The organism is Pseudoalteromonas sp. SA25, assembly GCF_011378705.1.
Taxonomy (GTDB): Bacteria; Pseudomonadota; Gammaproteobacteria; order Enterobacterales; family Alteromonadaceae; genus Pseudoalteromonas; species Pseudoalteromonas arctica.
Genome location: NZ_WTKV01000017.1, coordinates 1 through 57,671, shown reverse-complemented (window position 1 = coordinate 57,671; position 57,671 = coordinate 1). Strand labels below are relative to the sequence as shown.

51 protein-coding genes, 4 tRNA genes and 2 pseudogenes (1 of these 57 running past the window's edge) are annotated in these 57,671 nt (G+C 38.7%); 33 read left to right on the top strand and 24 right to left on the bottom strand.

All coding sequences use genetic code 11. The features are described 5' to 3' along the window. Positions 1–114: the 3' portion of a DUF2069 domain-containing protein gene (locus GQR45_RS14430; protein WP_007581036.1), read on the top strand. 330 nt of this gene lie to the left of the window's left edge; only the last 114 of its 444 coding nucleotides appear in the window; its start codon lies off the left edge, out of view; the stop codon is at positions 112–114. Positions 115–196: 82 nt separating this feature from the next. On the opposite strand, the gene GQR45_RS14425 is transcribed toward GQR45_RS14430, so the two are convergent. Continuing rightward, positions 197–1,534, bottom strand: coding sequence for an ankyrin repeat domain-containing protein (locus GQR45_RS14425; RefSeq protein ID WP_010555074.1), 1,338 nt, complete (start codon positions 1,532–1,534; stop codon positions 197–199). Between the two features lie 230 nt (positions 1,535–1,764). Continuing rightward, on the bottom strand, positions 1,765–2,358 hold the full coding sequence (locus GQR45_RS14420; protein WP_007583914.1) for an ABC transporter substrate-binding protein: 594 nt from the start codon (positions 2,356–2,358) through the stop codon (positions 1,765–1,767). 244 nt (positions 2,359–2,602) lie between these two features. On the opposite strand from GQR45_RS14420, the gene GQR45_RS14415 reads away from it, so the two are divergent. Then, positions 2,603–3,139, top strand: a complete 537-nt coding sequence (locus tag GQR45_RS14415; RefSeq protein ID WP_007583913.1) for an acyloxyacyl hydrolase — start codon at positions 2,603–2,605, stop codon at positions 3,137–3,139. Between the two features lie 126 nt (positions 3,140–3,265). Next, entirely contained in the window at positions 3,266–3,412 is a 147-nt protein-coding gene (locus tag GQR45_RS14410) for a DUF2897 family protein (RefSeq protein ID WP_007583912.1), read from the top strand. Between the two features lie 53 nt (positions 3,413–3,465). Here GQR45_RS14410 and GQR45_RS14405 read toward each other — a convergent pair whose 3' ends face one another. Together GQR45_RS14405 and bamC are read right to left on the bottom strand one after the other, a co-directional pair. Beyond that, positions 3,466–4,836, bottom strand: coding sequence for a YjiH family protein (locus GQR45_RS14405; protein ID WP_007583911.1), 1,371 nt, complete (start codon positions 4,834–4,836; stop codon positions 3,466–3,468). Positions 4,837–4,902: 66 nt separating this feature from the next. Continuing rightward, complete coding sequence (gene bamC / locus GQR45_RS14400) at positions 4,903–5,964, bottom strand: outer membrane protein assembly factor BamC (protein WP_024591010.1); 1,062 nt, start codon at positions 5,962–5,964, stop codon at positions 4,903–4,905. Between the two features lie 359 nt (positions 5,965–6,323). Between bamC and GQR45_RS14395 the strand changes: the two genes are divergently transcribed. The 3 genes from GQR45_RS14395 (at position 6,324) to GQR45_RS14385 (ending at position 7,820) form a co-directional block, all read left to right on the top strand. Then, complete coding sequence (locus GQR45_RS14395; protein WP_007583906.1) at positions 6,324–6,857, top strand: ACT domain-containing protein; 534 nt, start codon at positions 6,324–6,326, stop codon at positions 6,855–6,857. Positions 6,858–6,868: 11 nt separating this feature from the next. Beyond that, entirely contained in the window at positions 6,869–7,348 is a 480-nt protein-coding gene (bcp, locus tag GQR45_RS14390) for a thioredoxin-dependent thiol peroxidase (protein ID WP_002963124.1), read from the top strand. Between the two features lie 202 nt (positions 7,349–7,550). Continuing rightward, positions 7,551–7,820 (top strand): hypothetical protein, encoded by a 270-nt coding sequence (locus tag GQR45_RS14385; protein WP_101162899.1) that lies wholly within the window; start codon positions 7,551–7,553, stop codon positions 7,818–7,820. Between the two features lie 42 nt (positions 7,821–7,862). On the opposite strand, the gene GQR45_RS14380 is transcribed toward GQR45_RS14385, so the two are convergent. Continuing rightward, positions 7,863–8,438, bottom strand: a complete 576-nt coding sequence (locus tag GQR45_RS14380; RefSeq protein ID WP_346774205.1) for a GNAT family N-acetyltransferase — start codon at positions 8,436–8,438, stop codon at positions 7,863–7,865. Positions 8,439–8,677: 239 nt separating this feature from the next. Between GQR45_RS14380 and GQR45_RS14375 the strand changes: the two genes are divergently transcribed. From GQR45_RS14375 to GQR45_RS14365, 3 genes are all read left to right on the top strand, one after another. Further along, a complete protein-coding gene (locus tag GQR45_RS14375; protein WP_165726301.1) occupies positions 8,678–9,304 on the top strand; it encodes a hypothetical protein in 627 nt (208 codons plus the stop codon). 92 nt (positions 9,305–9,396) lie between these two features. Continuing rightward, positions 9,397–9,795 carry a hypothetical protein gene (locus tag GQR45_RS14370; protein ID WP_165726300.1) on the top strand — a complete coding sequence of 133 codons (399 nt, stop codon included), beginning with the start codon at positions 9,397–9,399 and terminating at the stop codon, positions 9,793–9,795. Positions 9,796–9,888: 93 nt separating this feature from the next. Further along, on the top strand, positions 9,889–10,443 hold the full coding sequence (locus GQR45_RS14365; protein ID WP_165726299.1) for a hypothetical protein: 555 nt from the start codon (positions 9,889–9,891) through the stop codon (positions 10,441–10,443). Positions 10,444–10,662: 219 nt separating this feature from the next. Here GQR45_RS14365 and GQR45_RS14360 read toward each other — a convergent pair whose 3' ends face one another. After that, positions 10,663–11,406, bottom strand: coding sequence for a class I SAM-dependent methyltransferase (locus GQR45_RS14360; RefSeq protein ID WP_165726298.1), 744 nt, complete (start codon positions 11,404–11,406; stop codon positions 10,663–10,665). Positions 11,407–11,677: 271 nt separating this feature from the next. Then, positions 11,678–12,343 carry a 7-carboxy-7-deazaguanine synthase QueE gene (gene queE, locus GQR45_RS14355; RefSeq protein ID WP_002960417.1) on the bottom strand — a complete coding sequence of 222 codons (666 nt, stop codon included), beginning with the start codon at positions 12,341–12,343 and terminating at the stop codon, positions 11,678–11,680. 145 nt (positions 12,344–12,488) lie between these two features. On the opposite strand from queE, the gene queC reads away from it, so the two are divergent. Next, complete coding sequence (queC, locus tag GQR45_RS14350) at positions 12,489–13,145, top strand: 7-cyano-7-deazaguanine synthase QueC (RefSeq protein WP_007583902.1); 657 nt, start codon at positions 12,489–12,491, stop codon at positions 13,143–13,145. Between the two features lie 88 nt (positions 13,146–13,233). Here the strand turns inward: queC and GQR45_RS14345 are convergent, their stop codons facing one another. Then, complete coding sequence (locus tag GQR45_RS14345; RefSeq protein WP_007583901.1) at positions 13,234–13,683, bottom strand: isoprenylcysteine carboxylmethyltransferase family protein; 450 nt, start codon at positions 13,681–13,683, stop codon at positions 13,234–13,236. 208 nt (positions 13,684–13,891) lie between these two features. Here GQR45_RS14345 and GQR45_RS14340 point away from each other — a divergent pair, with 208 nt between their 5' ends. Then, the gene (locus GQR45_RS14340) at positions 13,892–14,134 is read left to right on the top strand and encodes a hypothetical protein (protein WP_007583900.1); all 243 of its coding nucleotides are present in this window, start codon (positions 13,892–13,894) and stop codon (positions 14,132–14,134) included. 4 nt (positions 14,135–14,138) lie between these two features. Here GQR45_RS14340 and GQR45_RS14335 read toward each other — a convergent pair whose 3' ends face one another. The 5 genes from GQR45_RS14335 to GQR45_RS14315 form a co-directional block, all read right to left on the bottom strand. Then, positions 14,139–15,161, bottom strand: a complete 1,023-nt coding sequence (locus GQR45_RS14335; RefSeq protein ID WP_165726297.1) for a hypothetical protein — start codon at positions 15,159–15,161, stop codon at positions 14,139–14,141. A 101-nt stretch (positions 15,162–15,262) separates the two neighbouring features. Then, positions 15,263–15,943, bottom strand: a complete 681-nt coding sequence (locus tag GQR45_RS14330; protein WP_165726296.1) for a tRNA (adenine(22)-N(1))-methyltransferase TrmK — start codon at positions 15,941–15,943, stop codon at positions 15,263–15,265. Continuing rightward, complete coding sequence (locus GQR45_RS14325; protein ID WP_165726295.1) at positions 15,944–16,882, bottom strand: class I SAM-dependent methyltransferase; 939 nt, start codon at positions 16,880–16,882, stop codon at positions 15,944–15,946. It abuts the gene before it with no gap. A gap of 2 nt (positions 16,883–16,884) precedes the next feature. Continuing rightward, positions 16,885–18,879 carry an excinuclease ABC subunit UvrB gene (gene uvrB / locus GQR45_RS14320; RefSeq protein ID WP_007583893.1) on the bottom strand — a complete coding sequence of 665 codons (1,995 nt, stop codon included), beginning with the start codon at positions 18,877–18,879 and terminating at the stop codon, positions 16,885–16,887. Next, on the bottom strand, positions 18,876–20,255 hold the full coding sequence (locus tag GQR45_RS14315) for an MATE family efflux transporter (protein WP_024591018.1): 1,380 nt from the start codon (positions 20,253–20,255) through the stop codon (positions 18,876–18,878). Before GQR45_RS14315 ends, uvrB begins: the two co-directional genes overlap by 4 nt. Positions 20,256–21,307: 1,052 nt before the next feature. Between GQR45_RS14315 and GQR45_RS14310 the strand changes: the two genes are divergently transcribed. The 18 genes from GQR45_RS14310 (at position 21,308) to GQR45_RS14225 (ending at position 36,449) form a co-directional block, all read left to right on the top strand. Next, a tRNA-Asn gene (locus tag GQR45_RS14310) sits at positions 21,308–21,384 on the top strand. A 21-nt stretch (positions 21,385–21,405) separates the two neighbouring features. Then, positions 21,406–21,482 (top strand) — tRNA-Asn (locus GQR45_RS14305). A 21-nt stretch (positions 21,483–21,503) separates the two neighbouring features. Beyond that, positions 21,504–21,580: transfer RNA gene (locus GQR45_RS14300), tRNA-Asn, on the top strand. A gap of 29 nt (positions 21,581–21,609) precedes the next feature. Beyond that, positions 21,610–21,686, top strand: a tRNA-Asn gene (locus GQR45_RS14295). 148 nt (positions 21,687–21,834) lie between these two features. Then, positions 21,835–23,778 carry a GGDEF domain-containing protein gene (locus GQR45_RS14290; protein ID WP_007585367.1) on the top strand — a complete coding sequence of 648 codons (1,944 nt, stop codon included), beginning with the start codon at positions 21,835–21,837 and terminating at the stop codon, positions 23,776–23,778. Between the two features lie 15 nt (positions 23,779–23,793). Continuing rightward, positions 23,794–24,141: a transporter substrate-binding domain-containing protein gene (locus GQR45_RS14285; protein WP_165726294.1), complete on the top strand. Its 348-nt coding sequence runs from the start codon at positions 23,794–23,796 to the stop codon at positions 24,139–24,141. Further along, positions 24,116–24,613 (top strand): transporter substrate-binding domain-containing protein, encoded by a 498-nt coding sequence (locus GQR45_RS14280; protein ID WP_165726293.1) that lies wholly within the window; start codon positions 24,116–24,118, stop codon positions 24,611–24,613. The genes GQR45_RS14285 and GQR45_RS14280 overlap by 26 nt, the downstream gene beginning before the upstream one ends. 81 nt (positions 24,614–24,694) lie before the next feature. Next, entirely contained in the window at positions 24,695–25,276 is a 582-nt protein-coding gene (gene rsxA, locus GQR45_RS14275) for an electron transport complex subunit RsxA (protein WP_008172491.1), read from the top strand. A gap of 1 nt (position 25,277) precedes the next feature. Beyond that, entirely contained in the window at positions 25,278–25,832 is a 555-nt protein-coding gene (rsxB, locus tag GQR45_RS14270; RefSeq protein WP_007585357.1) for an electron transport complex subunit RsxB, read from the top strand. Positions 25,833–25,840: 8 nt separating this feature from the next. Beyond that, positions 25,841–28,411, top strand: a complete 2,571-nt coding sequence (gene rsxC, locus GQR45_RS14265; RefSeq protein WP_165726292.1) for an electron transport complex subunit RsxC — start codon at positions 25,841–25,843, stop codon at positions 28,409–28,411. Beyond that, positions 28,408–29,466 (top strand): electron transport complex subunit RsxD, encoded by a 1,059-nt coding sequence (gene rsxD, locus GQR45_RS14260; RefSeq protein WP_002962268.1) that lies wholly within the window; start codon positions 28,408–28,410, stop codon positions 29,464–29,466. The genes rsxC and rsxD overlap by 4 nt, the downstream gene beginning before the upstream one ends. Beyond that, positions 29,463–30,104, top strand: a complete 642-nt coding sequence (gene rsxG, locus GQR45_RS14255) for an electron transport complex subunit RsxG (protein WP_002962266.1) — start codon at positions 29,463–29,465, stop codon at positions 30,102–30,104. Before rsxD ends, rsxG begins: the two co-directional genes overlap by 4 nt. Beyond that, a complete protein-coding gene (locus GQR45_RS14250; RefSeq protein WP_010553676.1) occupies positions 30,101–30,799 on the top strand; it encodes an electron transport complex subunit E in 699 nt (232 codons plus the stop codon). Before rsxG ends, GQR45_RS14250 begins: the two co-directional genes overlap by 4 nt. A 49-nt stretch (positions 30,800–30,848) precedes the next feature. Beyond that, positions 30,849–31,508 carry an endonuclease III gene (gene nth, locus GQR45_RS14245; protein ID WP_165726291.1) on the top strand — a complete coding sequence of 220 codons (660 nt, stop codon included), beginning with the start codon at positions 30,849–30,851 and terminating at the stop codon, positions 31,506–31,508. A gap of 65 nt (positions 31,509–31,573) precedes the next feature. Beyond that, positions 31,574–33,259: an NB-ARC domain-containing protein gene (locus GQR45_RS14240; protein ID WP_165726290.1), complete on the top strand. Its 1,686-nt coding sequence runs from the start codon at positions 31,574–31,576 to the stop codon at positions 33,257–33,259. Beyond that, on the top strand, positions 33,259–34,095 hold the full coding sequence (locus tag GQR45_RS14235) for a hypothetical protein (RefSeq protein ID WP_165726289.1): 837 nt from the start codon (positions 33,259–33,261) through the stop codon (positions 34,093–34,095). Before GQR45_RS14240 ends, GQR45_RS14235 begins: the two co-directional genes overlap by 1 nt. Positions 34,096–34,132: 37 nt before the next feature. Further along, the gene (locus GQR45_RS14230; protein WP_165726288.1) at positions 34,133–35,410 is read left to right on the top strand and encodes a DNA cytosine methyltransferase; all 1,278 of its coding nucleotides are present in this window, start codon (positions 34,133–34,135) and stop codon (positions 35,408–35,410) included. A gap of 4 nt (positions 35,411–35,414) precedes the next feature. Then, positions 35,415–36,449, top strand: coding sequence for a hypothetical protein (locus GQR45_RS14225; RefSeq protein WP_206008657.1), 1,035 nt, complete (start codon positions 35,415–35,417; stop codon positions 36,447–36,449). Between the two features lie 230 nt (positions 36,450–36,679). On the opposite strand, the gene mobV is transcribed toward GQR45_RS14225, so the two are convergent. From mobV to GQR45_RS14210, 3 genes are all read right to left on the bottom strand, one after another. Further along, positions 36,680–37,531 (bottom strand): MobV family relaxase, encoded by an 852-nt coding sequence (mobV, locus tag GQR45_RS14220; protein ID WP_165726287.1) that lies wholly within the window; start codon positions 37,529–37,531, stop codon positions 36,680–36,682. Continuing rightward, on the bottom strand, positions 37,528–37,974 hold the full coding sequence (locus GQR45_RS14215; RefSeq protein WP_165726286.1) for a hypothetical protein: 447 nt from the start codon (positions 37,972–37,974) through the stop codon (positions 37,528–37,530). The genes mobV and GQR45_RS14215 overlap by 4 nt, the downstream gene beginning before the upstream one ends. A 167-nt stretch (positions 37,975–38,141) precedes the next feature. After that, a complete protein-coding gene (locus GQR45_RS14210; RefSeq protein ID WP_165726285.1) occupies positions 38,142–39,527 on the bottom strand; it encodes a hypothetical protein in 1,386 nt (461 codons plus the stop codon). A gap of 274 nt (positions 39,528–39,801) precedes the next feature. On the opposite strand from GQR45_RS14210, the gene GQR45_RS14205 reads away from it, so the two are divergent. Then, positions 39,802–40,065 carry a hypothetical protein gene (locus GQR45_RS14205; RefSeq protein WP_165726284.1) on the top strand — a complete coding sequence of 88 codons (264 nt, stop codon included), beginning with the start codon at positions 39,802–39,804 and terminating at the stop codon, positions 40,063–40,065. On the opposite strand, the gene GQR45_RS14200 is transcribed toward GQR45_RS14205, so the two are convergent. Continuing rightward, positions 40,062–41,723 (bottom strand): recombinase family protein, encoded by a 1,662-nt coding sequence (locus GQR45_RS14200; protein WP_165726283.1) that lies wholly within the window; start codon positions 41,721–41,723, stop codon positions 40,062–40,064. The two genes, GQR45_RS14205 and GQR45_RS14200, sit on opposite strands and share 4 nt — an antisense overlap. Positions 41,724–41,791: 68 nt before the next feature. Here GQR45_RS14200 and GQR45_RS14195 point away from each other — a divergent pair. Beyond that, positions 41,792–42,040: pseudogene (locus GQR45_RS14195) on the top strand (endonuclease III); the annotation flags it as partial. 118 nt (positions 42,041–42,158) lie between these two features. Here GQR45_RS14195 and GQR45_RS14190 read toward each other — a convergent pair. Genes GQR45_RS14190 through GQR45_RS14180 form a run of 3 tightly spaced genes read right to left on the bottom strand, consistent with a single transcriptional unit; the run spans position 42,159 to position 45,053 of the window. Further along, positions 42,159–43,424: a HAMP domain-containing sensor histidine kinase gene (locus GQR45_RS14190; RefSeq protein ID WP_165726282.1), complete on the bottom strand. Its 1,266-nt coding sequence runs from the start codon at positions 43,422–43,424 to the stop codon at positions 42,159–42,161. Between the two features lie 16 nt (positions 43,425–43,440). Beyond that, a complete protein-coding gene (locus GQR45_RS14185; RefSeq protein WP_165726281.1) occupies positions 43,441–44,142 on the bottom strand; it encodes a response regulator transcription factor in 702 nt (233 codons plus the stop codon). Further along, on the bottom strand, positions 44,142–45,053 hold the full coding sequence (locus tag GQR45_RS14180; protein ID WP_165726280.1) for an alpha/beta fold hydrolase: 912 nt from the start codon (positions 45,051–45,053) through the stop codon (positions 44,142–44,144). Before GQR45_RS14180 ends, GQR45_RS14185 begins: the two co-directional genes overlap by 1 nt. A 206-nt stretch (positions 45,054–45,259) precedes the next feature. On the opposite strand from GQR45_RS14180, the pseudogene GQR45_RS14175 reads away from it, so the two are divergent. After that, positions 45,260–45,514, top strand: a pseudogene (locus GQR45_RS14175) (endonuclease III); the annotation flags it as partial. Positions 45,515–45,676: 162 nt separating this feature from the next. On the opposite strand, the gene GQR45_RS14170 reads toward GQR45_RS14175, so the two are convergent. Then, positions 45,677–46,867, bottom strand: coding sequence for an alpha/beta hydrolase-fold protein (locus GQR45_RS14170; protein ID WP_165726279.1), 1,191 nt, complete (start codon positions 46,865–46,867; stop codon positions 45,677–45,679). Between the two features lie 424 nt (positions 46,868–47,291). On the opposite strand from GQR45_RS14170, the gene GQR45_RS14165 reads away from it, so the two are divergent. Then, entirely contained in the window at positions 47,292–49,202 is a 1,911-nt protein-coding gene (locus tag GQR45_RS14165) for an aminotransferase class V-fold PLP-dependent enzyme (RefSeq protein ID WP_165726278.1), read from the top strand. Positions 49,203–49,574: 372 nt separating this feature from the next. Here GQR45_RS14165 and GQR45_RS14160 read toward each other — a convergent pair whose 3' ends face one another. The 3 genes from GQR45_RS14160 to GQR45_RS14150 all read right to left on the bottom strand — a co-directional run bounded on the left by GQR45_RS14160 (position 49,575) and on the right by GQR45_RS14150 (position 57,631). Next, a complete protein-coding gene (locus tag GQR45_RS14160) occupies positions 49,575–52,538 on the bottom strand; it encodes a TonB-dependent receptor (RefSeq protein WP_024591526.1) in 2,964 nt (987 codons plus the stop codon). 523 nt (positions 52,539–53,061) lie between these two features. Beyond that, positions 53,062–56,094 carry a TonB-dependent receptor gene (locus GQR45_RS14155; protein WP_165726277.1) on the bottom strand — a complete coding sequence of 1,011 codons (3,033 nt, stop codon included), beginning with the start codon at positions 56,092–56,094 and terminating at the stop codon, positions 53,062–53,064. 296 nt (positions 56,095–56,390) lie between these two features. Further along, a protein-coding gene (locus GQR45_RS14150) for an IS3 family transposase (protein WP_240920078.1) occupies positions 56,391–57,631 on the bottom strand; the annotation gives its coding sequence in 2 pieces (ribosomal slippage) (positions 56,391–57,268 and positions 57,268–57,631; 1,242 coding nt in all). Between the last annotated feature and the right edge of the window lie 40 nt (positions 57,632–57,671).

Sequence of the window (57,671 nt, the reverse complement as noted above, 5' to 3'; positions counted from 1 at the left end):
TTTATTGGCTGTACTTACTACGCAAGACATCGCGGACAGGAACAAGGTTTAAAAATCCGTAAGCTTAAAGAAGAACTAGCTGAAGAAAAAGCAGCAAATGAGCACGGTAAGTAAGGCTTAACCATAAACGGTTATAAATACAAAAAACGCGCTTAAATTGCTTTAAGCGCGTTTTTTATTAGCTATTTAAAAGTAACTAAACTAAATCACTTAAGGCAGCTAGCACCACAATGCTCGCCAACCCTATTTGAGCAATTAAGCTAATAAACGAAAAGCCTCTAAGCACAAATAAACCCCAAGGGTGTTTAATATGTGGATATAACGCACAGCGTTTTAAAGTGGTCGCAAAGAAAAAACAAATCACTGCCGCCATAGTTAAACTCAGCGTTAGCTCACTTTTAATAGAGAGTGTTTCATCAAAAAAGAAGAACAACTGCAAAGGCAGCAATATAGTGACAATAGCGTGCAGCACATGTACTTTTTTAATGCGATCAAACTGCCCTTCTGGCGAAAGCTCTTTAATACCAAAGTCACGCTCTAAACATTTAACCAAGTTATTAGCTTTAATACTAACCGCCAAACGGTAACAACTTAAACCTTCTTTATTGCGCGCTCTAAAGTTATAGCCCGCTTTAATAAGCAGCACCATTAACGATTCATTTTTAGCAAATACAGCGTAATGAAGTGCTGTGTTACCTAAATTATCAACCGCTTTTTTGTCTTGCTTTGCAAGTAGCGTTTCAACCACATTTACAAAGCCTTTTTCGGCGGCCCACATAAAAGCTGTTTTATTGTTTTCATCAGCAAGAACACCTGTAGCGCCTTGCTCAATAAAACGCATTGCCATTGTTTGCTTGGCTGTTTTTTTACGCAGGTGCGTTAATAATGCTTTTTCTAGCAGTACAACAGAGTCAACATCAGGAGAAACCTGTGTAAGCAACGTAAAATAGTCTTTACCCGCTGCTACTTTTTCGCTGGCAAGTTCAGAAAGAGTATCTAAATCAGCAATAGACTCTGGAATAAACGCACTTAAGCGCTCTCTAAAATCAACTTCTTTCCAAAGGGCTAATGTATCTTTTGCCGAAAGTTTACTTTTATTATTTAGCGCATGCTCAATTAACGTGAAATAGCGTTTACTAAAAAACAAATCGACTAAAGACAGTGGCGTATCTATGGTATTTTGTGCAGCCACACTTGCGTATTTTTCAAGGCGCTGGCATAGCATAAGCACTAAGCTTTCAGGGGTGTATTCATTATCGTAGTAATGGCTTTTAACCGCACTAATATACGCTTGTGCGTCTTCGTCATATTCAGAGATATGTTGAAAGTAACATTCTTCAAATGGTTCTAGCGGGGTTAGCCATGCCAAATAATAAATAGGCGGTAACACGGTGGTGCATACACCATCGTCTTCATTTGTAGAACGACAAGCAGGCCAAGCTTCCAAAGCATCTAAAATAAAGGCACCGTTTTGTTCTACCAGTCCTTTAATAAGTAATGGGTATTCCTTTGGCCAAATCAGTACATTTTCCATTAAAACAACACAACTCCAGTGTGGCTTGGGGGTGGTAAGTTATATCAGTTTTTAGCTGACACCACGCTTAATCAAAGTGTCGATATTCTAGCACACCTTTGTTTTGCTGCTAGCGCAAAATTACGCAATAACAACAATCCTTTACTTACAAATATAAAAACGGCCAAGTACATAAGTAATTGGCCGTTTTTGAGGTTGGAGTTGGGCTTAATCAGAGCCAGACAAATAGTCTATTTACTTTTTAACTCGCTAATAACTTGATCTAAACCCACTTCAGAAATACGTTGAATAATCTCTTTTTGCTTAGCACTTAATAGTGAAATACCTTCGGCAACAATATCGTATACTTTCCACTCATCATTTTTACCTAAACGAAGCTTAAAACTTAAGTCGATTGTAGGCGCATTTGGCTCAATAATTTGTGTATTAACTGTTGCGTACTCAGAGTCACTTTTTGCGTTATTACGCTCAAATACTACTTTTTGACCTGTGTACTTCATTAGTGCACCAGCGTATGTGCCTGTTAAGTAATGCTCTACTGCATCTATAAATTGAACAGCCTGTTCGCGCTCAATGCCTTTAATGTGCTTACCTAATAATTTAAACGACACAAACTTAACATCAATATGTGGCATTAAACGTTTTTCAACAATGGCAGCCATCGCTTCTTTGCTTGCTGTGCCTTTTGAATTTACTTGGCCAATGTCTGCAAATAGCTTATCGGCTACTGATTCAAGTAACTGATCTGGCGATTGCTGAGTTTGTGCAAATAACGAACTACTAAAAAAAGCAGTGGCTAAAACGAATAGTTTAAAGAGTTTCATAATTGTATATGTCTGTGTGATTAAGATGGCTGTAATTTACGCGAACTATACGCAATAAAAAAGGCACAAATAAGCAACTTATTAATGCCCAAATTGCACCAATTAAATAACTAAAATAAATTCAAGCAGTTAGAAACCTCCATTAACAGCTCATATACAACCGGCATTTTGTCCTCATTGTAATTGTTAATAGGTCGCCCTTATCATTTAGTTATCACTTGAATCAGACAAACATTTGGCACCTATGAAAACGTCACTTAAAACACTTATTATCTCATTTATATTAGTAGTTTCACTTTTTGGCAAACTTGCTTTTGCTCAATCGAACCACGGTTATGCCGTTGATTTTCTCAAAGGCGAAGGTAACGTAAACGGCGTTAAGCTTGCGTATCAGTATCATGCACCTAGCATGCAAAATATAATTGGTGATGCACGCTTTTACTTTGAAACCAGCGTAAATATGTGGGAATACCGCCACGGCGATGAAACACAATCAAACCTAGTACTTGCTATGTCACCTGTGCTGCAATTTCCTGCCTTTAGTTTTAACAACACCCCATTTTATGTTGAAGCAGGGATTGGTGTATCACTGATTGATGAAACGCAGTTTGCCGGTAAAAACATAAGTACTCACTACCAGTTTGAAGACCGCATAGGCCTTGTTGCCGACTTTGGTCATACTAACGTTGCCCTTAGAGTTATTCACTATTCAAACGCAGGCTTTAAAGAGCCAAACCCAGGGCTTAACTTTTTAACGCTTTCGGTAGCTAGACGTTTTTAAGGTTATTGATTGTGTTTAAAGTTATTGATTGCGTTTAAAATTATTGATTGTGTTTTGAGTAATTTAATTGCTGTTATAGCGTAAAACGGTCACACTTAAACGTACTAAATATTAAGTGATACTGCGATGCAAACTTGGCATATTGTAATTATTGTCGCCGTTGTTTTTGCTATTGTCATTGGTAATATTGCGCTGATTAGACTCTCTGCAAAAACGGAGTTTAAAAAGCCCAACGCCAATATTAAAAATACAACAGACACAAAAAAGCCCTGATTAATCAGGGCTTTTTCAATAATACCAATTCGCTTAATTATATTTTCGTTAATTTAGCCTACTAACCAATGCGCCATTAGCGCAATAACAGGTAAAGTAATTAGCGTTCGCAAAATAAATATAATAAATAACTCTAAAATATTTACCGGTATTTTACTGCCAAGTAAAAGTGCGCCCACCTCAGACATATAAATAAGCTGAGTTACACTCATTGCGGCAATAATAAAGCGCGTTACATCACTTTCAATTGTACCTGCTGCTAATATTGACGGAATAAACATATCAGCAAAACCAACCATAATAGTCTGCGACGCTGCTGCCGCTTCGGGTACTTGTAATAACTCTAAAAATGGCACAAACGGCATACCTAAATACTGAAATATAGGCGTATGCTCAGCAATGATCAGTGCAAATGTACCTACCGCCATAACCACAGGCAATACACCAAACACCATATCAAGCGCGTTATGTAAGCCCTCTTTTATAGTACCTTTAACACCCGTTGAGTTATCTGCTTTAGCTAATGCAACATCTAACGAATGACCAAATAAGGTTTTATGACCCGGAATTGTTTCAGCGTCTCTATCTGGCTCAGTACCATCAATCAGTAAGTCTTTTTTAAAGCGCAGTGGCGGTAATCGCGGCACAATAATAGCGGCAACAATACCGGCTAAACATACCGTTGCGTAAAACGGTGCAAATAAGTATTCAAGTTTAACTTGCCCAAGCACCACTAAACTAAACGTAATTGAAACCGCTGAAAACGTAGTACCAATAATAGCCGCTTCGCGTTGTGTATAGTGCTTTTGATCGTACTGCCTTGCAGTCATCAAAATACCCACACTACCATCACCTAACCACGATGCAGTACAGTCAACCGCACTTCTACCCGGTACACCAAATACAGGGCGCATTACTTTAGTCATTAACGTACCAGCAAGCTCTAGTAGACCAAAGTTAATTAATAGCGGCAGTAATAAGCCCGCTAAAATAAATACCGAAAACAACACTGGCAATAAGTCATTTAATACCAGCGCGCCAGTATTGGCCGAGGTAATCATCTCGCTGCCTAGGCTTAAGTACGTCATTAAACCAAACGCCATACCAAATAAGCGCACCACCAGCCATGTCCAGCTCACATCAAATAAATGCTTTAATAAAGGTGAGTTACATATAGCGGCGGGTTTAAACACTTTAGTAATTACAGAAATAACCCCTGTAATACAAATAATGAGAGTAATAATTGCTTGAGCAGAGCCAAGCATCATTGCTTGAACCGCTTTTGCCATAACGGCAATAGGAATGGTCATCCCTTGCGAGGTACTAATGGGTGTCATAAATAAAAATACACCAATTAACGAAGGAACCAAAAAAGTAAACCAAGTGCGCCACGTGTAGTGTGAACGATGAGGTAGCTGAGACATATTTATTAACCTATAAAAACCACAAAAAGAGCATAGCGCTCTTTTTGTGGTAAAACTTATTATTATTTAAATTTTAATGCCGCGCTGAATGAGTGCTGCTTCTAATGCTTGTTGTAAACCATTCATAGTACCTGGCTCAAGCGTTTCGCCTTTGTCATCCATCCACGTTAAGCTAGTACCGCCTTCTTTAGTTTTACTTACTAAAATTTGGTATTGGCCTTCATCAATAGGTAGTTGAGCTACGTCATCACCCCAAATTGAATCCCAAACACTTGTTTCTGGTTTAGTGTAATCAGCAGTAATTAAGCCCGTATCTGGGTTAATTTCAACAATAGTGAACGACAAGCGCTCTAAAAATCCAGAGAAACGGTCAAACACAGCTTCGTAAGATTGCTCAGTTACAAGTGCTGCATTACCTTTGTTATCAAAGCCCATTTCAAGAGAAATAATACCTTGGCGTTTACGCATATCAACTTCAAGTTGACGGTAACGGTAATCAAACTCGCTCACTACTTGGTTAAGCGCACGTACTTCTAACTGCTGCTTTAACAAATCAGTTAGCGTATGGTCGCCTTTAAAATCTATCAGCTCTACACGTAAAGACGCAGTACGCTGATGTGACTTTTCTTCAATAGTGAATCTAAATTTTTCTAAGTCATCGTTAACTTCATCGCCCCACCACCAAAAACCTTCTTCGGTTTTAATGATTGAGTACCAATCAGTTTCAATAGTACCTAGTAGCTTGTCTTCTTTAGTGGTTCCTGCATTGTTATCAGCAAGGACTGATTGAATCGTGTCCCAAAGAAATTCATCTAAATCAGCAATGCCATCGTTTTTATCAAAATAAATACGCGCTTGTTTATCTGTCTCTTCTACCCAACTGCCTTTAGCAATTGTTAATACTTGTGCCGGTGGGCGGTAATTTGTAGCTTCAGGATTGTTGTCGTATTGACCTACATCCATTTTATAAACTGGGTCTTGAGCTGGTTGAGATAACGACGTTGGTGCTTTTACAGGCTCATGCGTACGATAGTTACGTTCGTCATGTGCCTTATTAATAAATACACTACACCCTGATAAACTTACCAATACACTTACTGCAAGTGCTTTTGGGATCCAATACTGCACAGATATTTCTCCTTAGCATACCCTTTAATTGTTTTAACAAATATATGAGTGGGTAATGCCGATTTGGTTCAGTGTAAAATCAATATTAACTTTACATTTATTATTTGGCTGCCTAAATGCAATAAAGTTCAGCACTTCAACTTAGCAATAAAACTAAGCGCAAATAAGCAAATTTTAGCTATGGTACTTTCCCGTGCCAGTAAAAACAAGAAACACCGCACTTTAAAAGCGCTTAATTAGCGTGTGCTGTAGTTTAGAGCCCTTTTTGTGTTAAACTTCGCCGCCGTGCAACTTCTCGTGTGTATTTTTGGTGTTGCCAACTCGGTTGATATAATCCAAGTAACAAGGTATTTGAACTCATGACTGCATTTTCAAATCATCAAATTGTTTTAACAGCGATTGGCGAAGACAGACCCGGTATTGTAAGTGAACTAACCCAACTGGTTAGCGATTGCCACTGCAACATTATTGACAGCCGTATTGCTATTTTAGGCTGCGAATTTACCTTCATAATGCTACTTAGCGGCGACATGTCGGCAATAAGCCGCATAGAGCACGTACTGCCCACTAAAGCCATGGAACTTGGCCTACTAACCATGATGAAGCGTACAGCAAGTCATACTCCTAGCGAGTTTTGTGCAGGTTACACTCTAGAATACACAGGCATAGACACCCCTGGCACATTGAGCAAAGTAACGCGCTTTTTTGCCGACAATAATATTAGTATTTGCTCACTTAAGTCAGACACTTATTCCCAAGAAGACAACATTAAAATGCGTTGTGAACTTGAATTCAACATACCTGTTGATGTAGATATAGATCAATTTAAAATTAGTTTTGAGAGCCTTTCTCACACACTAAACGTAGATTATATTTTTAAACGAATTCGTTAAGGATGCTAAACATGAACACAATTAGTCCATTACAAGCAGGCGATACTGCACCCGCTTTTAGCCTACAAAACCAAAACGACGAAACAGTAACATTAAGCGAGCTGTTAAAAGAGCAACAAGTGCTTGTGTACTTTTACCCTAAAGCGTCAACGCCGGGCTGTACTGTACAAGCCGAAAACCTACGCGATGAGCAAGCACAGCTTGCTAAATTTAATACCCGCGTTGTAGGTATTAGCCCAGATCCAATTAAGCGCCTTAAAAACTTTGAAACTAAAAAAGAGCTTAATTTTGACCTATTAGCCGATGAAGACCACGCCATTGCTGAAGCATTTGGTGTATGGGGCTACAAAAAGTTTATGGGTAAAGAGTACGATGGTATTCATCGCCTAACGTTTTTAGTAGGCCAAGACGGTAAAATTAAACACCTATTTGATAAGTTTAAAACTAAAGATCACCATCAAGTGGTTTTGGATTATCTTGCAGCAGAGTAATCTTGCAGCAGAATAAGCTAGCGGCTGAGTAAGTTAGCTACCAGCTATTAGACAAATACAGAAAAGCGTTGCTCAAGGGCAACGCTTTTTTTATGCCTATACATTTGCGCTATATAAAAACTTAAATAGTAATTAAGTAAATAATTTGTTAAAACTGCCAAAGCACTTATTACTAACACCTTGCCAATTGGATATTTAAACCTTGAACAAAAGCCTAAAATTTAAACTTTATTTAACTGCATTAATCATCTGTATTATTGGTTTTAACTTTTCAGAACCAAGTATGCAATTTTACTCAAACCCGTTTTATATCGGTAGTTTTGTTTTTGCTATTGCGCTTATAATCTCTGTAATTAATTACGCCTGCCCTGCCTGTAAGAAAAACCAAGTAATGCGCTCTATTTCTAGTTATAAGCTTCCAACTAACGATTGTTATAATTGCGGGAAAGAAATTGATGAGAAAAGTAATTAAATAGACGGAGTTATTACTGGAGAGTCTGGTATTCAGGGTTATTTATAAAGCCACTTGATATATATTAAGTTGTTGTCGTGTATTACCAACCGATACAAAGTTTGGAATAGTACCAACTAAACTTGCACCTGATTTTAAAGCAATTTTAATGCTAGCTGCATTTTGTTCTAAGCATCTAAACTCAATTACTTTAGCGCTTGTATTTTTGAGTATGATTGGCACTATCGTAATTACTTGACTGATAATACCATTTCCTTGTGCATCACTACTTAACCAGTAACCAAGCTCCGCTACATTCAACTCAGGACAAATAGACTTAACTGCAAAAATACCACTCAGATTATCTTTATAATAAATTTTAAACCACCGCGAACCATTTAGACCGCTGTTGACTCTGTCGAGTATGTACTTTTTAGCTGATTCAATACTATTTACCCCTTCTACCCAAGGCAAAAACTTACCTAAACTTGCCCGACTTAAATTAACAGTCTTTAAAATGTCCGCAGCATCGCTTTCCACTAAAGGAGCTAATTTAATGTGTTCTGCAATTTGGATATGCAAGTGTTCTTCCTTGTAAGTATTGATTTTTATAGTTGTAAGTTTAAAACTAAAGATCACTATTAAATAGCCCCAAACTTATTTAACGGCTGAATAGCCTTTGAGCTATTAAAAAGATACAGAAAGGCATTACTCTAGAGCAACGCTTTTTTATGTTATTTACTCAAAATTTGATTAAATAAAAGCATGATCGAGGGATAAATAAGCAAACAATAATTTTGATGTATGAGGTCAAGATTTGACCGCTTTGATTTCATATTCAATATAACAACATAATATTTATATAAGGAAGATAGATTATGGTGATTTTTATTTTAGTTCTACTCGGGGCTTTTCTATTGTTGTATTTCATAGCTTTAAAGCAAAAAAGAGATATTAATAAGCAGATAAGAAAACCTGATACAAAGATAGTTTCTCGTAGTGGACTAAGAGAATCTAAATATACAGGGGAATTGTTTAGTAGTAGCACTACTACTGAGGAACATTTAGGTAAAGCCGCAGAACTGAAAAAAAATGCAAAAGTTGCTATAAAAAACAAGTTATTTGATGAAGCATGGAAGTTGCTTCAAAAACAAAAAATGTCATATATGAAACATGCAAATAATGCAGGTTTCACTGCTAAACAAGTACTTGCGCTAGATGCCACAGTGCATGTAGATTTAGCTAATATACTGCGTATGGAAAATAAACATACAGAAGCATTGATTCACATCGTATATTGGGTTGCAAACAACTACGATAATATGACTAAAACACAAGAACAAAAGCTTACTGCGTATTTTAACAGAAGCAATTTAAAGCTAACTTCTATTGAAGAAGCCAAAATTGCTATTTCCTTTTTAGCTGAAAATCCAGAATACGTTAATGCTCAAGAGCTTGTTTCAATTTGGGTAGCTAAAGAAGATAATATTTCTAAAAAACCATAGGGGTCGAACCATAGGGGTCAAATCTTGACTTCATACATCATAATTAATTAGCTGTTTATATTCGCCTAAACTCAAATAAGTTACTGTGTCGGATGGCGCTTCTCTTATCCGACCTACGCTTTCAAATATATAATGCGAAGTTATTGGGTGTGGGTAAAGAGGCTTTGAAACAAGGAGCTAAAAGTGGTTTTTATATTTCAGTATTTTTTTCTGTGACTCTAAATAGCATTAGTTGGCTTTTTGAAGAGGATTATCGTTGGACAAACTGGTTGGCTACAACGAGTACCGATATCGTTAAAGCTGTTTTAGGAGCCATAGGAGGCATTCTCTTTGGCTTATTAATTGCTGTAGTAGCAATAAGTGCTGGTATTATTGTGGGAGTTGGTATTAGTATCTTATTAAATCAAGCAGATATAAAACTTAAAATTACCGAATCATTAATAAAATATTTAGAACAAAGAGAAAAAGAATTTATGAGAAGAGCTTCATAGAGTCTATTTAGTTACTACTGAATCAATAGTGAAATCCGTTAAGATTAAAGTAAAAAAAGAGTTGAATGGTTTTATAAATGAGTTAGTTAACCCATGGTAAAAAGTTTAAAACAACGATTTAGTAATATCGACGCTACTTTTTTAATTGCGTTAGTTATCGCAATAGCCCTTACTATTTTAGCTACATGGTTTATGGCGTCTTATGTACTCAATGAAATAATACAAGGGCTACTATATCCATACAGTGGTTACCCTGTAATTGTCTCATCGAGTGTTGATATTCTTATTTTTCCTGCTTGGGCTGTAATGTGTTTAGCTGTGTTGATAGGTATTTCTGATATTTTATTTGACTTAACAGAGAAACCTTTTTTTAACAGTTTAAAAAAGAAATTAGGGTTAGCTGTTGGTGTAATGCTAGTAGTTTCAATAGTAACGCTTATTGCGAATTATGTTACTTGGCAAATTGCAGCTAGCGCTAATGGTTATACCCAATGCACAAGTGGGAGTATACTTTTAGTTGGAAGCAAAACGTCTTCAGTGTGGAGTAAAGAAGAGTATTTATGCTACGACTACAATGTAGATAGACTTTTACCTACAGGAACTCATGAGCAAGTGCTTGAGGTAGCTGAGTACCTAAATAGAGATTAAATTAAAGCGTTGCAAACCTTCCTAAGCTTTAATCAAAAGCTGCTTATGTGTCGCGGTATTCAACTTTGTTTGTGTCGGATGGCGCTTCGCTTATCCGACCTACGGCTTTCAAATATATAATGCGGGGTAATTAGGTATGGGTATTGGAGGTTCGTTGGAGCTCGTTGGGTTTCGCTACGCTCTACCCAAGCTTTTATCTCTTCTTGATGACTGTTTAACTTAAATTTTTACGCAGACGAAAATGGCGTTGCCTGAGCGCTCTGCCCATGGGGTTATTTTGTCGTAGTCATGTTCAAATATGTGGATTTCGAAGTACGGCTTTAAGGCTTCTTTCAGCTCGGTATAACTAAAAGCAACCATTGGGTGCTCGTCGTGCCATACGAGTGTTTTATCTGCGGTGGTTTTTTCTATGCTGAGTTTTAATAACTGTTTGCTGCCAGTGCCACTGTAGTGCCAGCCAGAGCGAAATGTGAAGAAGCTATTTTCGCTTGTTGCTGTGTGCTCTACAAATGAATCGCTGTCGATTTTGTTTTTATCAACCGTGTTAAAGCAAAATATTCCACCCACGTTTAATGCGCTGTGTACGCTGGCAAGGCATTCTTTTAGCTTATTAATGCCGTCGCAGTAGTGGATTGAATACAAAAAGCAGGTAATTAAATCCAATTGCTCGGTTACTTTAAACTCACTCATATTTTGCAATGAAAATTGCGCTTCTGGACAACGAACTTTTGCTTTATCGAGCATTGGCTGGTTTAAATCAAGCCCACTACTTTTATAGCCGTAATCAATAAAGTGGCGTACATGCGGGCCGGTGCCACATGCTAAATCGAGATGGGTATTTGCGCCATTACCAAAAATTTGGTGCAGCCTGTGAATAGAATTGCTTTGGGCTTGATAATCTATATCTGCGCACATTAAGTCGTAGTAATCAGAAAGGTCGGTGTAGAGTGCATTTGCGGACATATAAGCCTAGTCGTAAGTAGTAGAATATTTTTAAGTCGCGCATAGTAAACTAATTAGCACAATTAACGAAGAAGATATGAGCTTTAGGGTAGATGTAATCTTAGGTTATAAAGTTCAGGCTATAAAGTACAGGGTTGTCGGATGGCACTTCGCTTATACGGCCTGTGTATTTAAATATTATAGAGCGTTGTTATAAAACGGTGTGGAATTGGAGGTTCGTTGGGTTTCGCTACGCTCTACCCAACCTACGTACTATAACTTTAAGCTGGCTTTAACTAATTCCTAAATACTTATGTACTTGTATTGATAGGCGCCAGTTTTTGGCAATACAGGTGTCGATTGCTAATTTGGTTGCTGATACTTTTTGGCTAATTGGCTGCAAGTAAACAAGCTTTGGATTAACGCCTGTTTTAGCAAATAACTCTTCAAGCTCTTCTACGTGCTTTTGCATAGCAACGGGGTGTTTTATCTCGTTTGCACGCTTCATGGTGCTGGTAAGTACTTCATAACCGCCGCGCATATTAATTTTTGGCGATACCGTTACCCATGTTTGCTCTGGGGCGAGTATTTCAAACGTGCCGCTGGTTTCTATTTGTGTACTAAAACCATGTTCGTGCAATAAGTTACATACTGGATTTAAGTCGAACATACATGGCTCGCCGCCGGTAATTACTACGTGTTTTGCGGTATAACCACGTGATTGAAACAACGCTAAAATTTGCTCTGCACTGGCGTTAGCCCAATGATCTGAGTCGGCCTTTTTTTCTACGGTTTCGTCCAGCGATACTTTATATACATTATCAACATCCCACGTTTGCTTGGTGTCGCACCAAGAGCAGCCTACTGGGCAGCCTTGCAAACGTAAAAATATTGAGGGTGTGCCAGTAAAGCTAGCTTCACCTTGAATGGTTTCAAACACTTCATTAATTTTGTACAAAAGAGATCTCACTTACTACCTAGCAGCCAAATTGCTACTATTAAAAAACCAAAAAGCGCTGTGCAAAAATTGTTATTTAAGCTGCGGCCGTGTAGTATATCGCGCCCTGATATAAACCTCTATTAAAACTAAGAGCAAAACAGATATGACGCAAAAAGTAGTTGTTATTTATTCCGGCGGTATGGACTCATTTACCGTATTAAATAAAGCCCTGCAACAAGGCCATGATGTATATGCCCTATCATTTGACTATGGTCAGCGTCATGTAAAAGAGCTTAAAGTGGCGGCAAGTGTGTGTGAAAAATTAAACGTTCCACACAAAATTGTTGATATTTCGGCGATTAACCAACTTATTGGTGGCTCATCACTTACTGATGACATTGATGTGCCTGAAGGCCATTACGAAGAAGAAAGCATGAAAAGTACGATTGTACCTAATCGTAATATGATTTTGCTCTCGCTTGCTGTTGGTTACGCGGTATCACTTAAAGCTGGCCAAGTTTATTACGGCGCTCACTCTGGGGATCATGCTATTTACCCTGACTGCCGTCCTGAATTTGTGCAAAAAATGGATGATGTGTGTCGTATTGCTAACTACGACGCTGTAGAAATTTTTAGCCCATACTTAAACAATACTAAAATTGGTATTTTAACCGACGGTATTGAAATGGGATTAGATTACAGCCAAACGTGGACTTGTTATAACGGCCGTGAAAAGGCCTGTGGTAAATGTGGCGCGTGCCAAGAACGCCTTGAAGCATTTGCACTAAATAACATTACAGACCCGTTAGAATACGAATAAGCGCTAATTAATTAGTAATACAATTGCTGTAAACAAAAAAAGGCTATCATCGATAGCCTTTTTTGTTTGTTTAATTTTAACGTAGAGATTACAACCAGCGTTTTACGCGCGCTTTATAGGCGGTAAACTCTTCGCCAAATAATTTAGTGAGCGCACGCTCCTCGGGTATTATTTGAAAAAACGTTAAATACGCAATAAACCCGATAATACATAAAAGTGCCCACAAGGAACTTAACCAAATACCCCACCCTGCTAAAATAAATGCAAAACCTACGTACATTGGGTTACGCGAAATCCGATAAATACCGCTAGTAATAAGTTTTGACGCTTGCTCAGGTTTATTAGGGTTTACAGTGGTGTTTGCTATTTTAAAACTCACCACCCCTGCAATACAAAAAACACACCCTATAATGACCAAACTTGCTGCTAAGTAGGTAATAAATGCGGTGAAATCAATAACACTGTAATGCGCAATAAGCGCCATTATGCCTGCAAAAAACAGCACAACAATAACGGGAGGTATTTTATTATTTAACATGGCAACTCACTGTATTGGCTAAAGTATGTTTATTATATGGTGGCTATGCAGCCATTAAACAATATCTGAAGTGTATAAATGATGAACACGCTCAAACCTGAGCTTAAGTAAAGTATACAAATTAAGTTACAATTGTCAGCTTTATCAAAAGCGCTTAAAGGTTATACTTTAACCATAAACGAATAATAAAATGATAAGGAATGAGGTTATGTCTGGAACTACGATGATTGTACTTATTGTGCTAATTTCGGTTGGCTCAGGAGTGGTTTACGATATGTATAAAAAGCATCTTGAGTTTAAGCATAAAATGCAAAACAACAACAGCGATGCCCATAAACAATTAGCTGAAACAAATGCACAAGTGCTTGCATTAAAAGAGCGTGTACAAACACTTGAGGCTATTGTTACCGATTCAAGCTTTAGCGTTAAAGATGAAATTAATAAACTTTAAATTGTTATAAGTAATTTGGATATAAATGTGCATTTTCTGGCTGCTCAATACCGTGAGCAGCTAAAAACCCACCAATAGCTTGCCCGCAGCCCTGTGGTGCTCGCCCGCTGTCTATCTCAAAATTTAACTGATTAGCATGTTGCTTACCCATAGAGCAAAGCCCTACGGTACTTGGCGAGCGCATAGCGATACTTAAGTTACCTATTTGTTCAACCACAACGTGTTTACTAAAGCGGGCAAAACCTTTGTACTTAAATTGCTCGTTTACGTAATCATTGCTTGTGGCTACTAATGCTGTAATTAAGGCGTGTAAAAAGCTATTAGCGGATGGATCTGCTGTTAAAAACGCGATTGTTTTTTTATTAAACTCGCTAAGTTGGCAATCTTCACACAACAGCTCAACAGTATATAAATGTTGCTCGGCTATTTGCTGCTGGCTCTTAAGCTCAATACTTTTTCCTGCAAATACAATACGTTTAAGCACTTCATCAACACGGCTTTCAGCACTTTCACTTTTAACAAGCTCAGGGTTTTGAGCCATTACCGGTAAGTCGTGATGGTTATTAAATGGCGTACTTGTTGCGCCGCTTTGCATTAACTGAAAAAGCTCTCTTACTTCATGTTCACGCGCTACTTTTAACGCTAAAAATGTAGTTTGAATAAGTTCTGAAGTAGGTAAGTTTTCCTCTACTATCCAGCGTCTGCCAAATAATAGCTTTTTGGCTTTGCCTTCATTTGCAGATGCACTTTTTTGATAGTTATCTGGGCTCAGCACTGCTACTTGCAGGTAAATTTCTTCACCTTTTTGTGCAGCAAGCACCCTAAAGTGAGCCGAAAATTCTATACTATCAAGCACTTCGTTTACGCTTTCAAGCGTGTGCTTGTAACGTAAAAAATGTTGTGGCACTACCCAGCTACTATTAGCCAATTGCACAAGGGGTGCATAAGAAATAGGTTGCTCGTAACTGTGTTGCCATTTTTGCTCATTGCTAAGCAAATGATTAATGTGACTCTTGTTATCTGACATAAATAAACCAAATAAACTCGCGTTGTGCGATATAAACTATGAACACATTACGTCGTCAATGTCGTAATTAGATCACATGTACGCCCTACTTTCGGGCTTTTTTAACTATCGGTGAGTTCTTGATAGTCTGTTATAACTTTTTGATAGTATGGCTTATCTTTATTGAGCATTTTATTATAATGATTTATGAGTTGCCGCTGGTACATAGCGTGCTCTGCACTAGCAAAGTCCCACATTTTATTGCCGGTATGACTAATCTCATTATTGCTACTAAAGCTCACTTCAATCACTTCATAAAAACGTTTGTTGTCGTAAACTATTTGTTCACTTACAAGCCCTAAACCTAATTGCTTTAAACCGACTCGCAACTTATAAGTGTGATGCACTGGGCATAAAATAAACAGAACATTATTTAAATGCTCCACTGCATTATTAGCAATAATTTGTTGTATTAAACTTAACAACAGCTCACCGCCAACACCTGCTATTACAACTACTTGGCTTTTACTTTGAGCAATTTCAATTTTGCCTACATCCTGACATAAGACCTGCCACTGCGGATTTTTATTACAGGTTTTTTGTAATTTATTAATAGATGATAATTGCGCTTCTAGGTCGTTCATTAAAGTGGCGACTATATCTACAAAAATAACCTGGTTCGCAGCTGCGCGTTTTAATAGCGCCATGCCTAAATAACCATGGTCGCAGCAGCAATCCCAAATAATATCGTAATGCTGCGAAATTAATGTATCAATGGCAGTTAGGCGTTTGCTGAGCTTCATTTAATCAGCAGATTGTGACGTTTTGTAGATAAGTGCTTTTAAGCTTCTGTCGCTGTCTACTTCAATAAAACGCTCGGTAGGGGCTAGGCGCTCAACAAATTCAATTGCGCCTTGGGTGTGCTCGTTTATTAACGCCTTAAACGCCTCTTCGCTAAGCTCTGGGCTATTAGCGCACAATAACAATTGTGTGGTATCGCAAAGTAGCTCTGGCAACCTGCGCAGCACTTTTTGATAGTCTTTAGTTAAAATAAAACTGCCTTTTTGAAAGCTTGGCGGATCAACTATTATTAAGTCAAACGGGGCTGCTTTTTTTAGCTTTCCAAACGACTTTAAAATATCGTGAGGTAAAAAACTTACGCCACGCTCAAAACCATTTAATTGATGGTTTTGCTTGCCGACTTTAAGTACACCTTTGCTCATATCCATATTCATTACATGATCTGCTCCGCCTTGCATAGCTGCAAGCGAAAACCCACACGTGTACGAAAATAAATTAAGCACTTTGCCATGCTTACTATTAGCCATTACAAATTCACGGCCGCTGCGCATATCGGGAAATATTCCGGTATTTTGACGGCTCTGTAAATCAACCAAAAAACGAATGCCGTTTTCGGTTACAACATGCGGGTTAGGTAATTGCCCATAAACCACGGTGTTTTGGCTTTGTACGCCAGCGCGTTGCTGATACACAAGTGAGCTAATAAGCTCTGGCTGGTTTTTTTGTGCCCACTGCCACACAACGTCGGTAAGCTCGGTTAGTGTTTGCTCGTCAATTTCGTCGTACGAAACCAAAAACAAACTGGGCGGATAAAAGTCTAAATTAATATGACTTAACGCCTCAACACTATGGCCACGGCCATGAAAAACACGGCACAGTTCATTTTTTAAAATTGGCGCATCTTCAAGCGCGGTAATAAGAGGGGTAAAGTTTGCTGTCATTTTTAATTAATCAACTGTTGTTGTAGTTCATGTATTTCATCGCGAACAGAGCCCGCTTTTTCAAATTCTAGATCGCTTGCGTATGCATGCATTTTGGTTTCAAGCTGCTTAATTTGCACTGTAATTTCTTTCGCACTAAGTACCTTTTTAGAGTCTTTACGAACAAGTCTAAGGTTATCTTTAGGGCCGGCTTCTTCGCCTACATCCATCGCATCAAGAATCTTTTTGGCTAGTGAATGCGGTTCAATACCGTGTTCAATATTATAAGCATGCTGAATTTCGCGTCTGCGCGCTGTTTCGTCCATGGCCTTAGCCATCGATTTTGTAATTTTATCGCCGTATAAAATAGCGCGGCCATCTAAGTGACGTGCAGCACGACCAATGGTTTGAATAATTGAACGCGCTGAGCGTAAAAAGCCTTCTTTATCGGCATCAAGTATGGCTACTAACGCCACTTCTGGCATATCCAGGCCTTCTCGAAGTAAGTTAATGCCCACTAACACATCAAACACACCCGCACGTAAATCACGAATAATTTCAACCCGTTCAACCGTGTCTATGTCTGAATGTAAGTAACGCACTTTTACGTCGTGCTCACTTAAGTAATCGGTTAAATCCTCAGACATACGTTTGGTCAAAGTGGTTACAAGTACGCGTTCGCCCTTCTCTACACTTTTATAAATTTCTGAAAGTAAGTCATCAACCTGATCGCCTACTGGGCGCACTTCAATAAGTGGATCAAGCAGCCCTGTTGGACGAATTACTTGCTCTGCTATTGCGCCCACACAACGGTCTAACTCAAAGTCGCCTGGCGTTGCCGATACATAAATTGTTTGTGGTGAAATAGCTTCAAATTCTTCAAAGCGCAGCGGCCTATTATCCATTGCTGAGGGCATTCTGAAGCCATATTCAACTAAGTTTTCTTTTCGGCTTCTGTCGCCTTTATACATTGCGCCAATTTGCGATACGGTTACGTGCGATTCATCAATAATCATCAATGCGTCGTCTGGGAGGTAATCAAGTAATGTGGGTGGCGGATCGCCCGGCGTACGGCCCGATAAATAGCGGCTGTAGTTTTCTATACCAGAGCAATAACCTAGCTCCCGCATCATTTCTATATCGTATTGCGTACGCTGTGTTACGCGTTGCTCTTCTACTAATTTATTTGCACTGAGTAACTGGGCTCTTCGATCTTTTAGTTCTTCTTGTATTTTATCGATAGCACCGAGTATTTTTTCACGCGGGGTAACATAGTGTGTTTTTGGATAGATAGTGGTACGTATTATATGTTTTTCGACGGCGCCAGTAAGCGGGTCAAAAATACTTAAGCGCTCTATTTCGTCATCAAACATTTCTACGCGAATTGCGAAGGTGCTAGATTCTGCAGGAAATATGTCGACCACTTCACCACGAACACGATATGTACCACGGCTAAAATCTATATCGTTGCGGGTGTATTGTATTTCAGCTAGGCGACGTAGCATATCGCGTTGGTCTACTTTTTCGCCCACTTTTAAAAGTAGCATCATTTTCATGTATGATTTAGGGTCACCCAAACCATAAATAGCCGATACCGACGCCACAATAATGGTGTCGCGGCGCTCGAGCAGTGCTTTGGTCGCACTTAAACGCATTTGTTCTATATGCTCGTTTATCGAGGCATCTTTTTCAATAAATGTGTCGCTAGATACAACATAGGCTTCTGGCTGGTAGTAATCGTAATACGATACAAAATACTCAACCGCATTTTTAGGGAAAAATTCTTTCATTTCTCCGTATAGCTGCGCGGCAAGCGTTTTATTGTGCGCCATTATTATCGTTGGACGGTTTAAATCGTTAATAATATTAGCCATGGTAAAGGTTTTACCTGTACCGGTGGCACCTAATAAAGTTTGGTGTGCAAGGCCTGCTTCTAATCCTTCACATAGCTGCTTAATCGCTGTGGGCTGATCGCCTGCTGGTTTAAAATGTGATTTTAACTGAAAATGATCGCTCAATTATTGCACTCCTGTAACGATTCGCCGCTCAGCGCTTCTAGTTTTTTCATAAACCATTTGTATGCCACTATTGCTGTAAATAAGTTACCTAGAGCAGCGCCAATAAATAGCCCTAATAATCCGGCTATTTCGTTGCCTACATAAGCAAATGGTACATAAAATATGAATAACCGAATGACACTTAATACCAATGCGTACATTGGTTTGTGTAAAGCATTAAACGATGAATTTGATAATATGATCACCCCTTGTAAGCCATAACTTAGCGGGATGGTATAAATAAAGAGTTTAATTACATCTATTACAGCTTGTTCTTTACCAAATAATTGGCTTATAACACCTGAAAATGCAATGAGTAATACGTAAATGGCAAATTGCCATACCATCACAAATTTTAGTGTGCCGGTATACGCTTCTTTAACGCGGCATAATTTGCCAGCGCCAAAGTTTTGGCTAACAAATGGCGGTAATGTCATCGATAGTGCAAGCACTAATATACTTGCAATAGATTCTATTCTACTTCCCACTCCAAATGCAGCTACGGCCTCTGGCCCGTGATGCGCAACCATAGCGGTCATTACCGCCATTGCAACGGGTGTAAGCATGTTTGCGCCGGCAGCAGGCAAACCAATTTTTAATATTTTACGAATAGCGCCCGTCACTGTTTGCTTGCCTGCTTTTAGGCTCAACAAGCGCTTTTTAACTGCTAATATATATAAAATAATAACCACAGCAACCGACCATGCAATAACGCTTGCTATGGCAGCGCCTTGAATACCTAACGCTGGTACTGGCCCAAAACCAAATATCAATATAGGGTCAAGTACGGCGTTTATCAGCCCTGCTCCACCCATTACTATACTTGGCGTTTTTGTATCGCCACTGGCGCGCAGTACCGAGTTACCAATCATTGGGGTTATTAAAAATACACTACCAATAAACCATATATTCATGTATTCGTGTATTAACGGCAATACTTGTGCGCCCGCTCCTAGCAAAGTAAATATGGGGTCAATCAGTAAATACCCAACAGATGACAACACAATAACCAGAACCACACCAACCATTAAAGAAATACTGGCGTCAAAACGCGCTTCATCTATTTTATTACTACCGAGCGCTTTTGCTATTACTGCCGATGTACCGATCCCCAGCCCTATTGCTAAGCTAATAACGGTAAAGGTAACCGGAAATGTAAAGCTCACCGCTGCAAGCGGCTCAGTGCCTAGTAAGCTTATAAAAAATGTATCGACAATATTGAACATCATTAGCGTGATCATGCCGAATATCATCGGGATGGTCATCGTCTTTAATGTGGGCAAGATGGGATCGTTTAGTAAATCTGGGCGAGTCTGGGATTTTGAAATTGCGCGCATGAAATAAATAGGCCTCTTTTACTGAACGAATCATTTTAAAGCATCAAGGCAGTTCAAGCCACGGATTTATCACTACAATTGAAGTAATTAAAGAAGTAAAGATTCGAAAAAATAGTAAAGCTTAGTTTTTGCATCTTTTTGTTAAAATAGAGCCTAAACACACCAAAAACCAATTAAAACACATTTTTATAACTTTTATTACAAACACCCAGTGATATATGATGCTTTTTTACACAAAGGTGCTGCTTGATTTATCGTTACGAAAAAATTCCCTCATCGAGTTGCATACATTCAGCATCAAATCATAACCCATTGTTTTATATTGAATTAAAAATAGTGATTTAAAAGCTTGAAATCGTTGTAGCACCCTAAACCATTGGTGCCGATGATGTTCTTAAAGTTTCATAAACAGAGTTATCCACAGAAACCGTGGATAACTCATTCAAACCCGCATTTATAAAGGCTTTGAGAGAGCCTCCATTTTCGGTGATATTCAACCAATTGACCATTTGTTAATTGTGGCATTTTTATAAACTCACGCTAAAAACTGTAGCTCACCAATTTTTCTTCTTAACATAGTTGTACGTTAGGTATAAAAAAACGTTTAATACAAAGTTAAGTTATTGATTGCTCTATTTTTGAACGGATAAAACAAATACTCATTTTATACATAGTGATTAGATCACAATTTAGATCAAAAAATATTCCTGCGAATATACGCATATGTATATTTTTAGAAAATTAAAACAAAAAACGAATTAAATACGAAAAATATCGCTAAGTAAAAAATGAGTTTTTATGTTTTTGAGTTGTTTTTTAATAACAAGCCACTTTAATACCGTGTTTAATTTAACCAATTTGAAGACTCAGCAATAATAAAAGTCACATTGTTATTCTTAAATTTTTAAAAAAGTAACTTTAATAGAGCTATAAAACACGCAGATCGAACACAAAAACAACGAATAAACCTCTTTTTTCAATTTATGACTTTTATATGTTGACACTTTGCGGCGCGGTCATTAATATTTCGCCCCGTTGAAAGGCAAGACGCTTCCCCCTTAGCTCAGTTGGTTAGAGCGACGGACTGTTAATCCGCAGGTCCCCCGTTCGAGTCGGGGAGGGGGAGCCAAGTTTTTCAACCATAAACGATTCCCCCTTAGCTCAGTTGGTTAGAGCGACGGACTGTTAATCCGCAGGTCCCCCGTTCGAGTCGGGGAGGGGGAGCCAAGTTTATGTTTATGATGTAGTTCCCCCTTAGCTCAGTTGGTTAGAGCGACGGACTGTTAATCCGCAGGTCCCCCGTTCGAGTCGGGGAGGGGGAGCCAAATCATCATAATAATATCACTACTTTAGTTCCCCCTTAGCTCAGTTGGTTAGAGCGACGGACTGTTAATCCGCAGGTCCCCCGTTCGAGTCGGGGAGGGGGAGCCAATTCTAAGAATTTCATAGACATCTCAAGCTAATTCCACTACTCTTCCTTATATAACTAAAGCATTAGTTTATTCCTTGATGCGCTGTACTTAGTTTATTAATCAAGGACTTGATTCCTTCCCTTTTGAATTATTAAAAGACTGAAAACATGGCTGGATTTAAAAAACTTATTTTTATACAAATTATCTCTTGGTTATTGTGTGTTGCAGCAGGAAGCTACTTCATATCTATAAGCTTTGATACTGCGGTAAGTGATGCACAAAAAAGTGCGCAAACTACTGTTACTAAGTATATTAATGACCTTTCTTTAGACGATATTTCTGCTCAAAATTTAAAACAATCAATTGCAGATGGTAAAACGTTTTCAAGCTTCACTCTAAGAGATTACCAAGGGGCTGAAATATTTAGCATTAACCCCCCTACTCAATTACCAATGTTTGCTGATTTTGTACTCTCTAACTTTAACTCAGTGCGCCCTCAATTTGCTGTAAATGACGCCTCAGATATAAAAGTTGAATTTGTACTTAACATTGAGCATTTAGCGTCGCAACTACAAACGTCCCTTTTTATTGTTATTTTGATTTCTGCCATTTTAGTTATTATTCCAATAATTCTAATGAAATCTATTTTTTACCATTTAAATAAAAACATAAGTACAACAGTTGCTGACATTATCGATATTTATATCAATCAAAACCAAGTTGATAATGATTTAGAAACAGCACTAGATGGCACTCGGTTGAAAAAAATGGGAAAAGATTTAGTACCTAGCTTTAATCGATTATCACATTTCTTAAAAAACAAAAACGAAGACATACAAAGCGCTGCTATGACTATTAAGCATGAAGCGTACAAAGATGTAATTACCTCGCTTGGTAATCGTAATATGTTTGTTGAGTACTACGAAAAAAATATTGAAAACACTGAGCAAAGTACATTTGGCTCTTTAGCTATGGTTCGTTGTAGCGAACTACAAGCTATAAACCAAAGCCGTGGTTATCAAAAAGGTGACGAGTACGTTAAAGGCGTTGCCGATATTATTAAGCACATAAGTGGCACTTACACTGGCAGCCAAGTATTTAGATTAAACAGCTCTGACTTTGCTGTCGTACTACCCCACATTCCTTTAAAAGAAGCTGAGCGCTTTGGTGAAAACCTGCAATCGCGCTTCACGCAGTACCAACAAAATCAAGAGTTAAGCTCGGTAGCTAATACGGGTATTGTAGGTTACGAAAAAGGTAAGCCGTTAGGCGAATTGCTTTCTGTTGTTGATAACGCAATGAGCATGGCGCAATCAAAACAAGTAAACGCATGGCACGTACAACGCGAAACCGATTTAGTTAATAACGTAAGTGCGGGGTTTGGTAATCAAAACTGGCGTAAGGTTATTAAAGAAGTTATTGAATCTAAGCGTGTGCATTTGGTAATGCAAAACATTATGCCGCTTGGTAAAAGCATAAAAGCCTACGCTGAAGTACAAGTTCGATTTAAAACAGAAGACAATCAAGTACTGCCTACCGCTTCTTTTTTAGCGATGGCCGAAAAGCTTGATATGGCAATAGAAATTGATCGCCTGATCATAGACTCTTCTCTTGAAAAGGTTAAAAGCCGTAATTTATCTGAAAAGTTTTTTGGTTTAAACGTAACAGCCTCTAGTGCACACAACGATCAGTTTGTAATTTGGCTAGAGCGCCGATTATTGAAAGATACGCATATTGCATCTAAACTAGTATTTGAAGTAAGTGAGTTTGGTTTACAGCAAAACATCAAGGCTAGTAAGCGCTTTATCGACATGGTTCACCGTGTTGGCGCACGCGTTACAGTTGAACGTTTTGGTGTTGGCTTAACTTCATTTAAGTTTTTCCGAGATTTAAAACCTGACTTTATTAAAATGGACGCAAGTTATACTCGCGGCCTCGAAGACGATAAAAACAATCAGTACTTTATGCGCTTAATGGTCGATTTAGCCCACCGCATTGGTGTTAGCGTATTTGCTGAGGGCGTTGAGAGCCAAGAAGAAAAACACATTATAGAAACGTTGTGTTTAGATGGCGTTCAAGGTTATTACATAGAAAAACCTAAAGACATATAGTCTATTGGAGGCATCATGAAAAGAGTAATTACCTTTATTATACTTTTTATTATGCCTTTGAGTTTGTACGCAAACGCCCCGCAAAAAGAATTAGTTTTTAGCACTCATAACTATCCTCCATTTTCATTTGTTGATGAACACGATAATGCCGCTGGCCCCTTTGTTGATATACTTACCTTAGCGTGTAAACGCCTCAATTATAAATGTGAGTTTGTCAGCGTACCAAATCGTCGCTCTAAGCTCATGTTAAAAAACCTGCAAGCTCAAGGAAACTTTCCTGTGGGCTGGAATCTTGACCGTGACGAATGGCTTTATTTTTCGAATAAAGCTTATGAAAATGCAATATGCCTTTTTTCAACCTGAGGGTGCAAAAAAAACCATCAAAAGCCTCAATGATCTACAAAAAATGCAAATTGCTGTTTTTGGCCCTTCAAATGCATCTTTTCAACTAATCAAAATACAGCAACAAATGATTAAAGACGGATTGAGGGAATTTGATATTGTTTTACTCACCGATGCCAATGGCACGGGTGTAAAAATGATAGAAAACAATCGTATAGATGGGTACTTTGCCAATACTTTACAAGCACGCGCTAGGCTAAAACAATTTAACTTACATCATGTTAATTTGGCCTTTTTACAAAGCGAATCCCCCTATTTTATTGGTTTTAATAAAATTCAATTATCTCCTGAACAAATTGCCCTATTTAATAAAGCACTATTAGATTTATACCAAGAACACGATCAATTTAAAGATATTTTAAAGCCATATAATATCGATCCTATTCTAATTACACCTGAAATCTTAAGTCGCTTTAATATCATTACTGATTGAGTCGTTTATTTGCTTCTCATGTGTTGTTAATCGATAAAGAAAAAAGGATAATACCCACGTTTATTATAGCGTGAGGCACACATGACAGAATATGTCTTGTTATTGATTGGAACCGTTCTGGTTAATAACTTTGTATTAGTACAATTTTTAGGCTTATGTCCGTTTATGGGCGTATCAGGTAAGCTTGATACGGCGATTGGTATGTCTTTGGCAACCACGTTTGTGCTTACCCTTGCCTCTGTAACTAGCTATTTAGTTAATCAATATATTTTAATCCCTCTGGATATCGCCTTTTTACGCACCATGAGCTTTATTTTAGTGATTGCCGTTGTAGTGCAATTTACCGAAATGGTTGTGCGTAAAACAAGCCCTACTCTATATCGTTTATTAGGCATATTTTTACCGCTGATCACCACTAACTGTGCGGTATTAGGTGTGGCTTTATTAAATATCAAAGAAGATCATTCGTTTTTACAATCTGCAGTGTATGGTTTTGGTGCTGCGGTTGGTTTTTCTTTAGTGCTTGTATTATTTGCAGCACTACGAGAACGTTTAGCAGCTGCTGACGTTCCTACGCCTTTTAAAGGCGCCTCTATTGCAATGATCACTGCAGGCTTAATGTCGATGGCGTTTATGGGTTTTACTGGATTAGTGAAGTTTTAATATGACCTTGTTTTATGCCTTGATAGCGATTGGTTCGCTAGCACTCATTTTTGGACTTATTTTAGGGTTTGCAGCAATTCGCTTTCGCGTTGAAGGTAATCCTATTGTTGAGCAAATTGATACTATTTTGCCGCAAACTCAATGCGGACAATGTGGCTACCCGGGTTGTCGCCCTTACGCCGAAGCCATAGCCAATGGCGATGAAATAAATAAATGCCCACCGGGCGGCGAATCAACCATGAAAAAGCTTGCCGGCTTAATGGGTGTTGATGAAAAACCACTTGCCGGTGGCGAGCAAGCAGAACCTATAAAAACAGTGGCTTATATTCGCGAAGATGAATGTATTGGCTGTACCAAATGTATTCAAGCCTGCCCGGTTGACGCTATTTTAGGCGCTACTCGTCAAATGCACACTGTGTTAATTGATGAATGTACTGGCTGTGATTTATGTGTTGAGCCTTGCCCTGTAGATTGCATTGATATGCTACCTGTAGCCGAAACTAAACAAAACTGGAAATGGCAGCTAGATGCTATTCCTGTTACACAAATAGATTAGAGGTTTGAGTGGACAAGTTACTTGAACAAATAAAAAAAGGCACCGTGTGGGCATTTCCTGGCGGCATACACCCACCACAACAAAAATCACTCTCTAATAGTGCGAGTATCACTCGCCTACCTTTGCCCGACAAACTCATTGTTGCGCTTAAGCAACACATAGGCGCAAACGGTAAGTTACTGGTAGAAAAAGGCCAACACGTCTTAAAAGGCCAACCACTTACAGCGCCTGCTGCTAACTGGTCGGTACCTGTGCATGCGCCAAGCTCTGGTGTGGTTACTGATATTGCACCTATGCCATCAGCACACCCATCGGCCCTACCTGAACTAAGTGTTATTATTGAACCAGACGGCAAAGACGAATGGGTAGCTCTAAATAAAAATAAAAATCCTGCTGAGCTTAGTCATGACGAGCTGATAAATATTATTCACCAAGCCGGTATTAGCGGTATGGGTGGTGCTGGTTTTCCTACTTATGTAAAAGCGGATACCAAGCAACCTATCGAATTTTTGATTGTAAATGCTGTTGAGTGCGAACCTTATATTACTGCCGATGACGTTTTAATGCGCGAACACGCTAAAGAAGTTATCCAAGGCATTGAAATAATGCAGCAACTTTTAAACCCAACACTGTGCATTGTGGGTATAGAAGATAATAAGCCTGAAGCTATTGCAGCAATGAAGCAAGCAGCTGAGCATAACTCAAAAATCATTATTCAAACGGTGCCAACTATTTACCCATCTGGTGGTGAAAAGCAATTAATTAAATTACTTACTAACCGTGAAGTTCCTAGCATTGGTATTCCTGCCGATATTGGTATTTTAGTGCATAACACCGGGACTTTGTTTGCCGTACAACAAGCCGTTTATGAAGGTAAACCACTCATTGAACGTATAGTTACGGTAACAGGTAACACTATTCATAAGCCTGGGAATGTATGGGCACTACTTGGCACTGAAATAAAGCATTTACTTGATTGCCAAGGTTTCTCGCCTGTACCGCAGCAAAGTGTTGTGATGGGCGGCCCAATGATGGGCTTTACGCTACCCACAGTACGTATTGGCATAGTTAAAACAACTAACTGTATTTTAGCGCCTGATCATAAAGAGCTAGCGGAGCCCGGCCCCGAAAAAGCCTGTATACGTTGTAGCGCCTGTGCTGATGCCTGCCCTGCCTCTTTATTGCCACAGCAATTACAGTGGTTTGCTAAATCAAAAGAGTACGACAAACTACAAGAACACAATTTATTTGACTGTATTGAATGTGGTGCTTGTGCATATGTGTGTCCAAGTGAAATCCCTCTTGTGCAGTACTACCGTATAGCCAAAGTTGAAATTAAAGAACAACAAGCTGACAAAATTAAAGCCGACAGAGCAAAAGAGCGTTTTGATGCACGAAAAGAGCGTTTAGATCGTGAGCAAGAAGAACGTCAAAACCGACATAAACGTAAACCTGCCGCTAAATCTGCTGACGAAAAGCAAAAAGTAGCAGAGGCACTAGCCCGCGTTAAAAATAAATCAGATAACGGCGATGAAAAATCAGCTGTTGCAGCCGCTATTGCACGCGCTAAAGCTAAAAAGCTAGGCGATCAATCTGCTGAATTAGAACCAGACAACAGCGAAGTAGCAAAAGAGCGCGCACTACGTAAAGAACAAGCGCGTAAATATAAAGAGCAAAAATCTCAAACAGATGAATCGGCCGAGACTGCACCCGTTGATGATAAAAAATCAGCAGTCGCTGCAGCCATTGCTCGCGCTAAAGCTAAAAAAGCAGCACAAGCATTAGATAACGCTGAACAAACAGTAAGTGAAGAGCCACAAACTGATGCCCCTGTTGATGATAAAAAAGCAGCGGTAGCGGCGGCCATTGCTCGTGCTAAAGCAAAAAAGGCAGCACAAGCATTAGATAACGCTGAACAAACAGTAAGTGAAGAGCCGCCTGTTGATGATAAAAAGTCAGCAGTAGCGGCGGCTGTTGCGCGTGCTAAAGCTAAAAAAGCGGCTAAAGCACTTGAGGATACTGAACAAGCAGTGAGTGAAGAGCCACAAACTGATGCCCCTGTTGATGACAAAAAGGCAGCGGTAGCGGCGGCTATTGCCCGCGCTAAAGCTAAAAAAGCAGCTAAAGCATTAGAAGAAACCGAGCAAACCGTGAGTGAAGAACCACAAAGCGATTCGCCTGTTGATGACAAAAAAACAGCAGTAGCGGCAGCTATTGCGCGTGCAAAAGCTAAAAAAGCAGCTAAAGCATTAGAAGAAGCCGAGCAAACCGTGAGTGAAGAGCCACAAAGCGCGGCACCCGTTGATGATAAAAAGGCAGCGGTAGCTGCGGCCATAGCTCGTGCTAAAGCTAAAAAAGCGGCTAAAGCACTAGAAGATACCGAACAAACTCAGCCCCAAGAGCTACAAGTTGATAGCGCAGCACCTAAGAGTGCAGAAAGTAACACCGATGACTCATCAGTTCTTATTAACGCAGATAAACCTAAATCAGCCGACGATAAGAAAAAAGCCGCCGTGGCTGCTGCAATTGCGAGAGCAAAAGCTAAAAAGTTACAAAAAGAAGGAAATAATCAGTCATGAAATTAACCATGGCCAGTTCGCCGCATAATCACAGCCATAAATCGTTAACGCGATTAATGCTTAGCGTTATTGCTGCGTGTATTCCTGGGCTAATTGCTCAAGTTTTCTTTTTTGGAACAGGTGTACTTATTCAACTGGTACTAGCGCTTGTTGCTGTAAGCGTATTTGAAGCTGCAATAATGCTAATTCGAAAGCGCCCTGTTTGGCCTGCATTAAGTGATGGCAGTGCGTGGCTTACTGCCGTGTTATTGGCACTGAGTATTCCACCACTTGCGCCTTGGTGGATAATCGTTATTGGCTGTTTATTTTCTATTGTTATAGTTAAACAGCTTTATGGCGGCCTTGGGTTTAACTTATTCAATCCAGCAATGGCGGCTTATGTACTGCTTTTAGTTTCGTTTCCGGTACAAATGACCGCATGGTTGCCTGTTACCGATTTAATAAATACGCCAATAGGCTTTGCAGATCAGCTAAGGCTAATATTCACCGATTTTACGGCCTCTGGGTTTAGCCTAGATCAAGTCCGTGCAGGGGTTGATGGCCTAACAATGGCAACACCGCTGGATACTGTTAAAACAGACATAGCACACGGTTTAACCGTTACCGAAAGCATGCAAAAGCCATTATTTAACGAATGGGCTGGTCTTGGTTGGGTGTGGGTTAACTTAGGCTTTTTAGTGGGTGGTTTATACTTATTAAAAGCAAAAATAATTAACTGGCATATTCCTGTAAGTTTTATCGCAAGTTTAGCTGTATGTAGTGCTATTGGTTATATCGCATCACCAGGTACAGAGCCGGGCACCCTATTTCACTTATTAAGTGGTGCCACTATGATGGGGGCCTTTTTTATAGCAACCGATCCGGTATCTGCAGCAACAACTAACAAAGGGCGCTTAATTTATGGCGCGCTAATTGGCTTACTAATTTATTTAATTCGTACCTTTGGTGGTTTTCCTGATGCCATCGCATTTAGCGTATTATTGATTAATATTGCAGTGCCGCTAATAGACTACTACACACAGCCACGTACTTATGGCCATGGAGCAGTAAAATGATCATTTCGTCAATGGCTAAAAATGGTGCTATTTTAACTGCGTTTGCGTTAGCAACAACGGGCTTAGTTGCCTCTATCAACGCGCTTACTGCCGATAAAATTGCAGAGCAAGAACAACTGCAACTTACTGCGCAGCTACAAGAAGTGCTCGACCCAAAATCGTACGACAATCAATTATCACAAGATTGCGTAATTATTACTGACGAAAAACTAGGCCCACACGCAAACCAAGTAATTTACCGTGCTCGTAAAAACAATAAACCAGTCGCTGTTGTTATTAGGCATGTTACGCCAAACGGCTACAGTGGCGATATTAACTTATTAACAGCGGTATTGAGCGATGGCACTATTGCTGGCGTTCGTACGACTAAACACGAAGAAACTCCTGGTTTAGGCGACAAAGTAGAAGTTAAAAAATCACTTTGGATCACAACATTTAAAAGCTTAACGGTTGAAGGCGAAGAAGACGCTCGCTGGGCTGTAAAAAAAGATGGCGGCCAGTTTGATCAATTTACAGGCGCGACCATAACGCCACGTGCTGTTGTGGGCTCTGTTAAAAATGCCGTATTGTTCGCACAAACTAATTTTGATGATATTTTTGCAGCACCTAATGCCGAATGTATGGAGGTAGCTAAATGAGTGAGTTAAAAACATTATACAAAGAAGGTGTATGGGTAAATAACCCTGCCCTTGTGCAGCTTTTAGGTTTATGTCCACTGCTTGCCGTTACCTCAACGGTAACAAATGCCTTAGGTTTAGGCTTAGCAACTTTACTCGTACTAATAGGCTCTAATGTTACCGTATCAATTGTGCGTAACTGGGTGCCAAAAGATATTCGTATACCTGTATTTGTAATGATCATCGCGGGCTTTGTAACAATAGTTCAATTACTCATGAACGCTTATACCTTTGGTTTATATCAATCATTAGGGATTTTTATCCCGTTGATTGTAACTAACTGCGCCATTATTGGCCGCGCCGAAGCATACGCCTCTAAAAACCCTGTTCATTTATCAGCATTTGACGGCTTAATGATGGGCTTAGGCTTTATGGCTGTACTGTTAGTATTAGGTACTATGCGCGAACTAATCGGCCAAGGTACGCTGTTTGACGGTGCCGACTTATTACTTGGCCCATGGGCACAGAGCTTGCGCATAGAAGTATTTAACTTTGATAACCAATTTTTACTCGCAATTTTACCACCGGGTGCCTTTTTAGGTCTTGGACTGCTTATTGCTGCTAAAAACGTAATTGACGCACAAATAAAATCAAAGCAAATTGCACCGCCAGAGGCTGAAAAAGGCCCTCGAGCACGTGTTACTAGCTTAACTTAAGGGGAAAACGTATTAGAGCAACAATTAGCACTAATACGTTTTAAGTTGCATGAATAAAGAAAAACGTCACCAAATACTGTCGCGCCTGCGCGACGATAACCCGCACCCAGTTACAGAGCTTGAATATTCAAGCCCGTTTGAGTTGCTAGTAGCAGTAACTCTTTCAGCGCAAGCAACCGATGTAGGTGTTAATAAAGCCACTCGAAAGTTGTTCCCTGTTGCTAATACACCACAAGCCATTTTAGATATAGGCCACGATACACTGCGTGATTATATAAAAACCATTGGCTTATTTAATTCTAAAGCTGCAAACGTTTATAAAATGTGCCAAATTTTGGTGGATGAACATAACAGCATCGTGCCAGAAAATCGTGAAGCCCTAGAAGCCCTACCAGGCGTTGGCCGTAAAACCGCTAATGTTGTACTCAATACCGCCTTTGGCTGGCTGAAGGATAATGAAGGTAGATACTTTTTAGCAGTAGATACTCACATCCAACGCCTTGCAAACCGCACTGGCTACGCCAAAGGTGCAACGGTTGAGCAAACTGAACAAGATATCATTAAAAAAACTCCGAATAAAAAGGAGTTTATGTTTAACTTACATCATTGGTTTATTTTGCATGGGCGTTATACGTGTACGGCAAGAAAACCTAAGTGTGGAAGTTGTATTATTGAAGATTTATGTGATTTTAAAGAAAAGACTGAATAATACACAGACAACTTTTTGAAGTAAAAACAAAAGCTCCGCTTTAGATGAAAGGATAATTGAAAGCTATGATCGATTCAGAAGTTTTTACTGAGCAAGCAGAATATCTATCTGGTAGCTCTTTTAAGAAATGGACTATAAGTCACCAAAATGAAAATGATACTTTAAGAAAGCTTACACAAGCAGGTGCTAAATTAATTACAGGGCCAAGAGGTTGTGGTAAAACCACTTTGATGCTTAAGGCTTATAATAAATTAACTAAAAAAAGTTCTAATGGTTCATTCCCCGTCTACGTAAACTTCAAATCATCATTAAAACTAGAGCCTTTGTATAAAAGGAATTCCAATGCTGCTTACTGGTTTAACCAATGGATCTTATTAAAAGTTATCAGTGGTATATACGATTCGTTGACTGAATTTAAAATAAACGAGAGAATATTCAAAATATCTAAAGACCAAATTATTAAAAATATTCAGTTATTAGAAATGGGGAGAACAGACCTTCTTAGTGACAGTGAGGATCAAATTACTATTTCTGAGGTGCATCTTATTGCTGATAAGATATGTTCGTTAACTTCAAAAAGTCGATTCATATTACTATTAGATGATGCAGGTCATGCATTTTCAACTGAGCAACAAAAAGATTTCTTTGAATTTTTTAGACAAATTAAATCAAAAAACCTATCGCCTAAGGCAGCTGTATATCCGGGTGTAATCAACTATTCTTCATCTTTTCACGTTGGTCATGATGCAGAAGAAATTGATGTTTGGGTCAAACCCAATAACGATGGTTATTTGGATTTTATGCATGCATTACTCAAGTCTCGTTTTGAAGAAAATGTATACAACTCTCTAATTAAAAATATTAATCTTCTAAATTTAATGTGCTTTGCTGCATACGGTATTCCTCGTTCCCTGTTAAATATGATTTCTTCACTTTGTATAGAAAGAGAAGATAATCAAATAATAATAAAATTAACTCAAAAAGATGTACTTAGAGAGATAAAAGCAAGTTTTAATTCAACCTACAGTATTTATGATTCTTTGAAAATAAAATTACCTATGTATCGGAACTTTATTGATACGGGCTCAGAGTTTTACGAACAAGTTCTGAAAATCACCAAAGAGTTTAATAAAGACTCTAGTGCAATTCGTCAAAGTTCGGTAATAGCCATAAGTAGACCTATTTCATCAGAATTAGAGAAAGTAATTGGTTTCTTTCAATATGCAGGCCTACTGTCACCTAAAGGTATTAGTAATCGAGGCGGTAAAGGTGTCTATGAGCTCTACGAAATTCATTACGCTTCAATAATTGACCGGAATATTTTCTTCAGTAACAAAGCTATAAGCACAGAAAAATATATCGAAGCATTTACTAACAGACCTAATCATCATTACCCAAGACATTCTGAAGGTAGCTTGTTAGATCAAGAGAATTACAATGAGATTTTTGCACTGGCCTTACCACCATGTGAGGTTTGTAAAACGCCTAGAATTTCTGATTCTGCAAAATTTTGTATGGAATGTGGAACCAAACTAAAGGACGCTTCAATTTTTGAAGACATTGTTAACCAACCTATCGAGTCTTTACCAATTACGCAAACGAGAGCTGACTCGATTAAACAAAATTCAAAAATAAGAAAAATCAAAGATATTCTGATGGATCATGACAACAAAGAATTAAGAAAAGTAAATATGATAGGCCCTGCTTGGGCTAATAAAATTAGGGGTTATGCAGAGGAGTTTATTGCATAATGTCTAACTGGGAAAGCTGTATCTCGCAAGCTGTTGGGGCTGAACGCATAAATAACTTAAATAATTATGTTTCAGTTAAGCCAACTAACAATTTATCCCCCATCGATGAGTTCTATGGTGAAATTCAAAATATTATTAATCTTTTTCCACATAATGTTTGGGGGACAAATGCTTGGATAGGGTCTTTAGCTTCTATTGCTATAGTATCAAGTGTCGAAAATTACTTTCGGCAAGTATTTAGTAAAGCGCTCAAAGCCTGTTCTGAGTCACAAAAACTAGCCGCAAATAACAATATAAATCTTGGCTCTGTCATTTGGCACCCCAGTAAAGAGTTAGAGCGAGGAGCATTTGAAAATATTTCTTTTGCATCAGGCGAAAAAATAAAAGATACATCTAAAAAGTTTCTTGGTATTGACATGAAAAAAAATGGACTTGAAGCAATATTGATAGAGTTTGATAAAATTTGCGAGCTACGTCATGGTATTGTCCATTCAGGTAATGTCCTAGGTGGAAAGAATGGTATTAAACTAAAGCTTCAGCCAACTGATGATATTTCTAAAATCGATATAGGCTTCGCACAATTTCAAGAGATTATGTCAGTATGTAACGCTTTAGTAGTTGATTCCAATAAAATTATTTTTAAAGAGCTAGCCAAACGTTGGGCTATTGATTGGAGAAACTCTCCTAGCTGGGACCCTTCAAAACAGAATATAAAATTCAAAGAGCTATGGACTATTTTTTTCTCAAAAAGAGATAAAAACAATGAAACAATTCATACGCCTTTATCATTAATAAAATGCAGAAATAATATCAAGAAAGAATTTAACATAACCTAAATTTCTTCTAAATTATCAATATGACAGAGATCTTTAAATGAAACCAACAGCTATCAGCTTATTTTGTGGTGCAGGGGGCTGTTCTTTAGGCTTTAAGCAGGCAGGATATTCAATCTTATTCGCTAACGACAAAGATGCAGCAGCAGCAGAGACCTACAGAAATAACTTTCCTGAAACTACTTGCTCCGAACAGGACATAGATACCCTAGATTTTAAAAAGTTACTACCCAGTTTAGGTTTAAAGCAAGGCGAATTAGATATTTTAATTGGAGGCCCTCCTTGCCAAGGCTTTTCTACAGCTGGTACAAGGTTTTGGGATGATCCAAGAAATAACTTATTAAAAAGCTATATAAATGCCCTAAAAGCTTTAAAGCCAAAGTGGTTTTTAATGGAGAATGTAGAGGGCCTTCTTACTTCAAATAAAGGGAAGTATGTATTTGAAGCTTCTAAAGCATTTCTTGAGCTTGGCTATGATATTAGAATTGAAAAGGTATATTCACAAGAGTATGGGATACCTCAAAGAAGAAAAAGAGTTCTGATTGTAGGTAACCTTAATGGGCATGAATTTAAAATGCCATCGCCGACACTGAAAGTTTCAGGACAAATCTTTAAAAATTCGGATGTAACATTACAACATGCCATCCAAAGTCTGCCTCGTGCGACGAATGAGAAAAATAAACTATTAGCTTCTATCTTAAGCCCACCTAAGGATAATTTTGATAGGCTAATGCGTGATGGCGCTGACTTTATAAGTGATCACTATTCACCAGTTGTAGATGGGATTCAATTAGAGAGAATATCGAATCTAAAGCCTGGGCAAACTATGAAAGATCTTCCTGAAAACCTTCAACACGAATCTTTTAAAAAGCGAGCAAATAGAAGAGTAGCTGATGGAACACCTACAGAAAAGCGCGGGGGGGCTCCATCAGGTATAAAACGGCTTCATCATAATGAGCCATGTCTTACTATAACAGGAGCGGCAACTAGAGAACTAATTCACCCAACAGAGAACAGGCCGTTAACTTTACGTGAAGCGGCCAGAATTCAAACCTTCCCAGACTCTTTTAACTTTTATGGCAACAAATCTCAAAAGGTTCAACAAGTGGGCAATGCTATACCACCAATTTTAGCGCGAATTTTTGCCGAACATATTAAAGATGATTATGGATTTGAAGTTAAAAATAAAAGTTCGGGTAAGCTTCTTGGATTTACTCTAACTAAAGCAGGAGCAATGAGTCCTGCACTCAAACGAACTCAAGATTTATTAAATGGATTAACTAAAAACAAGGATCAACAGGGAAACCTTTTCGATTAATAATATGACTAATACAGCTTTTATAAGAAATCTATACACAAAATGTAAAATGCATGGCTCAGGCGATGCTCAAGTAGTTATTTCTGATGGTGAACTTTTAGCTATTATAGCGATTGCTATAAATGACCTCGCTTGGTCATTTGGAGAACTTAATATTAACAGCCCTGCTCTTCCGGATGAAAACTACAATAATATTTCATTAGACTGGTTTGAAGAACAGGAAAGTAATGATGTAACTGCTAGTGAAATCATTAATGCCTTGAGTAATTGCTTTAAAAAAGATGCTGATTTTGGGCTATACATAGAAAACCTTGCTGCATTGCATAGAAGGCGGGTTAAATATAAAAGAATACTGTCAACACAACCTATACCTAATATGGATCAAATAGGACCTAGAGTGCTTTTAGAATATGGTCAATGTAACACCACCCTCTTAGCCAATTGGATGGTTTGGAGAAAATGGATTTATGACATTGATAATCGTTCGGCACAAGAAACTGGGTATCTCTTCGAACCATTATTAGCTAGTTGTCTAGGTGGTGAACCTGTCGGCTCCAGAAATTCGCCAGTTAAAAGGCTAGATAGTAATGGAAAATCTACATCAAAGGGACGCCAAATAGATTGTTTAGTACCTTCAAATAATCGTACATATGAACTTAAATTACGAGTTACAATTGCAGCAAGCGGGCAAGGCAGGTTTGGAGAAGAATTATCATTTCCGGTTGAAAGTCAAGCAGCAGGATTTGTGCCTGTATTATTAGTTCTTGATCCCACGCCATCAGCAAGATTAACTGAACTCTCAGCTAAATTTATGGAGTGTGGTGGAGCTTTTTACCACGGCGAAGAAGCATGGGCACATATGGAAGAAGAGGCTGGGGAAGTTATATCTGTCTTTGTAGACAAATATATAAAACCTGTAATTAAAGATATTGAGAGTATAGATATACTAGAACCTCAATCTATAACACTCAATTGGTCAGACAATAAAATTATAGTGTCAAACGAACACGACACATACCCAATCAATCGCAAATTGTAAATAATCTTAAAAGGTGACACTGTATAATATTTTAAGTGTCACTCTTTAAATTGAATCCTTAAGTTTATCCCCTGACCTATTCTTTTTCAATTGAATAATCATTTGATACATTGCCGTCCTTTAAATAAGCAGTATCAGTAAGGATTGTATAAATTTCTAGAAATTGTGTAACTCACTACACAATTTTTAACGCTTCGCTAAATTGTTCCGTTCGGTTTTGTGTACACATTTTACCTCGTGTAACGCACTCGTTGACGATTACCTACTAACTCTTGGCGAAGCCGTGTGTTAGTTTCCACAAGCTCTTTAATCATGTCTTTGAGCTTATTAATTTCGGATTCTCGTCGAGACTCTATAGAGTCAGCTAGTTTGCCAACAACTGCTTGCCAGCTGTTAAACGATTCTGGGTGGGTGTTTGGTGGTATCAGGCCAGTCCTGTTGCACAACGCTTTAGATTCGTTAAGAGCTTGGTAGTATTGTTTCAATGTGGTTCTTTTGGCTTTGCTTCCTTTGCGGCCGCGCTGTATTCCTAAGTGTGCAACTGCGGCAGCATATCGATCTTGAAGGCCAGCGAGTTTTTCTTTGCCCCCAGTAATACCTCTTGCATTAAGTCCAACAACTTTTTTACCGGATTTATTTGTTCTTTCTGATACAGGAATTATCACTGTATGGATGTGGGGACAGATTTCATCAAGATTTGTACCCATAAATATACAGTTTTTTCCAAATTCATCTAAAAGCCAATCTTTAGTCGAATTCACCCAGTCCCTGTATCTTTGGTTTGCATCCTTTTTATAACTACCATCAGAGTTACGGATATACGACTGTGAAAAGGACAACACAAATTCAATTGCTAACACACCATTTTTGCGAAGTTTCACAATTCCTTTATCTTTAAGCAAGCGTTTCGCGTCATTACAAATATTGTAGCTTCCAACCAAAACCCGATTTAAATGTGTTTTTGAAGGATCTACATTAGGTGGATTGTTTGCTCTACTTAAATGGTCTTGTAGACCCTGTAAAGGCCCCCAACCATCATATTTCAATGCACGCAGAACTGTCCGTGGTGTTTCTGGATTCATAGTTTAAACCCTCTCGATAGTTTAATTTTCATATTTGTTTCTGCTATTTCTCCCTCAATGTTTTTTTCCTCGACACTGGTCTTTTCCTTTATCTTTGGAGAATAGATGGAGGCCTCCAAAGTAGCAGTTATCTGCATTTTAAAGGGCATGCCAGACCGTGTTGTGATAATCCCCAATACTTTACTCTTATGAGTTAAATCTTTAAGCTTATCTGTACTCTTAAGTTCAGGATAAACAATTGATGAGCCCATTGGTTTCTTAGTATTTGCACAAAAGAAAATGTCAGAAGAATCACTAACTGTGAAATCAATTACTCCATATTCCTTAGATATAAATACGTATTGCGTATTGTTTTCAAAATGAAAAGAAGTCTCAAATTCAGCGTCTAACTTATCGTAAAACTCATGAAGTGTTATCGTGAATTTAAACACCTGTTTACTCATATCCTTTCCTAATTAATCAAATCCGTTGATTTCATTGATACTAGCAGGATTTATGAGACCGGGGATTTCTAAGCCACTTTTTTTTAGAAGCTTTTATTCAATGCACACTAAGTGCGGTATACACTAAATTTAAAATTATTTAGTGTATACCGCACTTAGTGTGACCCTTAAGCAACTTTTAGTTTTTTTCCTTCAACAACCAGTGCACCACGATCGATCAGTGATTGAATAATTTTATAATGGGAGTTTGGGCGATTTTTATGCATCTCCCTAAATACGGAACGATTCTTAGTCATCTTGTTAGCCAATACGCTCTGAAGCACCCAGTCCTGTGCATAGTCTTTAGCTATAGACATAGCTTCTTCTTCAAGCCCTTTATTTGAACAGTTTTCTTTTTTTGAGGATAAGCATGATTGAACACTCTTTACGAACAGCCCTAACGCGTACAAAACGTCTTCTCTATTAACAATACCTCTTTCCGCACCTATTAAATATGAGTTACGTTTGACTTGCTCACTTCCACGAGCATAAACAGCCCCCAGTCGAGGATGATTTAAAAACTCATCCCGATCGAAGAGATCATCAATCATACTTAGAGTCTCAAGTGCAACATCAGACATCAATATCGGTGTTTTTTTATCAATAATGCTCTTACACCTATCAAACACGTCTTTACTAATTTCACGGGACACATTTTTTTTCTTAGGTCTTCGAATGTGCGTACCAGGAAAAAAAACAAACCTGCCTAAGAGGCCAGATTGAATATTTCTTTCGTTCAAGATAAAACTTAACTCACTGGGTGTTGAGTACCCCGCGAACCCCAAAAATGGCATTAGTTTAGTCGGATTCTCAATTCTTAGTTCGCGTTGTAAATTTCCCGGAAGAGTTACACTGCTGGCGGTGTTTAATTTCATTAATAAAGAAAGCATTGACTGTGTATACTCAGACGAACTTTTACTCAACATCCCTGAGAATAAACTTTGTACCTCATCAACTAGATACACTAAGCCACCACTCTCATAAAAATCTAAGTAGATTGACTTATCTGAACGAGGGTCAGAATACACCGAATCACCCAGCCCGAGATGACTTAACAAATAATTGCTGTAGTCTATGTGATCACCTTTTCCACTTGCAGAAGGTGCAATTCCAATCATAAAAACACTTAGTTGTTTACCATCTCCATTTAAGCGCTCTTTACACAGTAATGACACAATATTAAGAGCTGCCATAGGCCTAAGCTCTTGTAATGATCTATGCTCCCAGCAGGCTATATCTTTACAAATTGCACCAACCAAACCGGGTGCTTCCGATGAAGAAATACCGCTATAATCAGGGAAAGTTTCAATTATTTGTGCCTCGATACCTAACTTTTCATCTAGTTTATTAATTGAGTCAGCAACATACGGCGATTTAAACTCTTCTAACTTATCATTGTCCTTTAACTGAACCTTTGGTACTTGTTTATTCATACCTTTATTAACCACTTCCCTTCCAACAGTATCTTGAGGTTGTAATTCAGTAAAAGTTGAAAATATGTCTAACTGCTTCATATACACTCCTTGTTTATTGAAAAAATATCGAAACTCCATCTCGATAAATAGAGATACTAGCGTATAAAAATCATCTCGGTAGAAATAGGTATAAAAAAAATTAATATGACGTTTATATAGTAAAAGCTTCACTTAAAAATCATAAGTTATTGTTATTTAATTGCTTTATAGAAAAAATACCTTTTCACTAAAATATTTTTGTTTAGTTAAGTCCAACTTAAGAAAATCCGCTAATATCAAGAAACCAGCAGTCATGGATTAAATTGGAGACACTATGTCAAGGACGACATTAAAATTGACAACCGCATCAAAGAATACAAAAAATATTCTCAGCCTTCCGCTAAGGGAGTTTGTCAGCTCATCAAATGATGGATTAGTGATGAAAGAGGGCTATAAACTTGCTATCGTTGACGAGCAAGGAAACATTTTGCACATGGGAGACTCCGTTTTGGATGAGGTCTTTAATGCTATGAAGGCTCAAGTGGTTAAACAAGTATTTTCAGCATCACGACCTTTAAACGATGGGGACTTTAATTAGAGCTCTACGCCTCCGATTAAATCGCCACTGTACTTATGTATTCTAATTACCCTAACTAATCCGTTATGGAACTTAAGGGTAAGATCGATAAAATTTTGATCATCGGCAGGCATATAGGTATCTCTAATCAGTGCAAGCTCTTTAGCGATTCCTGTTTCCAAGGCTCTGTTAAGTGGATGGAGCCTAATTTCATCGAACGTATCTTTAATCAGCAATCGGATTTTTAATCTGTCTTCGCCATTTTGGGTTTCATGGCCTAATGTTAACTTTTTCCATTTATCAACCACTCTTAAAACAGATTCCCTATCTGCATGACTCAACTTATTCGACAACCCAGCTAGTTTGTTATTAATTTCACTCTGTTTTTCAGCTAGAGAATTCATTTTTTTTGCTAATTGTTCTGGCTGAAATTTCAATAAAGAAGCAGTTTCCAGAAGTAAATTCAACTCATCATCAATTTCAAGCTTTTGTTCTTCTAAAATTTGCTTTTGTTTATCAAGTAGTGATGAAGGGTCTGATTGAGTAAGAACTCTTTCTAGCTCAACGACATCTTGGCAATATTTAACAACAGCTCTTTCAACAGCGTAAGTTTGAACACCATTGACATTCTCACAACCATTTTTTCTCGCGGCTTCCTCACACATATACCGCTTATTACCCTTAGGCAACTCATCCAGGGGTTTTCCTCGGTAATCTACATGCGCTTTAACACCTCGACCACATACCCCACACTTGAATACACCTATTCCAGATAGTAAGCCTATAAATTTTTGTGAATTTTTAGGCGCTCCGCGCTTTTCAGAGTAAGAAACTAGACTGTCGAACTCTTTTCTACTCAATATTGCAGGGTAATAATTTTTCAGTATATAGGGCACACCACCTACTCCTATTTCTAACTCCCCAATCAATGACCGACGCCGAACCTCTTTATACACATTAGCCCCTGTGTGGTGTACGGTTCCATCTCCGAACTCTTTATTTAAGAGCCTAGCAATTTTAAGCCCTCCATAGCCTTTGCTATATAGCTCAATCTTGCGCTCCATTATATTTTTTTTATAGTTGTCAAAAACATACTCTTTTCTAATTGCATCCCACTTGACCCACGTAGGTGCCATACCACTTCCCACCTTAAAGTTTCTGTCTCCACGCTGCCACGCTTCACATTTATCTCTGAGAGCTGCTCTAACCCTTTCAGCCTTAACTTCACTTTCCTCATTGGCTCGAATAAAAATTCCAATCATCGTATAAAACTCAGAGGGATTTTTATCAAGAATATCTTTGTTATATTCTTTTCGATCCATCGCCGTAATCACAGTTATGCCAGCACAAATAATTTGAGTAAACATGCTATTGCATTCTGTAATCTTTCTTCTTGAGAGCCTATCTAAGCTTTCAACGACTAACACTGAACCTTCGGCTATCCTGCCTTGTTTAATGGCCCTCAAGAAGCTACCTAATGCTCCTTTTTCTATATTGTCTCCATGATAGGCGCTAAGACCTTCATCACGCATAGTAAGTGAGTCATCCAGCGTTAACCCTTTATCCTTAGCAATTTTTTTCGCAAAGTCTAATTGTCGGTCACTTGAATTACCCTTTGCCTGCTCAGCAGTAGAAAAGCGGATATAGCTATATAATAAAGGTTGAATTTTAGGCGTCATACGAGCGATTACTTTGAGATAATTTCATTCAGTATATGGTAAAGCTCAACCTAGATCTATCTTTATTATCTTTTGGCTGGCCTGTAATAGCCGTAGATACACACATATTTCGTGTATCTAACCGTACAAAGCTTGCCATGGGTAAAGATGTTGTAGCTGTAGAACAAAAGCTTGAAAAGGTTGTACCAAAAGAATTTAAAGTAGACGTGCATCATTGGCTGATACTGCACGGACGTTACACCTGCGTAGCACGTAAACCAAAGTGTGGCAGCTGTATTATTGAAGACTTGTGTGAGTACAAAGATAAGACAGAATAGTTGATTCTCTAGTGCTATATCCAAATGATCAATGCAATTTAAATATCAAGATCGTCCAAGTGTTTAACTTTTGCACTTGGTCGGTTTTCACTTATAGCTCATTAGGTATTATACAATGCTATTGATACTGAAAGCACAGTTCAACAGCTACACCGTTTTCCATTTGCTCTATCTTTACCTTAACACCATATTTTTCGCACAAACGTTTAACTAACGACAGACCAATCCCACACCCGTTGCTCGAAGAACCGCGAACCCCTGTCTCAAACGCTTCTGATATAGCAAGCCCAGAAGGAAAGCCTTTACCGTTATCGATAATACTTAAGCTCCCATCATGGAAGGATAATTTGATTTGGTTGCACTTACCGTGTTCGACTGCGTTATAGAGTAAATTTTGTAGAATAAGTTTAAACTCATCTTCTCCCATTTCTATATAAACATTACTTTCAATTTCTATACACAAATCGACACCTGAAAGAACCTCTAGATTATCAAGCACACAGGTTTCAATCAGCGCTTTTAGGTTGTTTTTTTTAATTTCAGTCCCTTTTTCACGAGCTAAAGCTAAAAGAGCCTCAATGGTCCTTTGCATTTGCTTGTTTGCATCATCGATTCGAACAACAAATTTTTGCTGTTCTGGTGTGAGTTGCGTTTTTGCTAAGAGGGTTAAGGCTCCTTGGTTAATGGTTAAAGGAGTTCTGAGCTCATGAGAGACATCCCGAGTAAACTGTTGCTCTCGGTTAATAAATGAGTTGATCCTTGTTAGCGCTAACTGTAACACTTTGGCAAAGCGGCCTATTTCATTACTTTTAAAACGACTAGCAAAATTGGTGGGTAGCTGAGTAACCGGACTGTTATCAACGATATCCATCAAATCATCGAGTGGTTGAAGCTGTTTTTTAACTAACTTTATTGTCCCAAATGCTAAAAGTAGTGCTAAGGCGATGCCAAATAATAAAAGTGCAGATGAAAAGCCAAAAATAGTGCCCATTAATTTATTAACGACAAGCTGGTCGCTGACATCCGCTAACAAAATATGTTGATGCAAATTGGACTCATCGACAAAAGCAATATGAAAGTGTTTACCACTATCATCACTAAACTCTTTGCGGCGAGGCTCTGCTTCTAAGGCTATTTTAATAGGAAGTGGGAGTGTAGAACGATCTTCATAATATTTAATAAAGCTTACATTTGGCCTTGGGGGTTGCGCTTGGTTTATTTGCTCTTTTACAAGACGTTTTTGTCCATTCAATATTTGATAAAAGAAGTTATCTTCAACAACAAAGCTAAATATCAAGGTGACTGAAGAAAATAACAGGCTCAATAACACTACGATGGAGACAAAATAAATAACAATGCGATTTCTTAATTGTTTTGTTTTCATGTAATTCAACTGTAATTTATATATCTAAGGCAAAACCAACACTATGAATGGTTTTAATGACAGTGGAGCTAAAAGGTTTATCCACCGACTTTCTCAGTTGATAAATGTGTGAACGTAACGAGTCAGAATCTGTGCCATTTTCGCCCCAGACTCTATCAACTAATTCACTTTTTGAGACCGGCCTTGGATGTGATTCGATCAGGATCTGTAAAATCGAAAATATTTTAGGAGGTAGCGACAACAATTGGTTGTTTCGACTGACCTGCTGTCGTTGATAGTCGAGCGTTAATTTCTTTTCGCCTTCACCAAGTGACGTGACTTTACCTTGTTTTGGTAAATTTAACCGATTAGACAAGGCAAGACAGCGAATATATAGCTCTTCAAGTGCAAACGGTTTTGTTAGGTAATCGTCTGCACCATGAGTAAAACCAGCTAACTTATCTGCAAGCGTGTCCCTGGCAGTGAGCATTATAATGGGAATATGTCGGTCTGAAGCGGCTCTTATTATTTGGCAGACTTCTAGGCCTTCAATATCGGGCAGCATAATATCTAAGATAATACAGTGATAATACTGAGAAAGAGCAAGCTCGCAACCGTGTTTACCACTACAGGCAAAATCAATGACGGCATCCTGCAAGGTAAAATAGTCAGCAATATTATTTGCGATTGCGACGCTATCTTCAACCAATAATACGCGTAGTTGCGAACTTGTCCCCATTAAAACCAACCTGTTAATTGTTTATAATAGCCCTCAGGTAAAATATGCCCACCAGCTATCTCAATATGATGTTTATCGAGTACATTAAGAGCATCGTATAAAACCGAGTTATCCTCAACACTTGCATGTTCGTCGTTATCTGCTGTTACTAACCAAACTTTTTCAGTATTTAGTCGGGTAACAAAATTTAAAGGCGATACCCTAGCCACAGTATCCTTTGACGCTGGGGGAACAATCGATAACACCTTACTGATCCGTTCATCCATGGAGGCCAATATCAAACTTATTTGACCACCCATACTGTAACCCGCCACGCTAATGTTATTTTGGTCAAATTGAGGTTGGGTAACAACCCAGTCTAGCAATACTCTATGATCTTTTACTGAATCAATGATCATATTTTCGTACGGTTCTTTCTTGCCCCAGAACCACAAATCATACATTACATCTTTTATGTTGTAATCCAAGTTCTTACGTTTGCCGTGATTCCTTGAGTCGATGGCTAATACGGCATAACCTCGAGCAAGCGCCATATTTGCTAATTCGTCCGTTTGTTCCAGAGTGTCTGTGTCCTTAAACTCACCTTCTACCCAACGCACATAAGTACGCCCCATGCCATGAACACCTATTAGAATAGGAATAGGCTGAGAAGGGTCTGCATTTTTAGGGTAAATGAGTTGACCGTATACCTGCTCGCCATCAAAACTATTAAACGTGACATTAAACTGCCCCTTTTCTAGTGCTGTCAGGTCCACATTAACGGCTTGCTTTTGATAACCATATAGCTCTTCTAACTCTTGAACAGTTACTTTGTATGCTTTCAAGCCGAACACAGTGTACCAACTCACTCCGCTAATCAGCAGCATTAAGGTTATTACCAGAGCGATATTAAATATTTTTTTAATCTTCATTTTTGTCCTAATTCTTTAAACGATTAATGTCAATTTGACTGTAATGGCACTTTACCGAAAAGCTTGTGAAGTAAATGTGAAGCCAATTTGAAAAACTAGAAATAGGACACAATTATTCTAATGAGCTAAACCAAACTTAACTGAGTAAGAAAATTGATGTTTCGTGACTGATAAACGAGTTAACGCAATGATGTAAAAATCTATTTTCATCATCTTTTGGCTGGCCTACCATCGCTGTAGACACGCACATTGACCGCGTATCTAACCGTACCAAATTTGCGATGGGCAAAAACGTAGTCGAGGTTGAGAAAAAACTTTTAAAGGTTGTACCTGCTGAATTTAAAGTCGATGTACATCACTGGCTGATTCTACACGGGCGTTATACTTGTACAGCCCGCAAACCAAAATGCGGCAGTTGTATTATTGAAGACTTGTGTGAGTTTAAAGATAAAGTTGATTAGTCTAGTTTTATAATTAGCGAAAACGGCAATGAACTATTTTTTCAGCCGATTTCAAGTTGTACTTTCTATCAAATCCAGCCTATCGCTAGCCTAATCTAAAGCATAGTCAATCGCCCGAATAAGCCCTGCGTGCTATATCCTTTGATTGACTATTAATTTCCATTAGCCTTTTTCTTCCTTAAATTTTTCGCCTTCATAACTTTGTAAAAATTCTATAATCGACGCTTTTAAGTCCTCTTCATCATCGCCAATATATTTTAGCGCCAGCTCAGCCTGTTGCTTAGCACACTCATTTTGTTCCCTATTTTTATACGCTTTGGCAAGATTAAATTGAACCCAAGCAGAATCTGGATAAAGTTCGGCATTATATTTAAATAAATCCATCCCCTGATCTGGCTTAAACAAGCCATGTGTCATATAGTCGCCCCCAAAATTGACGGCCCCCTTGCGAGGCTTTATTTCATAGTAGAGGTCGTCTGATAAACTCTGAAAATGCTTAATTATACCTTCTCGCCCCTGCTCCATTACTGCAAAAGGAAGGGACCAGTTCCGATATAGCTCATTCAATGCATGCGTTAACCCTGTAATATTGGTCGCTACATGGGGTAAAGTCTGTAACAGCTCACTCTTAACTCTAAAACCACTAGGCGTAGTTTCCTGTAGGAGTTCCTGAAGTTCTAAAAATGCTTTTCGCATTAACTTAGATTGGTCGGTGCCTGAGTTAAACCCTTCATTACCTAAATTCATATAAACAAACTGATTCAATTTCTTTTTGGAAGATACATAACTCATCAGTTTTTTAACCGTTTCTTTATTGCCCCAATGAAGCGAAGGGCTCAATGCAAAGTGTGCAGTAAATAACTCAGGCCGAGAATGTAAGGCATGAAGTGACAATAGCCCGCCTAGGGAATGACCATTTAATATTCTAAAGTCTGAGGTTTGATACGTTGTATCTATAAAGGGAATCAATTCTTTTTCAATATAATCTAGAAAAACATCGGCCCCACCTGTCCCCTTATGGGTTTCATGAGGGCTTGGCGTATAGTCTCGAATGCGATCTTCGTTTTCGATGGCAACAACCAAAATATCGGGAATAAGCGCATTAGAGTAGTACGAAGTAACGACACCTTGCACCATCCTTTTATAGTATTTTCCGTCTAATAAATATAAAACTGGATATTGGTGGCCTGACTTTTCATCATAATCATTTGGAAGATAGACAGTAATTTTTTGTTCTTCACCCAATGCTTTGGATTCAATGGTGTGTTCATTAAGAATAACATCTTCAGCAAATGAAAAAGAACTGAGGCATGTTAACAGGATGAAAACCCCTGATTTTTTTAAGTAGTTCATAAACTTCCTTGATTTATTGTACTTTTTCTAGACTATCAAATAACACTTTTCATGAAAAGTTGTTTGTTTTAAAACGCAATGCTAATGGAACTCCCTAAGAAGAGGAAGCTATGTGTTTTTCACTAAAAGTGATCAGAAGGTAGTAATTACACATTTTGGTTTTATATAAGCGAGGAAAAATGACTTAAGAAGGTAGTGATTTCAGCAGACTTTGTAGTTGCATATTCAGCGGTTAAAAAACATGCGAACAAAGTAATTTAGTTTATAATCAGGCTGCCGGAGGTCTCTGCTCGCTAGCCTCCGCACCGCAGTAGTGGTAATTAAACAGCCCAATTATTAGAACATTATCAAAGTATTAATTTCACAACGCTCACTCCTTTGGTTATGCTAGTGGGCATTATAAAATTATATTGCGAAACCCTCTATGCTACCTCTACTTCGTATCTTGATAATTGAGCAAGACCCAGCCACTCTACAAGGGCTTTCAACTAATCTGTCAAAGACCATTCCTAACTTTGAGCGAGATGATATTCATATCGATATTATTGAATGCCTTGAGCTTAAACGCGCGTTGGAACATGTAGAGGAAGATGGTGATATTCAAGCCGTAGTTCTAAGCTGGGATATGCACAACAAAGTGGGTGAGCGAATGTATAGTCGCTTTATCGAGGATTTAAAGGCAATTCGTCTTGAGTTACCGGTTTATGTTATTGGCGACGACACTAAAGGGCTGGAGATCGTAAACGAATCAGAAGAAATCGAATCATTCTTTTTTAAAGATGAGGTGATTTCTGACCCAGAAGCTATTTTAGGTTATATGATTAACGATTTTGACGACCGCTCTGAAACACCATTTTGGACGGCATATCGTCGTTACGTTGGTGAAGCAAACGACTCTTGGCATACACCGGGTCATAGTGGGGGTTCTAGCTTTAGAAACTCACCTTACATTAAAGATTTTTATCAGTTTTACGGCCGCAATGTATTTGTTGGCGACCTGTCGGTTTCGGTAGATTCGTTAGGTTCATTGTCAGACAGCACCAATACAATTGGTCGCGCTCAAGAATCGGCAGCGGCGACGTTTGAAGTTAAGCACACCTACTTTGTTACAAACGGTTCGTCTACTTCAAATAAAATCATCTTGCAGACACTCCTGCGCAAGGGAGATAAAGTAATCGTCGACCGTAATTGCCATAAGTCAGTGCACTATGGCATATTGCAATCAGCTAGTTACCCCATTTATTTAGCGAGTATTTTAAACCCAAAATACGGAATTTTCGCGCCACCGTCGTTGGCCGACATCAAGTTGGCAATTGAAAACAATACTGATGCTAAATTATTAGTGCTTACCGGTTGTACTTACGACGGCCTACTTAGCGACCTGAAACAAGTGGTAGATTATGCTCATCAGCATGGTATTAAAGTGTTTATAGATGAAGCCTGGTTTGCATACTCTTTGTTTCATCCTAGCTTTCGTCATTATTCTGCAATACATGCTGGGGCTGACTACATTACGCATTCGGCGCATAAAGTAGTATCGGCGTTTTCTCAGGCGTCTTATATTCATATTAACGATCCCGATTTTGATGCTGATTTCTTTCGAGAGATTTATAGCATCTACGCCAGCACATCGCCAAAATATCAGCTTATTGCATCGCTTGACGTGTGCCAAAAGCAATTAGAGATGGAAGGCTATAAGCTGCTCAATGCGCTGCTAAATCATGTTGAAGAGTTTAAACAACAGATGGCCTCGCTTAAGCAAATTAAAGTATTAGCTAAGCAAGACTTTATGGAAATATTCCCGCATTTTAGTGGTGATAATATGGGCCACGACCCATTAAAAATCCTTATTGATATTAGTGAGCTACCTTACTCATTAAAAGATATTCATAAATATCTACTGGATGAAATTGGGCTAGAGATAGAAAAATACACACACAGCACCATTTTGGTTTTACTGACGCTTGGCGGCACGCGCTCAAAAATAATTCGTTTGTACAATGCGTTGAAAAAGCTAGACAGCGGTAAGGTAAAACTATCGAAATCGACGCGTAGAGCTCGCTTACCTGAAAATTTACCTGCCATCGACTTGGCGTGTATTCCAAGCGATGCTTTTTATGGCGACCGCGAATCTGTGCCTATCAGTAAAAGCAACAACCGCATTTGTGCAGGTTTAGTTACTCCATATCCACCGGGCATTCCGCTTTTAGTCCCAGGCCAGCATATCACTAATGACCATATCGAATATTTACAAGAGTTAGCAAGCCAAGGACTGACGATACAAGGCAGTTTCGATGGTGAAATTTATGTTCTTAAGGGTAAGGTTAAAAAATAAAGGTATTGGTTTAATACTATCTCGATAATAATACCAATCTGCTTATATACGGGGTCTATTTAACGCTAAGAAAATTACGCTAGAACTAGGCAAAAATTTTTGTATCTAGTTGTTCTAAATAAAAAATTTTTAACGACGTTATAGTGCAATTTAACTCGTTAAATTGATCAAAGATTTATGCAGGTTGGTATAATTACTGGTGGCAGTGCCGCAAGACATTGCCGCTGTAACAGTATTTAAAAGTAAAATACAAAGTGGAATAAATCATTTTTATAAATGTTAACTAATTATAGTTAAAAAAAAGCAAGCCAGATGGCTTGCTTTTAACGTCTTTAAATACACACACTTATAGACTCGATTTAACTATAACTTTTAAAATCTATAGCTAGCGCCAAATGTGATACGGCGGTCTGTAATACCTTGGAAACAAAGTAAAGCACCTTCGTTAACACAAGACTGGCTAACTTCTGATTCAGTTAAGTTAACGGCTTCAATACCGATATTTAGCTGATCGTTCACATCATAACTTATGCTGGCATTAAGCTGCCCTCTGTCTTCTTGTACAACAGGGAAACCCCATGGGAAGCTTGAGGTGCTACCAAAGTCAGTTGAACGGTACCCTTCGCGCCACGTGTAACGCGCTCGAGCAGATAGACCGTATTTCTCATAATAAAATGTAATGTTATATGCGTTTTCTGACAGATCAATGAGTGATTGCTTAGCACTGATGTCTGCATCCGGGTTACCGGTTGTTAATGCAAAAACTGCATTTGCACGACTCGTTGCAGTGTCAAATGATTCACCACCAGAAAATTCTTGATAGGTATAGTTAGCAACCACACCAAAACCTGATGCCCAACCTAGCTCTTTTTCAAAACTTGATAAGTCGTATTGAGCTGCAAGCTCAATACCTTGCTGTGTTGTTTCACCAGAGTCATTAATAGTAGTTTGTGTTGGTACACATAACCCTACGCCAGCATCTGGGCCAAATACGTTTATATCTGCAATTGGATTAAATATGCCGCCGCCTTCACACTCTGGACCATTTGTATCGCGAAAGCCTGTGCTTGGGTCTTCAAATGGGTCAACTTGCTGTGTAACGTGCAAATCGCTACGTGTTTTATGAAAGTACCCCACACTTAACAAAGCAGCGGGTGCAAAATACCAATCTGTGGATATATCGAAAGAGGTTACTTCTTCTGGCGCTAAGCCTGAATTACCAATTGAAACGGCACTATTAGGGCTTGTGCCAAACGTAACAGATGTAGATAGGTCATCAAAATCTGGGCGTCTAATATCTTTTGACCAACCTAAACGAACAATCACATCTTCACTTACATTCGCGGCTAAATTGAATCGAGGTAAAAAGAAATCGTAATCACCTTTTGACGTTAGCTGAGTAACCAGTTCGTTGCCACTTCCATCTTGAGTAACAGAGTTACCTAGCGATGTAACTTCAGTCTCTAAATAACGTAGGCCAAAGTTACCGCGAAACATGCCATACTCAAAATTTGCTTGTGCATATAAGGCATGCGTTTCTTCTTCAATATCAAAAAATGCATTTACTTGAGACGTTGGTGAACTTATAGGTCCACGATCAGAACCCGTTATTGCATTATTAGCTTCAATCGCTTGGTTAAGTGCTGCTAATACAGCTTGTGGATCAGAGGATGCAAGCTCTGGGTTTATAAGTAAGAAATCACGAATATAGAGTGCTCGCCCATCACCATCGTTAAAGTTATCTGGGCCCGCTGTTAATAATTGTGCAAATAAATCACCCGTTGGGCTATCAGCCATATTTCTTAAACCAACGTTAGAGCGAACTTGATCCGACACACTACTCGTTTTACTGTAGCGGTAACCAAAATCGACTGACGTTATTACATCATCTAAGTAATATGTAAAATCTGTACGAAACGCATCTTCTGTATTTTCTGACTCATCTTGCCCTTGGTTTACGTCACGTAGAACAACATTTGCAGGGTCGAGTAATTGAGCCATTGTTGGCGCGTTTGCCTCCCCCGTTGCAATCCCAAACGTAAGTGCATCACCTGTAAGATCATACTCAAAAGGAGTCCCATTTTCATTTGACGAATTAGTAGCAACATTTGGATTTATAAAATTAAGCGTTGTATTAAAGCTTGGTGTAGTTGAATCAGAACGAGAGGTTGAGGCTTCAACACTTGCAAATAATCTATCGCCTTGCCATTCACCCCCTATTCTAAATATTTTGCTCTTTGTGATGCGTGAATTAGTATCGCTTGAAAAACGCAAGTTAGGATCGCCACCACCGTCTTCAACCGGAATTACGCCTCTTACGGCCGCTTGTATGCTGCCTAGGTTTTGCCCGTCCAGTGAACCAAAATTAACTGTTTCAAATTCACTCGGTATTGATACATTTCTAAGATCACTTAGGCCAGATGCTTGTACTCTTGAGCTTTCTTGGCGGCGCTCTTGATCGTTAACAACTGCATCAAAAAAGAATTTCATATTATCGTTTGGTGCATATTCAAATGTACCTGCGAAGTTTTTTGTCTCGTATTCGTAATTATCGTAATCTTGAATTAAGAATTGTACTGGTAGAAAATCAAACGATTGTGCACTTGCAGCACCGCTATCAGCGGCTACCGAATTATCTCTATCTGCGCGAGGACGAAATGCGGTTACGTCTTGCTCACTGTAACTACCACTAAATACAACACCAAACTTACCGCCCGAATCAAGCTCCCAGTTATCACCCCAAGCACCTGATACCCTAGGGGTAACGCCATCTGTTGATAAGCTACTATCTTCACCTTGAACTCTAATTGAGCCTAGAGTTTCATTTAACTGTAACGGGCGAATTGTTTTAAGGTTTATTGTTGCGCCCACAGAGCCTTCGATTGTTTTTGCTTCAGGTGACTTAATTACTTCTACACCAGAGATGATTGCAGCTGATACATCCTCAAAACTAATGCCACTTCGTCCAGACCCTGAGCCAACTGTTGATACGCCGTTCACTTCTGTACGATTGGCGTTGGTACCACGAATTTGAACGCCCGTACCTACCCCTGCTTCACGTGTAATTTGAATCCCTGTTACGTTTTCAAGTACTTCTGCGAGGTTTTGATCTGGTAGCTTACCAATATCTACAGCCTCGATAATTTCAACAAGGCTATCTGCTGAACGCTTTTGTGCAAGCGCATTTGTAAGCGATTGTCGAATACCTGAAACCTCGATAACCTCAAGATCGTCTGCAGCTTTTTTTGGAGCTTCTTGCGCCTGTGTAGACAAAGACATACCAAGTGCGGTTGCCGATATAACTGCCAGTGTAATTTTAGATAACTTGTGACTCATAGTTTTTTTCCTGTGTGTGTGAAATGCTATGTTTAACCAGCTACTTTATTGTTTTTATTAAAAGCCCTTTCTTATTACAAAGTATTAACTTTATATTTACACCCACATCTACAAAGGTCAACCTTTTGGTAATGAATTTAGATCAAATATTATGCAATATGTTATTACCAAAATAGAAAAACCTAACTAAATTTCAAGTTAAAAGCAAAACTTACATTTTAAGTTGATGTTATTTATGGTTTTTAAATTCTATTAGAAATAAGACTGTCAATAACAAAGGTTAGAATAGTTATCGTTTTAAAAATGAATTAATTTAGGCAGGAGAAACCGATGATGTTGGGCGTGCTGAATAAACAGCATTATTGGTTAACCAATTTAATTGTTTTTAGTCAAGTAGCGTAATTTAGGAGTGAGTTTTTAAGTACTGTTTGTTGATGTTATCGAAAATATAAAATTGAAGAATTTGAGGATCAAAAAAGGCGGTAAAACCGCCTTTTTGATGTGATTTAATGTTTAACTATTATTACAGCTTGTAGCTTAAACCTAAGAATAAACGTGGGCCATAGTCATTCACTTCACCTAAGTTACCTTCAACAAAGAAGTCTTGTGATTTAGGTGCACTGAACAAGTTAATTGCTTCTGCTTTAACTCTAAAGTGCTCATCAATTTTGTATGATGCGCGCATTTCCCATACGCCTACGCCATCAACATAACGAAGTCGAGTACCATTTGTAGTATATGGTTGGAAATACTCACTACGATATTTGTAAATAACAGCAGTATCAAATCCACCAATTTGGTAGTACAGCTGACTGCTAAATACATGCTTTGAGAAACCAGGTACTGAAGCCGACTCAATAATACCGTCAGTTAACTGTGTAGTATTACCATCTACGTCAGTCTCAAACGTATCGCCGTATAAGCTATCTTGGAACTCAAAATCAGTGTCTGCATAGTTGTAACCAAATTTCATACCGATGCCATTATCCCAGCGGTAAGAAAATGAAGCTTCAAGACCTAATATTTCACTGTCATCGTCTGATGTAACAGAGTTAGTAATTGGTAATGAAACAGTTTCACCGGCAACAGTAAAATCTTCAATTACTGTTTGTTGTTGAAAACCACCGTTGAACTGTTTGTAGTATAAGCTTAACGCTAAGATTGAATCTTCGTTAGGGTACCATTCAAACGCAGCGTCGTAGTTCCACGACATAAGCGGTTGAGTGTCCGGGTTACCAGAGCCATTTACACCCACTAATAAATCGCTGATTGAAGTTGCTGTACCTTCTGTATCTTCTTGGAATGTACGGCTGTAACCTAAATCAGATGGATCTGCACGTGACATACCACGGTATATACCTGCACGGAATAAAATATCTTCACTGTAGTCAATAACTAGGTTAAAACTTGGTAAATACTTCGTGTAGTCACCACCGCTTTTTATTTTATCCAATGAACCATTATCAGATTCAACCAGAGAAAGTACACCGGTGTCGCTTGTTACTACGTCAAAGCTATTTCTAAAACCAATCGAAGTTACTTCTGTGTCTACAATACGAAGACCAAAGTTACCGCGAATGAATTTACCAAACATTTCAGTATCGTAGTTAGCCATTAAGTACACTGATGTTGTTTTTTCTGTTACATCGATTGTACCTGCATTTTCATATTCAACTTCTGGGTAAGCAAACACACCATCAGCGTTAGAACCCGCTACAGCTTGTGAGAAACATACGTTGTCGTATGTAGCCCATGATGAACCTGTACCGCTATCTACAACGTTACCGTCACTATCAACATTTGTTACGATATCGCCATCAGATACACTTGATAAAAAGCCTGATTCAGGGAAATCGATTTGACAACCTTGTAATACGTCAAGCGCTTCAGTACCAGAGTCTAGTGTAAATTCATTTCTTGAACCGTTACCTTGGCTACCACCATACTGTAGGAAGGTCATTTCAGATGTTCTAATACCACCTTGAATACTGGTGAAAACATTGCCATCTAAGGTATAGTCAAAATCTAGTCGCGCTGAGATAACTTCGTTTTCACGAACATTTTCACGGTCAAGTCGTGTTCTTAGGCTATCTGTAAAGTTTGAAATATCTGTTACGTCAAAGTCTGTCAGTGTGAAATGAGGGATCTCATCGCCCATATCCCAAGAAAAGAAATTACGACCTGATGTTCTACCACGGTTAGATATTTGAAGTTCTTCACGTTCAGTTTTTGAATACGCTAAATCTAAGTCAACAGTTAATCTATCAGTAACTGTATGTTCTATATTTATGCCGTAACCTTGGTAGTTTTCTTCACGAGAAAATTGCTCACCCGCTGATTCAATGCGCTCTTCACCTTCCCAGTGCAAAATACCGCCTACATCATTAGTAACAAGTGTTGGACCTGTTACGCCTGGTGTTGCACGTTTTTGTAAAAAGATTAAATCGTGGCGTGCTTCTTGTTGTGTTCTATCTGAAATCTGTGCATCAAAGTTAACATCCCAATCAGCTGACGGTTGGTATTGCAGTGCAAAAAACATTGCATCACGTTCATCTGATGTCTCGTTTTGGCGGTAACTACGGCTACTGCCAGTCCAAGCGTAAGGAGTACCATCACTTACTGCTTTACCTGTTTCAGGATCAATTTCTGTATCGTAACCTTGGTTGCTACTGCCACTAACTTGGTCTTCACAGTCGCCTGCGCTGCTACGATAAAAACCTTCATTGGTATTATTAGGATCGTTTAAACACGCCCATAATGAAGAACCTGATGGGCTAGAGCTTCTGTATTCAGCTTCTGGTTGGCTGATATCTTGGCGCTGTACACCAAAAGACACACCAACGGCTTGGCCGTTATCAAATTCAAACTGGTCTACATAACTAAACGTGCCACGGTAACCCGCGTCACTTTGAAGTGAGTTATCTACATTACCTTCATCAGGGTTGTAGTTTAATTTAACTTCAGCTGATACACGTTGCTTGCCAAAATCAAGTGGAGTTATAGTTTCAAGTGCAATAACACCTGCAACACCACCTTCAATCATTGACGCATCTTGCGTTTTATAAATTGCTACTTTTTTTACAAGTTCAGACGGAAACTGCGAAAAGTTAACTGAGCGGTCACCACTACCATTAGTCGCTTCACGACCATTGATATGCGTTGCACTTAAAAATGGACCAAGACCACGAATAGTGATTTCTGTTGCACCACCGTTTTCACGGTGAGATGCAGCACCTGTAATTGATTCCAGTGCTTCACCGATAGACAGTGCTGGTAAATCACCAATATCTTCAGATGACAGGCCATCAACTACCGTTGTTGCTTCACGTTTAATTGCTATTTGGTCTTGAATCGTTCTACGTGTACCTGTAACACTAATTATTTCAACGTCTTCTTCAACTTCTGTCGCTTTTCCCTGATCTTCCTGTGCGCTTGCTGTAAATACGCAAGAACTTGCCATACCTGCGATGACCGCTGTTCTTACCCATTTTGCAACTGGGCGCATTGCAAACTGCCCTGTTGTAGAATTATTGTTATCTCGTGACTTCAACGACATTTGAATTCTCCGCTGGTTGTTGTTGTGTGATTTTAGTGTGTTAGCTTGTTATGCTTATGTATATTTTATGTGACCTTTGACGTTAATATACTTAAACGCAGCACGATGATCAACCAATTTGACGTTTTAATATTACCATAAGGTATACCAATTTTAACTTAGCGGCATTACCAGTAGGTCAGGCAGGTTTTTACTAGAATATAAACCGCTCTAAACTAGTTTATAAATGGGTAATGTAGGTTGAGAAAAGTGTGGTGATTATTAATAATGTCCCGTCCTAAAATACGTTGACGGTTTTAATTGAAGGCCAGTAGCTTTTGCTCCTGGCTTTTTTTGTGCACTTGGTTTGGTGTTTTCATTCCCAAACTCAAATGCGGCCTCATTTCATTGTATATTAATATTGATTCTTCGACGAGTTCACGTAGCTCTTTTAGATTTTGGCATTTATAGAGTAAGAACTCCTGCTTCAATATGCCGTTAATACGCTCCGCCAGTGCATTTTGATAGCAGTCATAGCCATCGGTCATTGATGGAATAATGCCATTTTCATTAAGCTTTATTTGATATACCTGCGAGCAATACTGCAACCCTCTATCTGAATGATGAATCGTACTACATTGATACTGACGATTATTGATTGTCATATCTAATGCCTTAACAACATCTGTCGCCTTCATTTCATCACTGAGTTCATAACCCATAATTTTGCGACTATACGCATCAGTTACTAGCGATAGATAGTGAACACCTTGCTCTGATTGAACATAGGTTATATCGCTTACAAAAACCTCTTCTGGCCGCGATGGTTGCACATCTTTTAGCAAGTTAGGATGCTTTTTCATCCAATGTTTACTAAAAGTAGTTTTAATGTAACTACGCTTAGGTTTAACCAATAAACGTTCATTTTTCAAATAACTAAAAAAAGCGTCTCGACCTAAACTTATGCCTCGCTCTATGAATTTTGGTTTAAGTAAAAAATACAACTTTCTTCCACCTAAGCGCGGCATAAAACGTCGTATTTCCAATACCATCGCTTTAACTGGTGCTAGTTCAATAGCACGCAGTTTAGCTCTGCTCTCTCGTTGATATATCGCTTGTCTCGTTATACCAAGCAGCATGCAAGCACGTTCTAAGCTAACTATTTTTTGCTTTTGAAGGCTTCTTGCTCCTTGGCAATATACTTTTTTCGAAGGCTTGTTCCATGCTCAGCGTCAAGGATATTAACCACTTCATTGAGTAACAGGTTACGTAAGTGCTCATCTTCAAGCTCTCGCTCGAGGCGTTTTATTTTTTGAGCGGGACTTTCTTTGGCTTTAGGTGATGTAGGCATAGTTATCTTAGGTGATTGAGTCCAATCCATCTTACCGTGTTTTCTTAACCAAGTAAGCACGGTAGAACGACCTTGTATGCCATAAATTTTTTGGGCTTGTTTATAAGTCATATCGCCTTTTTCTACAGCGTCGACAACTTGTAATTTAAAGCCTAATGAATAATCTCGTTGTGTTCGTTTGATCGGTGTATTATTTGACTTGGTCATAATAAATCCTAAATGTGTAAACACATTTCAGGACGAGACA

Coding starts and splice junctions, on each gene's coding strand:
- GQR45_RS14425 (WP_010555074.1), bottom strand. CDS start 1,534: ATGGAAAATGTACTGATTTGGCCAAAGGAATACCCATTACTTATTAAA.
- mobV (WP_165726287.1), bottom strand. CDS start 37,531: ATGAATCCAGAAACACCACGGACAGTTCTGCGTGCATTGAAATATGAT.
- GQR45_RS14250 (WP_010553676.1), top strand. CDS start 30,101: ATGAGTGAGTTAAAAACATTATACAAAGAAGGTGTATGGGTAAATAAC.
- GQR45_RS14210 (WP_165726285.1), bottom strand. CDS start 39,527: ATGAAGCAGTTAGACATATTTTCAACTTTTACTGAATTACAACCTCAA.
- rsxA (WP_008172491.1), top strand. CDS start 24,695: ATGACAGAATATGTCTTGTTATTGATTGGAACCGTTCTGGTTAATAAC.
- bcp (WP_002963124.1), top strand. CDS start 6,869: ATGAACACAATTAGTCCATTACAAGCAGGCGATACTGCACCCGCTTTT.
- GQR45_RS14155 (WP_165726277.1), bottom strand. CDS start 56,094: ATGTCGTTGAAGTCACGAGATAACAATAATTCTACAACAGGGCAGTTT.
- GQR45_RS14415 (WP_007583913.1), top strand. CDS start 2,603: ATGAAAACGTCACTTAAAACACTTATTATCTCATTTATATTAGTAGTT.
- GQR45_RS14280 (WP_165726293.1), top strand. CDS start 24,116: ATGCAATATGCCTTTTTTCAACCTGAGGGTGCAAAAAAAACCATCAAA.
- GQR45_RS14345 (WP_007583901.1), bottom strand. CDS start 13,683: ATGTTAAATAATAAAATACCTCCCGTTATTGTTGTGCTGTTTTTTGCA.
- GQR45_RS14335 (WP_165726297.1), bottom strand. CDS start 15,161: ATGTCAGATAACAAGAGTCACATTAATCATTTGCTTAGCAATGAGCAA.
- GQR45_RS14180 (WP_165726280.1), bottom strand. CDS start 45,053: ATGAAGATTAAAAAAATATTTAATATCGCTCTGGTAATAACCTTAATG.
- GQR45_RS14235 (WP_165726289.1), top strand. CDS start 33,259: ATGTCTAACTGGGAAAGCTGTATCTCGCAAGCTGTTGGGGCTGAACGC.
- rsxG (WP_002962266.1), top strand. CDS start 29,463: ATGATCATTTCGTCAATGGCTAAAAATGGTGCTATTTTAACTGCGTTT.
- nth (WP_165726291.1), top strand. CDS start 30,849: ATGAATAAAGAAAAACGTCACCAAATACTGTCGCGCCTGCGCGACGAT.
- GQR45_RS14375 (WP_165726301.1), top strand. CDS start 8,678: ATGGTGATTTTTATTTTAGTTCTACTCGGGGCTTTTCTATTGTTGTAT.
- GQR45_RS14205 (WP_165726284.1), top strand. CDS start 39,802: ATGTCAAGGACGACATTAAAATTGACAACCGCATCAAAGAATACAAAA.
- GQR45_RS14240 (WP_165726290.1), top strand. CDS start 31,574: ATGATCGATTCAGAAGTTTTTACTGAGCAAGCAGAATATCTATCTGGT.
- GQR45_RS14285 (WP_165726294.1), top strand. CDS start 23,794: ATGAAAAGAGTAATTACCTTTATTATACTTTTTATTATGCCTTTGAGT.
- GQR45_RS14330 (WP_165726296.1), bottom strand. CDS start 15,943: ATGAAGCTCAGCAAACGCCTAACTGCCATTGATACATTAATTTCGCAG.
- GQR45_RS14410 (WP_007583912.1), top strand. CDS start 3,266: ATGCAAACTTGGCATATTGTAATTATTGTCGCCGTTGTTTTTGCTATT.
- GQR45_RS14325 (WP_165726295.1), bottom strand. CDS start 16,882: ATGACAGCAAACTTTACCCCTCTTATTACCGCGCTTGAAGATGCGCCA.
- GQR45_RS14160 (WP_024591526.1), bottom strand. CDS start 52,538: ATGAGTCACAAGTTATCTAAAATTACACTGGCAGTTATATCGGCAACC.
- GQR45_RS14225 (WP_206008657.1), top strand. CDS start 35,415: ATGACTAATACAGCTTTTATAAGAAATCTATACACAAAATGTAAAATG.
- GQR45_RS14185 (WP_165726281.1), bottom strand. CDS start 44,142: ATGGGGACAAGTTCGCAACTACGCGTATTATTGGTTGAAGATAGCGTC.
- GQR45_RS14165 (WP_165726278.1), top strand. CDS start 47,292: ATGCTACCTCTACTTCGTATCTTGATAATTGAGCAAGACCCAGCCACT.
- GQR45_RS14340 (WP_007583900.1), top strand. CDS start 13,892: ATGTCTGGAACTACGATGATTGTACTTATTGTGCTAATTTCGGTTGGC.
- GQR45_RS14395 (WP_007583906.1), top strand. CDS start 6,324: ATGACTGCATTTTCAAATCATCAAATTGTTTTAACAGCGATTGGCGAA.
- GQR45_RS14215 (WP_165726286.1), bottom strand. CDS start 37,974: ATGAGTAAACAGGTGTTTAAATTCACGATAACACTTCATGAGTTTTAC.
- rsxD (WP_002962268.1), top strand. CDS start 28,408: ATGAAATTAACCATGGCCAGTTCGCCGCATAATCACAGCCATAAATCG.
- GQR45_RS14365 (WP_165726299.1), top strand. CDS start 9,889: ATGGTAAAAAGTTTAAAACAACGATTTAGTAATATCGACGCTACTTTT.
- GQR45_RS14200 (WP_165726283.1), bottom strand. CDS start 41,723: ATGACGCCTAAAATTCAACCTTTATTATATAGCTATATCCGCTTTTCT.
- GQR45_RS14360 (WP_165726298.1), bottom strand. CDS start 11,406: ATGTCCGCAAATGCACTCTACACCGACCTTTCTGATTACTACGACTTA.
- GQR45_RS14230 (WP_165726288.1), top strand. CDS start 34,133: ATGAAACCAACAGCTATCAGCTTATTTTGTGGTGCAGGGGGCTGTTCT.
- GQR45_RS14170 (WP_165726279.1), bottom strand. CDS start 46,867: ATGAACTACTTAAAAAAATCAGGGGTTTTCATCCTGTTAACATGCCTC.
- GQR45_RS14190 (WP_165726282.1), bottom strand. CDS start 43,424: ATGAAAACAAAACAATTAAGAAATCGCATTGTTATTTATTTTGTCTCC.
- rsxB (WP_007585357.1), top strand. CDS start 25,278: ATGACCTTGTTTTATGCCTTGATAGCGATTGGTTCGCTAGCACTCATT.
- GQR45_RS14405 (WP_007583911.1), bottom strand. CDS start 4,836: ATGTCTCAGCTACCTCATCGTTCACACTACACGTGGCGCACTTGGTTT.
- queC (WP_007583902.1), top strand. CDS start 12,489: ATGACGCAAAAAGTAGTTGTTATTTATTCCGGCGGTATGGACTCATTT.
- GQR45_RS14420 (WP_007583914.1), bottom strand. CDS start 2,358: ATGAAACTCTTTAAACTATTCGTTTTAGCCACTGCTTTTTTTAGTAGT.
- GQR45_RS14290 (WP_007585367.1), top strand. CDS start 21,835: ATGGCTGGATTTAAAAAACTTATTTTTATACAAATTATCTCTTGGTTA.
- GQR45_RS14315 (WP_024591018.1), bottom strand. CDS start 20,255: ATGCGCGCAATTTCAAAATCCCAGACTCGCCCAGATTTACTAAACGAT.
- GQR45_RS14370 (WP_165726300.1), top strand. CDS start 9,397: ATGGCGCTTCTCTTATCCGACCTACGCTTTCAAATATATAATGCGAAG.